Genomic DNA, 46,807 nt, shown 5'->3' with positions numbered 1-46,807 from the left:
TCGATGCAAAACTGGTGCTGGGCTCAGTCACCTCTGAAAGCATAAAGCTGATTGATGAGCTGCAGTCCGACATCAAGGGCTCAAAAGCGATTTACCTTACAGTTGGCCAGTCTTGGTATAAATTACATGGACGGCGAAGACCCGAATAACAATGGCGGCGAGGAACTTCGCGGAAGAGTCCAGTATGTCTTTTGATGGTTAACCAGAGGCGACGGCAGAACACTCTGCCCCTTTTTTTGTGCGCCCGGCAGGGGCGCACTCCTGGAGGTGCAAGTCCTCCCGTGAGCTGGCCACAGCGAACGAAGTGAAGCGCAACTGCGGAAGGGTGACCGACCGTGGGGAGGAAGCGTGGAGCGTAAACCGTGAGCCGATGAACAAGAATCGGATATGAGGCACTGCCAAGCAGGGCGAGCGGGCCAAAAGCCGCGAAGCTCTTGTGGCCAAGGCGAAGTGGTGTAAATCCGGCGGTTGTGCGGCGAAGGAGTGTGTTCTTACCCGGGGAGATCTCGCCTCATGCCTGAAAGGGCGACGTGGCAACACGGAGCGAGAAGTCAGCAGAGGCCATAGTAACCGCTAACACAGGGCGAAGGGCCGAACGAGAAGGAGCGTCAAACGCCTTGTCGATGAGCACTGTACGGCATCAGATGCCCGCGCCAGCGGGGCGGATCGCGCAACGGACAGGTGAAGCCTTGCCGAAGGCGATGAGCGATGAAGCAGGACTCCCGCGACAAGAACCGGAAGGCGCAGGGCGAAGCCTGCTTGAGCAGGCGTTCGCACGAGAGAATATGCAGCGGGCATGGAAGCGCGTGAAGGCCAACAAGGGAGCGGCAGGTGTGGACGGGTTGGACATTGCCCAAACCGCGGAACACCTGCGATGGGCGTGGCCTGAGCTTCGCCAGCACCTGCTGAGCGGCGCCTACCAACCACAGCCCGTCCGTCGGGTAGGCATCCCGAAGCCGGACGGCAGTGAGCGGGAACTGGGCATCCCCACCGTCACTGATCGTCTGATTCAACAGGCACTGTTGCAAGTGCTGCAACCTCTGATTGATCCCACCTTCAGCGAGCACAGCTACGGCTTCCGCCCGGGCCGTCGGGCCCACGACGCCGTGTTGGCTGCGCAGCGTTACGCCCAACAGGGCCGCCATATCGTGGTGGACGTCGACCTGTCGAAGTTCTTCGACCGGGTCAACCACGACATCCTGATCGACCGCCTGAAGAAACGCATAAACGACCCCGGCGTTATCCGGCTGGTTCGTGCGTACCTGAACGCGGGCATCATGGACGGTGGTGTGGTCATGGATCGGCACGAGGGCACGCCGCAAGGCGGGCCATTGTCGCCGTTGTTGGCCAACGTTCTGCTGGACGAGGTGGATAAAGTGCTGGAACGCCGGGGGCACTGCTTCGCCCGTTACGCCGATGACTGCAACGTCTACGTTCGCAGCCACAAGGCGGGAGAACGGGTCATGCAGTTACTCCGCCGCTGTTATGGAAAGTTGCGTCTGGTGATTAACGAAGCCAAGAGCGCGGTGACCAGCGTGTTCGGGCGCAAGTTCCTCGGCTATGCCCTGTGGCAAGGGAGGAACGCTGAGGTTCGACGCGCGGTATCCACCAGGGCGTTACAGGCGTTCAAGCTCCGGATCCGGCAACTGACCCGGGGATCAGGGGGTCGCAGTATTGAACAGGTGGTAGAGCAACTCCGCCGATACCTGCTCGGCTGGAAAGGGTACTTCAGGCTGGCGCAAACGCCACGCATCTGGCGATCACTGGATGAGTGGATACGTCGTCGTCTGAGAATGCTCCACCTCCGGCAGTGGCGGCGGGGTAAGACGATCTACCGGGAGCTGGTCCGGTTGGGTGCCAGTTCCTGGGTGGCTGAATCTGTGGCGGCTCTGAGTCGCCGCTGGTGGCACAACAGTCGCTCTGCCATCCACAATGTCCTGACGATTGCCTACTTCGACCGGTTGGGAGTGCCGAGACTCTCGTGAACCCTCAACGTCTCGAACCGCCCGGTGCGGACCCGCATGCCGGGTGGTGTGGGAGGGGTGGAGCCTCATGGCTCCCCCCTATCCCGATTATCTTGACTATAATCAGACAAGCCAAGTGCCAACCAACTGTCAACGTTGCTATAGAGGTCGCATTGACACTGACAGCTCACGGCACCATTATTCGAATACACTCACAGAAGTTATGTGAGGATCGGAATGACGACAGAAGGGAAATTGGATCGGCCATATGGCTCAATTTTACGAAAATGCCCCAATAGTTGAAGCCGTAATCGACTTACAAGTCGAAAACGAGAGCTTTTCAGAAGAAAGCTTCACAAAATTTTCCCGGTCGGTGAGTGGTAGATACGATAAAAAATCTCCGGTTAATGAAGCACAGTTCCAAATTAACGTTCCAAACGGTGACGTTAAGAGAGACTTCAAAAACATCGGATATAGATTTGTTTCAAATGAAGCAGACAGAGTAATTATAGTTAAGGGCAAAGGCTTTACTTTTAGCAACTTGCCCAAATATAAGGGGTGGTCAAAGTTTTCTGCCGAGGCAAAAAATCACTGGGCAAATTTTGTGAAATCCCTTGAACCGAATAAAATCCGAAGGATTGCCGTAAGATACATAAATAAAATAAACATTCCAGCCACATCAGGAGTGGAGTTAAAAGATTATTTTAATATATACCCCGAAATATCCGACGACATAAGCCCTTCGATAAACGGCGCTTATATGCAAGTGAAGATTCCGCAGCCGGATCTTGGGAAAAATTTTGCTTCGGTAATTAATTTGGCAACCGCAGAACCGGATGAGCCAGGGTTCGTAACAATAATCTTAGACATTGATGTTTTTGCTTTAGTCGAAATTGATCCTACTGACTCCAATTTGTGGGCAATGTTGGATCAACTTAGGGAAAAAAAGAATAAGCTATTTGAAGCATCAATCAAGGACTCGATAAGGGAGCTAATAAAATGATCGTCGCCAGTTTAGATAGTGCAACTCGCGTCTCAAACATGCCGGCTCTTTCCAAAATGGGCAGTCACACTCCGAACGCGGGTGAGATAGACGCGACTCACATTCTCAGAAAATACTATAACCAATTTGATAGTGGGAGCGTTTCTACTGCTGCGGTTAAAGCGAAAATAAGAGAACTGTCTAAACTGCCAGAAAATTGGGATGATCGCGGTAGTGCAAAGCCAAGCAAAGAGGCAATAAGTCAAGCCTTGTCAGCGCTCGAGGAATTTCATGCTGTAATTCGTAACACAAATCAAAGCTGGGCCGCTCCTCACATTTCAGCAACAGAAGATGGCGAAGTCACTATGGAATGGTGGTCCGATTCGCGAAAACTATCGATTTATATAGATGAGGCGAACGTCGACTTTATAAAAGTGTGGGGCAGCAACATAAATAATGAGATGGAAGATGGCGAAGTGCGTTGCGGCACTTTCTATGAGCTCTGGACTTGGTTAACTGCGTAAGGCTTTATCCTCAATGGCAGATGTCGTTGACAACAAGGAAGGTTTGTTCAGGGCGGTAAGAAATCGCCCTGGGCAGGATTATAAAGAGCAGCCAGACGGAACGCTCAAAGTCGCCTCCTCCGCATTCAACGATTCCAGTCTGCAACCCTCTGTGAACCGAGAAATTCTGAGGCCGGCGCCAATTGAAACCAAATTTAGCGAAGACGACGGAGTTGTCAGGTTGATCGCGGAAGACATCCGCGCAATCGACACAATTTCAATGGACGCTGACGGAAATGAAATCTACGTGATTGACGTCATTCACCGCCCCATCAGCGATACAGAAGAGCAGCCAGGTAATGATGCACATGCTCAAGTGGAGCATACCCCTGGCACAATGACGAAGAATAAGTTTAGGAAATTGAAAGAAGCTCTTGCCTTTCTTGCCAACCAAAAAGACTGGGTTATTAAACCCGGCAACCGTTAACCCCTCAACGGCAATCTAGTTCAATGCCAGATAAAATGACTGGGGCTAGGCCAACCGCCTCCTTAAGTTAATTAGGGGCCAAATGGGCATTCCTTATCACCATAGAAATAGTCGCATTGACCTGCGACATCGGGCTCAATCCCGCAGCCTCCACCAAACAACCAAAAGGCCTCGTCACCCGACGAGGCCTTTTTTGTGCCCGGCCAGAGTGGTCTAAACTGGTTCCCTCAACGAAGATTACCCCCACACCCAAACATTCATTCTGTTTACAAGACGGAAGAGGGATTACGTATGCCTACCATGCTGACTCGCATTACCGGCCTGACCGCCGGTGTTTTTTTTGCGGCCGCCGTCCAGGCGGAGGCCCCGATGGTAAAAGAGCAGGCTCCGGGCTATTACCGCACCATGCTCGGCAACTTCGAAATCACCGCCCTGTCCGATGGCACCGTCAAGCTGCCGGTGGACAAACTGTTGCTGAACACCACCGAAGAACACGTGCATAACACCCTGGCGGACAACTTCCTCTCTGCCCCACTCGACACGTCCGTTAACGGCTATCTGATCAACACCGGCAACCATCTGGTACTGGTGGACACCGGTGCTGGCAGCCTTTTTGGCCCGACTCTCGGAAAACTGGTTGAACATCTGAAAGCGTCCGGTTACGAGCCCGCAGATGTCGACGAGATCTACATCACGCACATGCATCCGGACCATGTTGGCGGTTTGGTATCTGACGGTGAGATTGTGTTCCCGCATGCCATTGTTCGCGCCAGCGTGGAGGACCAGAATTTCTGGCTGAACGAAGACAACCTGAAGGCCGCTGACGAAGGTTCGAAGGGCTTTTTCAAGGGCGCGATGGCCTCTTTGAACCCGTATGTCGAGTCCGGCCAGTTCAAGCCATTCGACAAAGACCGGGAGCTGGTGCCGGGTATCTCTGCAGTGTCCGCCAGCGGGCACACCCCGGGCCACAGCCTTTACAAGGTGGAAAGCGGGGACAACACGCTGATGCTTTGGGGCGACCTGATTCACGTGGCAGCGGTTCAGTTCCCGCAGCCGGACATTGCCATCCAGTTCGATGTGAACAGTGAACAGGCAGTGGAGTCTCGTGCACAGGCCTTTGCCGACGCTCAGGAAACCGGGTACTGGGTAGGCTCCGCCCACCTGTCTTTTCCCGGCCTGGGGCACCTGAAAAGCGCAGACCAGGGTTATGAGTTCATTCCTGCCAACTACCAGGGTGGTGTCGGCGCTACTGAAACTGGCGAGTGATGACCCAATCCTGAAGACGAAAAAGCCGGAGCAACCCTCCGGCTTTTTTCATTCGCTTTTGCCAGATTTGCTACCCCCGAAAGACCTGCCAAAGAACAAGCCTCTGGGTCATCTTCAGTTTCTGACAGCCCAGCGCCTGCATCCACGCAAACGTACCGATTTACGATAGCCGTGAAGGTGCCATCATCCAGCATCGACTGCAGCGCGCGATCAAAATCTGCCACAAATCCGGCTGTAACCGTGGCTTTGGAAAAAACAAAGTACGCGGGCTTATTGGACACGACCAGGGAGCTGGGAATAACCGTTCCGGTCAGCCCCAGTTCCTGAATCTCTTAGAGCCCGGTTAACTCACTCGCCACCACACCATCGACCCGATCCCGGGCCAGCATGAGCCATAGCGGCTCCCTGCGGGAGAGGTACTCGATGTTTTTGTCGTAGTCGGGATTCTGGATGAGGGCGCTGTATTCCTCGCTGTAGGACACATGAATCTGGGCACCAAGCCTGAAACCCGATTCCAGCAGCTGCCGCAAGCCATTCAGCTCGAACCTTGACTCGTCAGATCGCCGTATAAACAGGATATTGGGTGATACCAGACCGACCACGTCGGAGTAATGGGCATACTCCTCTCGCTCCGGAGTCCGGTAGGCGCCGGAGAGCATATCCACATGCCCATCACGCAACTCCCGGAGCGCCCTGGCCCATGGCATCTTCTGAAAGGAAAGCCCGCAATTCAGGCGCCCAATGGCCTCACGGACCAGGTCGGCATCAATGCCGACCACCTTACCCTCCTGAACCATGAAATACGGCGGATCATCGTCCCAGCGCAGGGTGATGTCGCAGTCGCCATAGCTTGGGGCGGAAAAACAGAGAATGAACGCGAGCACCAAAGCAGATCTGCGCAGGGCGGGCGTCAAAGAACGCGAGTGCAACAACTTTGAGAACGGCAACCCGTTGCTCTTGCCTGGATACATCTTTGATGCCGTCGAGGAAGGAAGGTCTAATTAATATAGACGAATTGATCAGGCACTCAATGCTCTGAGTAGCAACGCCCGGGCTAACTCCCTGTCATCTTGTGTTCATGCACTCGTTGCGCAATCAAGGTAGTGTCTGCAAAACCTGTTCAATAGGAGACCACGAGCACCACCATGAACCAGCCAGACGATCCGGCCAGCCTGACAGAACTTCTGGAACGCCTTCGCGCAAACACCGAGGGTCAGGTTCAGGTGTCTGTGGGCGATGTACTGGCAGCTGTTGGTGAACGTTCCTTCGGGCCGATGGTTTTGATCGCCGGCGTAATCACCCTGGCCCCGCTGATAGGTGATATTCCGGGAGTACCGACGCTGCTTGGTCTTATGGTGCTACTCACCCTGGGGCAACTGATTTTCCAGCGCCACTCGATCTGGATTCCCTCAAAGCTGGCGCGCCGGAACATCGAAAGAGAAAAGCTTGCCAGGGGGCTGGACTGGATGAACAAGCCCGCCCGGTTTGTGGATCGATGGACAAAACAAAGGCTGCTCTGGCTGGTTCGCGGGCCGGGGCAATACGTTATCGCCATCATCTGTATGGTTGTGGCCGCTGCCATGCCACTGATGGAGGTGATTCCATTCAGCGCCAACGGTGCCGGAATCGCCCTGATGGCGTTTGGCCTGGCCATCGTGGCGCGGGACGGTCTGCTTGCCCTGGTGGCAATCCTGGCGACCGGCGGCACCGCCTGGTTCATCCTGAATAACCTCCCCTGGTAGGCAGCACCTCCGGCAGGGATCGCCAGAGACCTGTGCTACTGTTGAGCCTCAGCCACAAGGAATACAAACATGACCATTCTTATCACGGGCGCCAATCGCGGCATCGGCAAGGGCCTGGCCGATGAATGGAGAGAGGCGGGCGAGCATGTCATCGGCACGGCCCGCAGCGAACCGGGCATGGAGGTGCTGGATGTCGCCGACCCCGCCAGCGTGACCGCGCTGGGCGAGCGCCTCGAAAACCAACCGATCTCAACCCTGGTCTGTAACGCCGGCATTCTGCTTGATCGCCATGAACAGCTGGAAGGCGGCTATCCGCCAGAACTCTGGGCGGAGCACTTCCAGGTCAATGTGACCGGCGTATTCCTCACCATACAGGCGCTGCTACCCAATCTCAGACTGGCATTGGCCGGGGTCGGCACCCCGAAAATCGCCATCATATCCAGCAAGCTTGGATCCCAGGCTTCTGCCGGTGGCGGCCGGTACATATATCGTGCCTCAAAAGCGGCGGCGCTCAATCTCGGGCGAAATCTGGCCGTGGACCTGCGTGAGCAGGGCATAGCCGTGGGCATCTACCACCCGGGCTGGGTGGCCACGGACATGGGCGGCAGCGACGCCGAGGTATCGGTTGAACAATCGGTTGATGGCCTCAGGCGGCAGATTGATAGCCTCACCCTCGCCGAAACCGGCTGCTTCAAGGCCTGGGACGGCAAGGACATGGCGTTCTGAGGGCACACTGGTATGGCAACACAAGGCCTCGCGCGGAGTGTTTCTGTCACCATTTGAAACAATCCTTCTGAATCCCGATTCACGGTAAAGCTGCTACTATCGCTACATACCTCAGGCTTATTGGCTTGGCAGCGTCCGCCCGCCAGACAGCCTGCTGAATCCAATTCTTGAAAAGCTCCTGCGGCAGGGGCTTTTGCGTTTGAAAGGACCCGGTTGTATGTCCAGCAAAGCGAAGCAGACCCAGAAACTTCTGCTGTTCCGGCTTTCCGGCGAGCGTCTGTTCGGGATCGGAACCCTGAAGATCCGGGAAATCCTGCCTTTCATGCGGCTGACGAAACTGCCCCACAGCCATCACGCCGTCATCGGCACGGCCACCTTCCGGGGTTCCGCCGTTCCGGTGATCGATATGGCTGCCGCGGTCGGCTATCCGCCGCTGACGCAGGAAGAACGGGAAAAAGCCTCGATTATTGTCACGGATATCCAGCGCCAGGAGATCGGTTTTCTGGTGCGCAGCGTGCAACAGATCATCGAGACTGACTGGAAATCGGTGATGCCGCCACCCAAAGCCCTGGGCAGCAAGGCGTTTATCACAGGGCTGCTGGACGTGGAGGGCGATATCATCCAGCTGCTGGATGTGGAATTGCTGTTGGCGAAGGTGTACCCGGAATCCCTGGACACCCAGGAGGTGGTTCTCACGGATGTGCAGAGTGAGACGCTCAAGTCCCTGAACATTCTGATGGTCGACGATTCCCAGGTGGCCCGTAAGCAACTCTCGGACGTGCTGGACAGCAAGGACATCCCCTACCAGGTGACGTCGAATGGTGATGACGCGCTGCAGATTCTGCTGCGCGACCATGAACTGGGCCGGCCCACGGACATTCTGGTCAGCGATATCGAGATGCCGGGGCTCGATGGGTACGAGCTGGCGTTCAATGTGCGGGACAATTCAGCGCTGAAGCAGCCTTACATCATCCTGCATACATCACTGAACAGTGAGATGAGCCTGAGCTATGCCAATCAGGTGGGCGCCAACGAAGCGCTGACGAAATTCGATGCCGAGGAGCTGCTTCAGGCCATGCTGCGAGGCGCCGAGCAGGCCCGCTAAAGCCTGAGCTGCTCGATAAATTCGTCCGCGTCAGCACGCATCTCAGCCAGCCTCTGCTGCCACTCTTCCCGGTGACGATTCAGCGTTTCCTCACTCAGGCGCGTGAAGCGTTCGCCGGTTTCGGCCACGGTGCGGCTGGCACTGGCGATCGATTCCATGGTGGGATCGTTCAGCTCATCGGCCTGGCGATCCAGATCCCGGGCAGCCTGCTCCAGAATCACCCGGTCTTCCTCCGGTGTCGGCTCACTGTCTTTCAGGGCGTCTTCCACCGAGCGCTCAAGCTCCCGCATGGCTTCCTGCAACTTCTTGCCGAACGCCTCCATGGCGCCCTCTGCCTCACGGCCGATTTCCTCGGAGTAGGCTTCCAGATCCCGCGCCAGCTGCTCCATCTGCTGCTCAAAGTCATCCGAAGACGACGAGAAACGGGCGCTGAGCTCGTCACCGAGCCGGCTGAGCTCGCCCATGATGCTGCTGAACGGGGAAGGATTAAGGATGGCCTCGCCAGTACGGTCGTAATCCACCAACCACTGATCCTGGAACCGTACGAGATAGGTGACCAGCTCCAGCCGCTCACCTTCGGTTCCGGCTTCGGCCGGCAGGCGGGTCACGATAGTGGCTTCGCGATCTTCAATGACGACCCGGCCGAAGGATGGCACGGCGTCGGTCCAGCTGCGCTTGTAACCATCGAACGCGGCGGATTCCGCCAGGGTGGAGTATTCCATCACGTCACCGGCGTCGTTCTCGGCCATGGCCTGCCAGAAGGCCGCCGCCACTTCCTGGGGTGTCTCGGGGTTGCTACAACCGGCGAGCAACGTCAGTGTCGCGACGGCCACCAGGCCGCGAAAAAAGGAACGGATCATTGCAGTGCTACCTCGGGCTCATCATCCATTGACGCATAATACACCCCTCAGAGTTTGCAGGTCAGTTCCGCCAGCTCCTCATCAAACACCCGTCTGTTTTCACTGTAATCCACGGGCACGTCCACCACATGAACACCGCCTTCAGCCAGGGCACCTTCCAGGGTCCGCCGCAGGTCCTCTGTGCGGGTCACGCGGTGACCCTTGGCGCCATAGGATTGGGCATAGGTGACAAAATCCGGGTTGCGATAATCCAGGCCGAAATCGCTGTAGCCTTCCTGGCCCTGCTTCCACTTGATCATGCCGTAGGCACTGTCGTTGATAATCAGCACCACTAGGTTGAGGTTCAGTCGAACCGCAGTTTCCAGCTCCTGGCTGTTCATCATGAAGCCACCATCGCCACAGATCGCCATCACTTTCAGATCCGGATACAACATGGAGGCCATCATGCCGCTGGGCAAGCCGGCGCCCATGGAGGCCAGGGCGTTGTCGAGCAGTACCGTATTGTTGTCGTAGGCGCGGTAATTGCGGGCAAACCAAAGTTTGTACATCCCGTTGTCGAGCGTGATGATCCCGTCGTCGGGCATTACCTGGCGCACATCATGAACAATGCGTTGGGGGATCACCGGGAAACGATCGTCTTCAGCCCGCTCCTGCAGGTGCGCATCCACCGCCTCCTTCACCTCCATCAGGCGGGTGAAATCATGGTTGGCGCACTGGCCACAGTTCTCGGCCATGTATTCCACACTGTTGGCAATGTCGCCGACAACTTCGTGCTGGGGGAAATACACCGGGTCCACGTCGGCCGCACTGAAGTTCACATGAATGACCTTCTTGCCGCCGGGGGTCATGAAGAAAGGTGGCTTTTCCACCACATCATGGCCCACGTTGATCACCAGGTCGGCGCGGTCGATTGCACAGTGAACGAAGTCCCCGGCCGACAGGGCAGCGTTGCCCAGGTAGCGCGGATGTCGCTCATCCACCACGCCCTTGCCCATCTGGGTGGTGAAGAACGGGATGCCGGTAACATTCACAAGATGCAGCAACGCCTGGGAAACCCGTTTCCGGTTGGCGCCGGCACCGATCATGATCAGCGGATGCCGGGCCTCGCGCAGCATTTCGCACGCCATCTCCAGGCTTTTCGGGCTGGCCGAGGGCCGCCGGGCGTCACTGGGTTTGAAGATATGGGTATCGGATTCGGGCGCCTCATCGGCGATGTCCTCCGGCAGCTCCAGATGCACGGCACCCGGACGCTCTTCAGAGGCCAGGCGGAAAGCTTCCCGAACCTTGGCAGGAATGGTGTTGGCATTGCTGATTTGCCGGGTGTACTTGGTGAGCGGACGCATCAGGTCCACCACATCCAGAATCTGGAATAGCCCCTGCTTGGAGGACTTGATGGGTTTCTGGCCCGAGATCATCATCATGGGCATACCGCCCAGCTGGGCGTAGGCGGCGGCAGTCACGAAGTTGGTGGCGCCGGGCCCGAGCGTGGAAAGGCAGACTCCCACGCGCCCCGTCAGGCGGCCGTAGGTGGCGGCCATGAACCCGGCAGCCTGTTCATGGCGGTTGAGGACCAGCTGAATACTGGAGGTCCTCAAAGCCTCAAGGAAGGCTAGATTCTCCTCACCGGGCACCGCGAAAATGTATTCAACGCCTTCGTTTTCCAGCGCCCGGATAAACAACTCGGCCCCATTACGGGCCGGGGTCTGTTCGTTGGCCATGGCCTTCCTCTTGATCTGTGGATTCCGGGTGATCGGCAGGTTCCGGGATCAATCGGTTATGGGCGGCTCCGCCTGCAAAGCATCCGCCGGCACGCGATCCAGACCCCAACTGCGATACACACCCTCTGTTACGCGCCGAAGGGCATCCTCGTTCACTTCCGCAGGCTCCCCCCGCTCCAGGGGATCGTAATGGAAGATGTACAGTCGCGATGTGAACTGTTCGAAAGGCAGCGACGACTCGCCAAAACGCTCTCCGTTGCCCGAGGTACTGACTTTGACTCCATCGCCCCAGTTCTGGCCGCTGTCGTTATTGGGATTGAAGAAATAAATCCGCATCTCACCTTCCGGGTCGAGCGCGGCCCGGAGAATGGTAATGGCGTGCCAGCCGATAAACCGGGCGGCACTATCGGTCACCGCAATACCCGCAGGCTGCGGGTGGATCAGCGGCTGATTGCCGTTGTAGTAGGGGTGATAGCTGGCATAGAAATGCCGGATAAAGCCTTCCAGATCATGCAGCTTGCCAGTGGCCACATCCACGTTAATGGCAAATCCGCGCCCGGCAGACCAGCCGTGGAACTCCGGGTTCACCCATTTGTGGGGATCGCCCTGGCGGCCGACGCACAACCGGCCCATCTCCACATAAATGCGGTCCAGATGCGGCACTACAACCAGGGAGACAGGATCCAGATCGAGGGTTACCTCGGACGCGACACCGCCGACACTGCGGGCCGACGACACCGGCTGGCCTTCAAAGTGAATGACGATCTCATTGTCTCGGGCAGCCCAGGCAACCATCTGCAAGAGATAATCCGGATCGTTATAGGCCCACATCGAGAGAGCACGGGCCGACTGGCAGGTAGGATTGTTGCCCTGCCCCACGCCCAAAGGCTGGCCCAACATGTTCAACACGCCCTGAATCAGCCAGGCATTGGGTTGCGGTTGGTAGCCATAGGCCAGTTCAAGTCGCTCCCGCGCATGGGGGCACAGAGAGAGCCGTGCCTGGCGCCACAGACCCGGCGCAACAGGAGGCTGGTAAAGAATACCCCGCTCCAGCAGCAGCGCCAGGCCGTAGATGCCCTGTGCCGTTTCCGGATAGATACCTTCTTTAATCAGGGTGTGGACCAGCTCCCGATAGCACATCAGGCAATCCCGGCCGGTACTGGACAGCCCCAGCGCCTCGCTCAGCAAGGTGTCCTGGTCCAACAGGATGAAACGTATGAACGAGGCATGGTAAGGCGAGACCAGGCCGGTATCGTGCATGGAACGCGCAAACCCGGTGGCCTCGTTCTGCAGGGCCTGGGCGTCCATGGTTTCCAGCCGCTGCTCGTAGACCACGGTTCCGGGGTCTTCACTGCAGGCCCGGGTGGGCCCATAGAGGCTGGAGATCAACCGGTCGGCACCGCGCCCGGCACTGCCCAGATCGGCCTGCGGATCGGCCCGGCAAAGGGCAATCTGGGTAATCATCTTGCGTACGTCCGATACCTGGATCGGTCGCTGTTCAAGGATCCGCCAGATCTCCTCGATCAGACTATCAATGACATGTTCGTAGCCGATGTGGTGGGCCACGTACTGCACAAGGTTCTGGCTGATCAGCGCGAGCTTGCCCTGCTCCCGCTCAGCCTCGCCGGTCATGCCAAACAGCAGGCCGAGGTTGATGGCAAGAACCTGGGTCAGATAGTGGTGGGCCTGTTCAGCCGACACCGAAGGGTGCAGATAGCTGCCCCGGGCGACGGCAAGCAGCCGCAATTCGCTGAAGGCCTCAATGACGACGGTATCGGCATTCTGGCTCTGCAGCGAATAGGTTGTCAGCGTGGGAAGGAGAATACCGGGTTCGGCCCAGTCGGTGCCGGCAAAGACACCCGCCAGTTCAAGGCGCTCAGCGCGCTCCTCGATGATCCGGCAGCCATCCGGCTGCAGCAGGACCCGGCGGGCAATATCCAGCACACGCGGCAGTTTGCCGGCCTTGGTAAAAGACCGGCTTTCTTCCAAAGCCTGAATGGCGTCATCCAGGCGTTGAGCCAGCTTGTCAACGTTTACAGCTGGCGCTGCGCTGCCCGATTGGTGATCGTTCAAACGATAATCCTCAGGGCCTGGCACCAAACCCGGTTGTTGTTAATGCTTCTCCTGATTATACATAGAAATCGAGGTCTTCCTGATGTTTCAGGAGGTCCCGCATGACATAGGGGTCTTCACCGAAGAAATACACCAGCCCCCAGTGGGTACCGAAAGCGGTACGCTTGGTGACCGTCTCTTCAAGCGGCGCAGTCAGCTCGTGAGACTCGAAATACTCGTGATTTTCGGTCTCCTCCGGAATTTCCAGCTTGCTGACAACCCGGCGGCGCGGATACACACCGAAACAACCGGCGTAACCCTTCGCATCCACCACCTCCTTCGGGAAGAAGGCCTTGATTTCCTCTTCCGTGGTCTTCGGGTCAAAGGCCAGGATCATGCCCTGATAGGCGTTGAAGCCATAGGCACGCTCAAGCAGCTCGAATACCTTGAAGCCCGGTGGGCGATAGGCCACCTCGCCAAAGTACATGGTCCGGTCGCTGGTCACGAAGTACTCCGGGTGGATAAACCCGAATTCGATATCGAAGGTCTTGATCAGCTTCTCGATTTCGCCGCGAATCTGGTCGCGATACTTTTCCAGGTCCGGTGTTGCGGGCACAAATACCGAATAGCCCAGAGTCACATACTCGGAAACGTTCAGGAAGGCGATCTTGCCATTGTGGATCCAGGCTTCTACCGCAAACTCCCAGCCGTCCAGGTGCGATTCCATCAGGACCGGAAACTCTTCTTCCGGAATGGTATCGACCTCGTCGGGAGTACGGATAACCCGGTGACCCAGGCACCCGGCCTTGTCAAACGCCTTGAGGTGGATCGGGTCATTGGGGTCGCCATCCAGCTTGAGCAGGGTCTGGTTTACCCGCTTGAGGAATCGGATAACGTCGCCCTTATCGTGGGCTTCCTCAAAAATACCCACCCGGATGCCACCAAGCTGGGCGCGGCGTTTCATCAGTGCCTTGTCACGCAACAGCATGGCTTGGCCAAACAGGCGCGGCTTGTCCATCAACACCGAGTTAATGGCACCCGCCCACTCGACAGTCTCCTCAAACAACGGAATGGCGACATCAACGCCCATCTCCTTGAGGGTCTGCGCAATTTCTACGGAGCGATCGTTCAGGCGCTCGAAATTCCAGGGCACATAGGGAATGTCATGCTCTTCGCAGTAGGCTTCCGCCCAATCCGGGGCCACGACAACATACCGACGATCAAACTTGTCGGCCGCTTCAACCGCATTCAGGCTCCAGCCCAACAGCGCGATATACCCTTTCTCAGGATTGTACTTTTGCTCACTCACAGGCTCTCTCCTTTCATAAGGGTTGCCTTATAACCCTACGCGGAAGCTGTAAAATCGCAAATTTCGCGGCCTTCTGAAACGAGAAAAGCACCGCGATCACCGGCGTAAAATCCAGCAGTCGCAGTGCCTTTCGGTTTTTTAGAACGTTTAGGAATATCAGCCCAATTTGAGGGTCGACAGGGTCCGCTCGCGGACTTTCGTCAGCAACGCTTCGTCCTCAACGAGGGACTGGCCGTACGACGGCACCAGCTCTTTCATGCGCTCCTGCCACTGCGGAGTCTTGATCTTCTCCGGGAAGCAACGCTCGATAACGTTGATCATGGCATTGGCGGCAGTGGATGCGCCCGGGGAAGCGCCCAGCAGCGCTGCCAGGGTTCCGTCCTTGGCGGCCACGATTTCAGTGCCGAACTCGAGCTTGCCACCGCCACCATCAACCTGCTTGATAATCTGCACACGCTGGCCGGCCATACGCAGCTGCCAGTCCTCTTCCATGGCATCCGGGAAGAAGTTGCGCAGCGATGCCACCCGGTCACTGTGGGACTGGAACACTTCCCCGATCAGGTAGCGGGTCAGGTCCATGTTGCTCTTGCTCACCGAGAGCATCGGCTTCAGGTTGGTGGATTTCACCGAACCCAACAGGTCGAAGATAGAGCCTTTCTTGAGGAAGCGGGTAGTGAAACCGGCAAACGGACCGAACAGCAGGGCCGGCTCGCCATTGATAATCCTGGTGTCCAGGTGTGGCACCGACATGGGCGGCGCCCCGATCGGCGCCTTGCCGTAGACCTTGGAATTGTGTTGCTCAACAATGTCCGGCTTGCCACACACCAGCCACTGACCGCTGACAGGGAAGCCGCCGTAGCCCCGGGCTTCCTCGATACCGGATTTCTGCAGCAGCGGCAGCGCGCCACCGCCAGCCCCAAGGAACACAAAGCCGGTCTCGAGCTTGGTCAGCTCGCCGGTTTTCTGGTTCTTGACCCGGATCTTCCAGCGGCCATTGTCCCGCTGATCGATATAGTGAACCGGAGAGCTGAGCATCAGCTCGAAATTCGGCTGGGTTTCCAGCCACTTCACCATGCTGCGGGTGAGAGAACCGAAATCCACATCCGACCCGTGCTTGATCCGGGTAGCGGCAACCCGCTGCATCGGGTCCCGGTTATTGACGATCAGGGGCATCCACTCTTCGAGATCCTTCGGGGACTCGGTGTATTCCATTTCGCGGAACAGATGGTGAGCGCTCAAACGCTCATGACGGCGCTTGAGGAAGGCTACATCTTTCTCACCCCAGACAAAGCTCTGGTGCGGCGTGCGGTTAATAAAGGTGGATGGCTCTGGCAGGATGCCCTGCTCCACCAGGTAAGACCAGAGCTGCAGGGACACCTCAAACTGGGCGTTGATCTGCAGGGCCCGATCAATGGTCACATCGCCATCGTCGGTTTCGGGCGTATAGTTGAGCTCACAGTAACCGGCATGCCCGGTACCTGCGTTGTTCCATCCGTCTGTGCTCTCATGGGCAACGTGGTCGAGACGCTCCACCATGACGATGTCCAGGGACGGATCAAGCTGCCTGAGCATCATGCCGAGAGTGGCGCTCATGACGCCACCGCCGACCAGCACTACGTCTGCCTGTCTAACGGCCATTGGTTTTCACCCTAGCTAGTGTTGAGCTTTTTTGCCCCCTCACGATCAGCAAGGAGGCCTGTCGGAAGCCGGTCGGGCGCGAGGTAAGCGGCGCCGCCGTCTGCTTCCGGTCTGAATGTGCGCGCAATTATCGCGATTTTTACCGAGATAATAAATTGCGATTGTCAATCGTTGCGTCTTTCTCAGGCCCCCGACAATGCTCAGAGCCTGTATATGCACGTACGAACAGTGGTTTGCTCTGGGTCAACGGTCTAAAATCCGCCCGCATGATCTGCCAGGCCGGCTCCGGCCTCTACTCTGATAAACCAGGACGGGATCTCCCCAATGTCTGCCCTTGATACGTTTCTGATTGTTCTCGCGGTTCTGGCGCTACTGGGCGTCATATTTGAAGAGGTCATCCACATCAACAAGGCCAAGGTAACGCTGTTCTTTGGCACCATGAGCTGGATGCTGCTGTTCCTGTTCAGTGATAACGCTGCTGAAACTTCTGCCATTTCCGCCGGCCTGTCCGAAAGCATTGCCGAAATCGCGGGACTGTGGCTGTTTCTGGTCGCAGCCATGACATTTGTCGCTTACCTGAACAAGAAGGGTATGATCGAAAACGTCATTTACCTGATCATGCCGAAACAGGTGAGCGAACGGCGACTTCTGTTCCTGACCGGTCTTTTTTGTTTCATTTTCTCTTCTCTCGCAGACAATATCACCGCCACTTTAGTCTCATGCTCGCTGATTCTGTCGCTGGATCTGGAGCTGAAAAAACGCATCCAGTTCATCACGCTCGTTGTCTTTGCAGTCAACTCAGGAGGCGTTTCCCTGATCACCGGCGACGTCACTACCTTGATGATTTTCCTCGCGGAAAAGGTGGAAATACTGACTCTTCTGACCCTGGCGATCCCGGCCTCGATTACGGTTTTCATCCTTGCCGTCTTCCTCTCACGGGCACTGACAGGCACGGTGACACTTCGTTCCAATACCACCCCGGTTCGGCGGGTGGATGCGGTCATCAGCGGCCTGTTTTTGTTAACAATCCTGAGCACCATTGCCGGCAATGCCCTGTTCGGAATTCCGCCGGTTCTGACCTTTCTGTTCGGCCTGTCCATCATGTTTCTGGTATCGCGCTTCATGAGCGACGACTCTGACCTGGACCCGATTCTGGAATACATCCGAATCATCGAATTCGAGACCCTGCTGTTCTTCCTGGGCATTCTGCTGCTGGTGGGCATGCTCAAGGAGATTCACGCACTGGACTCGCTGGTGGCCATTTACGATATCCTGCCGCCGCTCTACGCCAATTACCTGATGGGAATCTTCTCGGCCGTGATCGATAACGTGCCGCTGACAGCAGCACTGCTGAAGGCCGGTATCGATATGAGTCCCGGTGAATGGATGGGCCTGACCTACGCCGTGGGCGTGGGTGGATCGCTTCTGGTGATCGGTTCAGCCGCCGGCATCGTGGCAATGAGCAAGATCCCGGGGCTGACCTTTGTGGCCTATTTGCGGTATCTTGCACACCTCCTGGCAGCCTATACCCTGGGCTACGCCGGCGTTTTCATGCTCGGACGTTTCATCAACTGAGGTCTATCTATGCTAATGGCATTTGGCGCTATCATCGCCGGCCTGGTACTGCTGGTCTGGAGTGCCGACAAGTTTGTGGAGGGCGCCGCGGCGACCGCCAAACACCTGGGGATGCCGACCCTGCTGATCGGCATGGTGATCATCGGTTTCGGCACCTCGGCACCGGAGCTGGCCGTCTCTGCCATGGCCGCGTCCGATGGCAACCCCGGCCTGGCCCTGGGTAATGGCTATGGCTCCAACATTACCAATATTGCGCTCATTGTCGGCCTGACAGCCGTCATCGCGCCTATCGCAGTGCACTCCCAGGTGATCCGTAAAGAGCTGCCGCTGCTGATCGTACTCACCCTCATTGCCGGTGCCCAACTGCTCGATGGGCAACTCTCGCGCATGGATGGCTGGGTGTTACTGGCGGTCTTCGCGGTGGTTATGGGCTGGTCCATCTATCAGGGCATGAGAGGCAAGGCGGACCCCCTGGCCGGCGATGCCGATGCCGAGATCATCGCCCATCCCATGCCCCTTAAAACCGCTGTCATCTGGCTGGTAATTGGCCTGGTACTGCTGATCGTCAGCTCCCGGATGCTGGTCTGGGGTGCCGTGACGATTGCCCAGAGCCTTGGAGTCAGCGATCTGGTGATCGGTCTCACCATCGTTGCCATCGGCACTTCCCTGCCCGAACTCGCCTCGGCTCTGGCCGCGGTCAAAAAGAACGAACACGACCTGATCCTGGGCAATATTCTGGGGTCGGGCATTTTCAACACCCTCGCCGTGGTGGGTCTCGCGGCTGTTATCGAACCCCTCGCGGTGGACCCGGAAGTGCTCTACCGTGACTGGACGCTGATGCTGGCGCTCACGGTGGGTCTGTTCCTGATGGGTTACGGGCTTACCGGATGGCGAAAACTGGTGAGCCGTGTGGATGGTGGCATCCTGGTGCTGGTGTACGTGGCCTATACCGGCTATCTGCTCTCCACGGTGGTGGCTGCCGGTACGGCCTGATCTGCGTGCCGATGTGAGGCCAGCGCTAACCGGCTTCACCGTCTCCCAACAGCTCCGTCAGCCTTGCGCGCACCTCGGTCATGACTTCGTCCAGGTCGGCTTTGGTCTTACCGGCCGTATCCAGCGGTTCTCCTACCCTCACATCCACCGGCTGCCCGAGGTTGATCTGCCAGGTGCGGGCCGGTAAAACACGGTGGATACCCCGCACGGCCACCGGCACGATCACCGCCTCAGTATCCAGCGCCAGGTGAAAACAGCCTTTCTTGAAAGGCAGAAGTTTTCCGTCCGGCGAGCGGGTTCCCTCGGGCGCGGCCCAGAGCACGATTCCACTTTCCATCATCGCCCGCGCCTTCTCCAGATCCCTGACTGCACGTTGCCGATTGGAGCGGTCTACTGAGGGGAATTCCGCTGCACGCATGGCCCGCCCCAGCAGCGGGATACTGAACAGCTCCTTTTTTGCCAGCATACGGATCGATCCCGGCAACGATACGAAGGTGACCGGAATATCATAGTGGCTGGCATGAGTGCACATGATGATGTACCGGCGCCCGTCGCCGAAATCAGGCACTTGCCCGCGTACGGTGAGGCTGGCACGAACCAATCGTAACAGCGAGGCCGACCACTCGCGGCAGTATTTGTCGACGATGGGCCGGTTCAACCTCCCGAACAGCGCCCTCAGCAAAACCAACAGGGAAAAGAGTGCTGTCAATCCGACACTGCCCAGAACCACACCCGCCCGCCGAAGAAGCGTTGCTGACTCCGTTAGCGGATTCATCTTCAATCGAATCATCTCAGCTACCCTTCTCTGTTTCCCGGGTTCGTTCGCGGCCTCGTTGCTGCGCGTTCGATAGGGGGCGAATTATAGCGACTGAAAAACCCGTTGAATAACACACAAAAGTATTGATTAATTTTTAACCATTACCTATAAGATATAAGGATATAACCGCGAAGAATTGAAAAAGCAGTCCCACCGTCCGACGACAACCCTAAGAAGGAGACGGATAATGAAGCAGGAATCAGCGCTGATGCGCGGCCCGAATGACCCGGGCCTTCAGAACCCCTCCCGCCGCACCCTGCTACTTGGCAGTGCCGGCGCCATGGCCGCGGTAAGCGTGCTGGGATTTACGCCCCTTGCCAAAGCCGATGAACCAAAATCACTCCCGGATTACGCCGCCTGGAAAGAACGCAACGCCCTGATTGTTCACAGCGCAAACACGATGGAAACCCAACGGGGGGCAATCGGCAATGGCGTTATCACCTCAAGTGACCGCTTGTTCGTTCGTAATAACCTGCCCGCGCCACCAGCCTCGGTAACCGATAACCCGGATGCCTGGGAGGTGCGAATCGAGGGCGTGAAAAATCCCCGAAACCTGACGGTCGGCGACCTGAAACAGATGGGGGTTACCACCGTTGCCTCCGTATTACAGTGTTCCGGTAACGGTCGCGCCTTCTTCCCCCATGGCGCGAGTGGTACCCAATGGTCTGTTGGCGCTGCGGGCTGCATCATGTGGACCGGTGTACCGCTGAAAGATGTTGTGGAGGCTCTTGGCGGCCCTGTTGACGGTACCCGGTACATCACCAGCACCGGCGGCGAGACACTTCCCGACGGCCTGGACCCGAAAACGATTATCGTGGAACGTTCCGTTCCCACCCGTGCCATGGAAACCGCATTGCTGGCCTGGGAAATGAATGACGAGCCTCTGACCCACACTCACGGTGGCCCGCTAAGAATGGTTGTGCCGGGTTACTACGGCGTGAACAACGTGAAGTACGTCAAGAACGTTGCCTTCACCGAAAACCAGACGGACGCCAAGATCCAGGCTTCAGGCTACCGGGTTCGTGATGTCGGCGTGAAAGGCGCCCCGGATCAGCCTTCCATGTGGGAAATGAACGTCAAATCCTGGGTAACATCGCCTCTGGAAAGCGGTCAGAACGGTCGCAATATGATCTATGGCGTCGCTTTCGGTGGCACTGTTCCGCTCGAAAAAGTCGACGTTTCAGTGGATGGTGGTAAAACCTGGAAACAGGCTCGTTTCCTGGGACCGGACCTTGGCCCCTATGCCTGGAGGCCGTTTGTCCTGGCAGCGGATCTAGCGGCCGGAGAGCACCGGATTGTCAGCCGGGCGACCGACGTGCAGGGCAACACCCAACCTGAGGGTCGGACCGAGAATGAACGTGGCTACGGTCACAATGGCTGGAGCGACCACGGAGTCACGGTTGCCATCAGTTGATCATTGGCGGAGCCGACCCGGGATTACGGCGGCTCCGACCTATCCGGAAAGCAATGATATGAGAAAAACTGCAGTACTGGGCGCCATAGCTCTGATCGGACTGTCGCCCCTGACGATGGCCAGCGACTTTGACAAGGGGAAACAGGTATTCACTCAGGAGGCTCAACCTTCCTGCACCATATGCCACACCCTGGCGGACGCCGGTTCGGCTGGTGCCATCGGCCCGGATCTCGATGAACTCAAACCCACAATGGAACAGGTGGTCAATGCCGTAACTAGCGGGGTGGGTGTCATGCCGGCGTTCAACGAGTCGCTGTCTGAGGAACAGATAAATGCGGTAGCACACTACGTGGCGACTGTGACAGGCGGCAATAAATAGAATCGGGGGCCCTGCGGCCCCCTTTTTTCGTCTCAGGCGTTTTCCTGAAACACCATGGCAACCGAATTCAGGCAGTAGCGCTGCCCGGTTGGCGGCGGGCCGTCAGGAAAGACATGGCCGAGATGGCTGTCGCAACGGGGGCAGCGGATTTCGGTGCGGGTCATGCCAAGACTCGTGTCCTCAATGTAGCGGATATGCTCCGGATCAAAGGGCTGGAAGAAACTCGGCCAGCCGGTTCCCGAGTCAAACTTCGAGTCCGAGCTGAACAAAGGCAGATCGCAAAGCCGGCAGTGGTAAACACCGGCTTTTTTGTTATCCAGCAAGGTTCCGCAGAACGGATGCTCGGTGCCATGGTCGAGCAGCACGCGCCGCTCCTCCGATGTCAGATCCGCAGCTTTCTCCTCAACCTGTGCTTCGTTAAGTGGTGTCAGGTCATAACCTGCAGCGGAAACTCCCATAGTCTGCCTCCTCAGGCGGTGCTGCCTGCGTCGTTGTCTGTAAATTCCGGCTTCAGGCGATCAGGATAACTGTCTACAAGCTTTTCCATTTTCGGGGCGGCCACGGCCATGATGTATGGCTGGTAGGGATTCCGGGCAGCAAAGTTCTGGTGGTACTCTTCTGCCGGGTAAAATGCCTCCAGCGGCTCCAGCGTGGTCACTATCGGGTCCGGGTACACTTCGGCCTGATTGAGCTGATGGATGTAGGCCTCGGCTACCCGCCGCTGTTCGGCAGTCTCGTAGAACACAGCCGAGCGGTACTGGGTGCCCCGGTCGTTGCCCTGGCGGTTCAGCTGGGTGGGATCGTGAGCAACCGAGAAGAACACCTTTAGCAGTTCGCCAAAACTGACCCTGGCAGGGTCATAGTGAACATCGACCACTTCTGCGTGGCCGGTAGTACCTGAGCATACGGCCTCATAATTGGCAGAGCTGGCGTGACCGCCAGCGTAACCGGACTCAACACTGGTTACGCCATCGATGGCCAGGAAAACGGCTTCCACACACCAGAAACAGCCGCCAGCCAGCACGACACGCTGTTCGCCCTCGGCCGCAGGCAGGTCCTGTTCAGGATCGGGAAAACGGCTACGTGGTACGTTGAGACCCGGGATACTGCAGGATGTCGTCATGGTAACCTCTGCGTTCGAATTATCTGCCTTTAACCGCTCGATTGTGGCTGGAAACCTGCTGATTTGCCAACCCGTGTGCCGGCTCGGGAAGAAAGGATTATATGTACGTTGATCAGGACAGCAGGATCACTCCAGCCAGCGCACTCAGCGGCGCCAGTAGCCAGACCGGAACCCGCCAGACAGCGAGACAGACCCAAATAGCGAGCACGAGTGCCAGATCCTGCGCACCATGGACGGCGGAGACCCAGACCGGATCATAAAGAGCCGCCAGCAACAACCCCACCACGCCTGCATTCACCCCGGCCAGTGCTGACCGGGCGCGACGATGCTCCCGAAGCCAACTCCATAGGGGAAGACCGGCGAATACAAGCAGGGTTCCCGGGAGGAACACAGCCAGTACCGCAATCACACCACCGAGAACACCGGCCTGTGAACCACCCAGAAATCCTGAAAAGGAAAACAGCGGCCCCGGTATAGCCTGGGCAACGCCATACCCCGCCAGGAAAGTGTCCGCCGGCATGGCACCGGAGGCCACGAAGCCCTCCTGCAGCCAGGGCAGCACAACATGTCCGCCGCCAAACACCAGGGCACCGGCCCGGTACATTTCAGAGCCTATCCAGCCAAGACTGCCGGTGGCCTGAGGCAGGAACGAAACCAACAACAGAATCAAAAAGGCCCCTGCAAAAAACGCAGGTTTCCGGGATTGCAGGGGCACATGAAGCGGCTCAGATGTTTCACTGCTCCCCACCCCCAGAAAGGAACCCACAGCCCCGGCAATGACCAGCGCCAGTATCTGCATCCAGGTTTCGCCCATCACCAGAAGGCTCACCGCTACCAGCAACGCCATGGCGATTCGGGGACGGTCCGGGCACAGGGTTTTTCCCATCTGCCAGACCGCCTGGGCCACCACCGCCACCACAAACAACTTGAGACCCTGTATCCAGCCGCCACCGCTGGCCTCTGGCCAGGCGTTCAACCCCAGCGCAAGACCAATCATGATCACCGCCGATGGCAGGGTGAACCCCAGCCATGCTGCGAGTGCGCCACGGTAATGGCCGCGCAGGAACCCGATGGTCAGACCGACCTGGCTGGAGGCCGGTCCCGGCAGCAACTGGCAGAGGGCCACAACTTCTGCGTAGGCACTGTCTGAGAGCCACCGCCGACGTTTGACAAATTCATCGTGAAAGAATCCGAGATGCGCTGCCGGACCACCAAACGACGTCAGCCCCAGCCGAAGGAACAGCAGGAAAATCTGGCTGAACGACAGCCTGTCATCACTCGATGGTTCCGTCATAAAACTCCTGAGTCTGTTGCTCCGCTGGCTTAACCGTCAGTGTGTCATCAAACATGAACATTGTGTCGTTTTGGTTGCATACCTTCGAGGGCCATCCATAATGACAGACAGGGTTTGCCACTTAGTACATCTGCCATGCCCGGCTCGGCATATAAGGGAAGAAAAATGACGGCAAGGGCTCGTACACCGGAGAACCAGGATGAACTCCTGGAATACCGCCTGAGCCTGAGGCTCGGCCCTGTTCACGCCCGCCAGAGGCTCGGCATTGAACGGGAAGCTGAAGCGAAGGTATTCGGGCAGGATCACAGCTCATTCCATCTGGAAAACTGGGCCACGGCGCCCGGCTTTATCCGTACCTGTTTGCGCATGGTTGGCCTTTGGGGCCGGGGCCAGAGCAACAGCCGGCGTCTGTACACTGTGCACAATCATTTCCAGCTTCCCGGCCTGCCGGAAGCCTTCGAGGGCTTTCGCATTCTGCATCTGACCGACCTGCACGTAGACATGGACGAAGCCAACCTGCAGGCAGTCCTGCGCCAGATCGAACCGTTAGACTACGATCTGTGCGTGTTGACCGGCGACTACCGGAAACTCACGTGGGGCCCGATTGAGGGCGCCCTGGACGGCATGGCGCGGCTGAGGGACGGTATAAAAAGCAAGCCCTATGCGGTTCTGGGTAACCACGACAGCGTTCGCATGGTACCGGCATTGGAAGACATGGGTTACCAACTGCTGATGAACGAAATGGCGCCCATTGAACGGGGAGGCCAGACCCTGTACCTCGCGGGTGTGGACGACGCCCACTTCTTCAAGGTCCACAACCTGCACCAGGCGGGGGACAATATCCCTGCGGGAGGCACCAGCATCCTCCTCAGCCATACGCCGGAGATCTGGCGCGAGGCTGCCCACGCCGGCTACGACGTCTTTCTCTGCGGACACACACACGGCGGCCAGATCTGCCTGCCCGGAGGTATACCGGTGACTCTCGACTCTGACTGCCCGCGCACACTCGGTCGAGGTTACTGGCGGATGAATGGCATGCAGGGCTACACCTCACCGGGTTCCGGAACGTCCGTGGTAAACGTTCGCCTGAACTGCCCGCCGGAAGTAACCCTTCACACCCTGACTCGCGGCCCGGTTTAGTGGGGCTGCCGGCGTATACCGAGACGGTAGAGCAGCGGTGAGCCATAGATGTTGGACAGGGTAAAAACCACCACGACAACCAACACTACCCACAGGCTCACCGGCAGCCACCACATCGCCAGCAGCATGGGCAGGAGGGCTTCCGGGATCTGATCCAGCCCGACAGCCCGGGCACTTGATGCCAAACCCATTCGACGCTTCATGAAGCTGCTCAGAAGATCTCCTCCCAGCCCCAGCAGGCCGAACAGAAGCCCGAACACGAATCCCAGCCCGGTAAACAGCGCAAAAAGCCCGCAAGCCAGTGCACCGGATACAACACCCCGCCAGGTTTTGCTTTCACCAAATACGGGGCGACCATCGGACAGCAGTCGACCGCCGTCCACCGGGGCCGACCAGCGGTTTTTCAGCAGCCCGGCCGCAACCACCGGCGTGCCGTTGGCCAGCACCAGCATCACAAACAGCTCCAGGATGATCAGCAAGCGTTTGCGCCCCTCTGAAACGACCGATCAGGCGATACCGCGCCGGGTCAGCTTGAGCGGATCCATCAACTCCTCGAGCCGCTCCCGGCTCAGGCCGCTGCGTTCCTCCGCCACATCGATGACTGGCCGGCCCGTTTTATATGCCTCCTTGGCGATGTCTGCCGCCAGGCTGTAGCCGATCTCGGGATTAAGCGCTGTCACCAGTACGGGATTCTTGCCCACACCTGCGTTCAGGTTGTCGGCATTGACCGTGAAATCCTTGATCGCCTTGTCCGCCAGCATGATGGCCGCATTGGCGAGCAAATCGGTCATGTCCAGCAGGTTACCGCCCACCAGAGGGAGCATGACGTTGAGCTGGAAATTACCGGACTGACCGGCAATGGCCACGGCGCTGTCCAGCCCCATCACCTGGGCGCCGACCATGGCCACGGACTCCGGGATGACCGGATTGACCTTGCCCGGCATGATACTGCTGCCCGGTTGCAATGCCGGAAGACTGATTTCAGCCAGGCCGTGAATAGGGCCGCTGTTCATCCAGCGCAGATCGTTGGCGATCTTGGTAAGCACGATGGCTGCTCCGCGCAATTGTGCGGAGAGGGCCACCGGGGCATCCACCGCGCTCTGGCCGGTGAATTTGTGATCGAGCGACGTAAAAGGATAGCCGGTGTTAGCCCGCAGGAACTTGACGAACTGGCCCGGAAATTCCGGTAGCGCATTGATTCCGGTACCCACCGCCGTGCCGCCCTGGGGAACGGCCAACAGCTCATCAGCCGCGGCTTCTACCCGCTTTTCCACGGCCAGAAGCTGTTCGCGCCAGGTTTTCAACTCCTGGCCGAGGGTCACGGGCATGGCATCCATCAGGTGGGTGCGGCCGGTTTTTACCTGGCTGGAAAACGCCGCTTCCTGCTCGTAGATCACACCGCAAAGATGCGACAGCGCCGGCAGCAGCTTCTCCTTGGCTGCAATCACGGCACTCACGTGGATCGCCGTTGGAATCACGTCGTTGGAGCTCTGGCTCATGTTCACATGATCGTTCGGATGCACCTCGAAGCCTGCGTTGCGGGCGATACTGGCGATCACCTCGTTGACATTCATATTGGTGCTGGTGCCGGAGCCGGTCTGGTAGCGGTCTACCGGAAACTGATCCGCGTACTCGCCCTTAACCAGATCTTCGCAAGCCTGGGAGATCGCATCCCGCAGATCGTTGTCGAGCAGCCCCAGGCTGGTATTGGCCTCGGCGGCCGCGCGCTTGATCTGGGCAACAGCGGCAATAAACGGCTGAGGCATCAGCTGGCCACTGACCGGGAAGTTTTCCACCGCGCGCTGGGTTTGAGCGCCCCAGAGCGCATCCGCAGGTACCTGTACGTCCCCGAGGCTGTCGGTTTCCGTTCTGAATTCGCTCATATTCCCTCCTGTCCGTGCATTTGCACTGTGGGCTTCTTGGCGTGTACGCCAGGGGCCCGGCCATGGCTCAGCCGCCGCCCTGGGATCTGAGCCGGACATGGTCGCAGATGCCCGTAACCTGTTCAAAATTGAGGATCAGGGTATGAACGGTGTTGGTGTAGGTGTCGTGCAGGTGAAACTTGTAACGGTGCTGCTTTTCACCCTGCAGAAACGCATCGTACTCGCGGACCAGCTCACGCACATCCCCACCGGAATCCTTGCTCCAGGTCGCATTGAACGGACCCAGCACGGCACCGCCAGCCAGGCAGATGGTGACTTCGTGATTCGTCAGACCATTCTCAGGAACTGTCATGGTTATCTCCCTTTCGATGAGCCTCTGGTAAGTGTAGTCGCTCCTGACGCCAGGACAGTCCATAGTGCCAAGGCTGTCACAGAACCAGGTTTTCATTGCCGGCAAAGGCACTGCTGTAGGAAGTTCCTACACCGCTAAGCCACTGTTGTTGCTAATCTCTTCCCTACCCCATTAACAGGATACAGAGTAATCATGGCGACCAGCGGAGCGGCGGAGATCCTTCTCCGGTATGACGACGACCAGGACCGACAGCACTTCGAAACCTTGTTTGCCAGCGATTTCGTTATTCACGCGTTCGCCACTGACCAGGGGGCACTCGACTACCTGCCCTCGGCTGCCACCATACCCACCGCCATCGTTCTGCTTCCGAACCGCGCTGATGACTATCTTGAGTCGTCGCTACTGGCACGGGCCAGGGACCACCACCCCCGGATTCTGAAGATCCTCATAGGAGATGCCATTGCGCTGAACCTCCTCGTGAAACTGCTCGACCATCAGCTGGTCGATCGCTGCTTCGAACAGCCGGTCAATCCCGATGTTATCCGGTCGCACGTGCTCACAGCCGCGCTTACCCGCGAAGGACAAACCTTCTCTCCGGATACCAGCGAGGCCCACGAGGGCCCCAAACCGGCGATTCTGATCGTGGATGACGAACCGACTGCCACCCGTTATCTGTCGAGGCAGTTGGAGCGCATGCAGGACGAATTCCGCGTGCTGAGCGCCATCAGTGCAGAAGAGGCTCAGCTCGTGTTGCAGAAAGACAGCGATGTCGCGGTGGTGATGACAGACCAGAGAATGCCCGGGATGCATGGCAAAGAGCTGCTGGACGAACTACGCCAGTCGCACCCGACAATTGTCCGAATTCTCACGTCAGCCTGGGGCGAGGTTGATGTGGCCATGGATGCAGTTAACGAGGGCCGGATCTTCCGCTATCAGAAGAAGCCATGGAACGCAGCCGAATTGCTGTCGCTCTTCCGCAAGGCTCTTGTCCAACATCGCACCCTGGTCTCTGCAAGAGACCGTTCACGCTCAATTGCAGAACAACAGTTCGCGGAGCTTCGCCAGCAACGACGAGCCAGACTGCTTGAACATCTAAACGAGCGAGTGGACGGTTTTACCGGCGAACCGATCACCGCCGACTTTCTGGATGCCCTGGCAACCGTTCGCACACTTCCTGCCCAGCCACCCCATCTGCGCGCAAGCCGGGAAACCGCGCTTGAGCATGATCTTGTAAGAGACTTTGCCGGAATGGTGGGCAGGCAGCTCAGCACCCTTCAGCCAGGCCACGTGCACGGCATCCAGAACCGGCAAGCCTTTGACCAGGCTCTCGCGAACGCCTTGGAGAACCCGGCAGGCACGAGCGAAACACAAACACCGTTGATGGCCCTTTGCCAGGCACTGGCAACCCTGATGAAGGCCTCCGGGCTGGAGCGCTCTGCTCTGGAATTGACCCGGACCGAAAGCGGCCTCATGGTCGCCAGCGCCAGCCCACTTCACATGTACAGCCATCTGCTGGCGCCAATCACCCGCCTCTCCCGCCCCCTGCTGGAGCAGCAGAGCGCTCTTCTGATGCTCTTCGTAAGCACCCGACTGCTTGCTGGCGATATCGACGTGACCGGAGGCGACCAGTGTCTTCGATTGAGTCTCCATCTGCCGGCCAGGGCAGACTGATGGCGTCAGGTCAGCGCAGGCTCAGGTTGTACGTCACCATGGGGCAGCGACTGCTCCGTGACAGCCTGCTATTCCAGATCCTCTTGCACGATGAGGTCGAGCTGGTTGGCGAATCGGAGACCGGAGTGGCAACGCTCAATCGGCTAAAGAGGGCCACCCCTTCGGTACTGCTGATTGAGGAAAACCTGCAGGACAACGACGGGCTCACCATCGCCGAGCATGCATTGGCGGTGAATCCGTCATTGTCCGTGCTGCTGATATCGGACACGCCGGTCAGCAGCGGGCGGATGGCGATCTATCTGGAAGCAGGCATCAAGGCCGTGGTGTCCAAGGACCAGCCAGTGCAGGAGTTGATCAAGACGCTCTTCTACATTCGAAACGGGCAGGTTTATGTCGGTAACTGGCAGCAGGAACCAGCACCGGCCGCCATGCTCGCCTATCAGGCCTTGTCCGGACGGGAGCGGGAAGTGGCACAGCTGATGGCCAGCCGGCTGCCGGTACGCGATATTGCAGGCAGGCTTGGCGTTTCCTGCAAGACGGTGCATTCCTACAAGGACCGGATTTTCGTGAAATTGGGCTTCGAGCGCCTGCCCGAGCTCATTCTCTTTATGCAACGACACCAACACGGAGCCGCCGAGTGAAACTGCTTTCCGGGATGGATCAGATCCGCCAGCTGCCCGCCTACCGACAGCGACGCTTCGAACGCTTCTACCACACCCAGTATCGGTACCGGGTGCTGCCCCTGTTCGCCGACGTTTACCTGGTGATTGCCTTTATCGGTACCCTGCTGTTTCTCGGGGGCCTGGCCCTGAACCCGGATGCACCGGACGTATTCGGTATCTACCTCATCTACACCGCGATTCTGACCGGTCTGATCGCCGCTCACCGGTTCACGCGCCTGCGCCGGTCAGCGCCGATGATTGTCTACCTGGTGTTTTTCAACATGGCGGCGTTCAGCTACCTGGGATACATGACAACGGGCGCGTCGCTCGCTCCCATCGTGGGCTTGTTCTTTTTCATCAGCTCCGTGGGCATCATTACCCTGTCCCTGTTCCACACCAGCGTGATTATCCTGATCAACCTGACACTGCTGGTACTCGCCACGTTCGTGGCGGTCGACAGCACTCAGGTAAGCGACACCCTGATCGGCATTCTGACCAACTGGCTGATTCTGATGTGCCTGGTGGTCGCACCGCTATCGGCCTGGTTCCTGTCGCAGTTCCTGCGCAACCTGCTGGCGCTCCAATTCCTGCTCCGAGACCGGAATCGACAACTTTCCCGCACTTTGGAAACCCTGAAATCAACGGAAGAAAGACTGGCCCAGGAACAGAAACATCAGGCCCTTAGCCATATGGCTAAGGGGCTGCTCCACGAGATCATGAACCCGTTGAACTGCGCCAGCCAGGCCGTGGATTTTGCCAACTCGGTAAACCGGGATGTCGAGGTCGCAGACGCCCTGACCGACGCTAGCACCCACCAGAAACGCATTGCCGATATTGTGTCTGACCTGATCGAGTTTTCCCGCCCCGTCCCTGAACACAGCCTGGAAACGGCAGACCTCGGCAAACTGGTGACCACCGCCACCCGCTTCTGCCAGCATCAGCTACGAGGTGTCGAGCTTCAGACTGACATCCCGGAGGGAACGACCGTTCCCTGCTATCCATCTGCCCTGACCCAGGTGTTCGTTAACCTGCTGCTCAATGGCGTCTCTGCCGTGAGCAAAAACCGGCAGCCCGGCAAAATCGAGATAACGGCCGAAAGCGCTGACAGTGCCCATCGAATCGTAATTCGGGACAACGGCCAGGGCATCGCGCCAGACGATATGAAGCGGCTCACTGATCCGTTCTATTCCACCAGTGATACACCGGACAACCTGGGGCTGGGCCTCAGTATCTGTCAGACCATCATGCGCCATCACAAGGGCAACATGTCGATTACCAGCGAACCCGGCCAGTGGACGCAGGTGACCCTCACGCTGCCTAGAACCGCAGCACAGCACGCAGGGTAACAGCGTCTCCGTCCGGCACGGCCATCAGGGTATTGCCGCGAATATCCGGCATCAGGTAATTCAGGCGCAGCTGGAACAGCTCGCCCAGATACCAGGCAAGACCCAGCAGCGTCACACTCGCCTCGGCGCCCAGGTTCCGGTCTCTCAGGTCCACAGCACTGTGCCGTGCCACCAGTTCCAGGGCGCCCGCCCGGTGCCGGGGCTCTATCCAGTCAAACTCACCCCGGCTGTAATAGCGCCGATCATCGGTCAGGAACACACCGGCCTGGAGGTAGGCGCCACCGAACTGCCAGCGTGACCCGTCGGTTCGACGCACGCTCTGAGCCATGGCCTCCGCCACGAGGGTCAGACGATGATAAAGCCAGGCGGCCTCGAGACCTGCCAGCCAAGCATCACCAGCCTCGAATCGTGGGCTGCGGATGACATTATCGGCACTGAACACCTCTCCCTCATCCTTGATCTGAAAGCGGCTGTCGCCAAGATCACGATAAGAGGCCGCGGCGCCCAGATGTAGGGTCTGGTTTTCTGAACGAATGGGGGCACGGGTCAGTCTCGCGGTTATAGCGTGAGTGGAGCCACCATCGGGCTCATCGGTGAACAGACCCAGGGACCAGGTGCCGCGTTTGCGGTACTGCCCCGCCATAACACCGATGGAACGCCCCGGTGCGAACGCCGAGGTCACCAGCGAACGTTCGCTGGTGTTCAGGCTGGTGTAGCTGGCGAGGCGTTCCAGGCCAAAAGGCTCCTTGAAGCGCCCAATTTGAGCCTCGAAACGGCTCTCCCCGTCATACAGGAGATAGGCATCGCCCAGATCCAGCTCTTTCTTGTCGCCTTCAATCTTGTAGCTGCCATCCAGCTCTGCCTCCCAGCGCTTGCCCAAGGCCAGTTCCAGTTCAATTTTCGCATTTCTCAGGACGCCCCGGGCTGTGCTGCGCTCACCGTCTTCATCATAAAATGACCCGTAATGGTCAACACCGGCGGCGACGTAACCGCCCACTTCTGCCTCGACAGGGGAAGCCACAGCGAGCAGAGGCTGTAACATGAACGCCAGTGTCAGACCGATCACCAGCCACGCCCATTTCAGCTCAGCGAGCATGATCGGCCTCCTGACGAAAGTGCATACGTAGCATGGCGGTGTCCCTCAGATAGCTGACAGACACCACATCCACCCGGAACACATCCAGACCGGTGCGCTCTCGCAGGTCCGCAATGAGCAACTCCCGGCGGTCCCGGTGAACGTTCTCTATCTTTTCGTACTCCACCTCTCTCTCACTGTGTCGCGGCAAAAGCACATGGGTTTCGAGCACCAGCGCCAGAACGATGACCAGCAGGTTCAGAAACACCAGCTCCAGGTGGTGCATGTTGCCAACTGCTGCCAGCAGGGCCATGGCGATCACCAGAAACAGGTAGGTCATCTCTTTTATGCCCAGGGCCTCGGTTCGGTACCGGAGCATCGAGAAAACGGCGAACAGACCGAAGGCAAAGCCCATGGTGACGGTGACCGAATGCAGCAATGCGGTCACCAGGAAAACGCCGACACCAAAAAGAATGAACGAGGCGGCATTCTCCCGGTGACGGGAAAACGCGTAGTAGCAGCGAATCAGCACAAACACGGAGGCGGTATTGATCAAAAGCCGGATCGCAAAATGGACATCAACTGCAGATTCCATGAAGTCTCCTTAACAGCGGTTTGAAGCGATTGGTTTTGCATTCGTGGCCGAACAACAGGCTTGTGCCGATGCAGTATTTGCTGAACTGCACGGGGCGGCAGCCGAGCTGACCAAGACGTTCCAGGAAAGGGGAATATGGGACCTTGCGATCGTACTTGACCTCGAAAACGGCAACATCAGGCAGGCACAGACCGCTGCGACGGTCGGCCGAGTGAAAACCCAGCCCTGTATCCACCGTAATACGCTCGGTCCCCCGTGCGCTCATGAAGGTCATCCGGCGGTAGCCGACAAAAAGAGCCGGCAGCATCCCTGCCACCGGTCGGCCCAATTGCTCTTCAAGGAAAGGGACCACCCGGCTGCTCGCAACGGTTTGCGATGTCAGCGGCAAACGGTTCTTGATGGTTCTCTCCCTGTTGTTCTTTTTCTTGACCTCCAGGAAGCTGTCCCCGGTTTCACGGTAGTGCCGGATACGGAGCTTGAACCGGTTCAACTTGCCGTTGTGGTGATCCAGGTAAAGCTGGCGTTCCGGTGTATCGAAATACAGGGTGTCGTAGGTGAACCGCCGGCGCCCGTCGATCTCCAGGATGGAGTAATGGTGCTCCAATCCACGCAGACAGGCATCCAGCAGGTATGCAGGCACCAGAAACTTGGTGTCGACCCGATTCATCAAACGGGCCTGCATCTGTTCGGCCAGACAATGCCCGCGGAATTCTTCCAGCGGGCTGGCGACAGCCATGTTCATCGAATCGCCGAATCGTATTCCAGGGTGGCGTTCAGGCTCAGTTCCACGTCGCCCTCACTGGCCCCGGATCCCACCCCGATGACAGTAATACTGCCCTCTGCGCCAAGGGCCAGGGTGCGCACATCCCCGGGCTGGCTTTCATCCACCTCAAACAACAGAGCGTTGGTGGCAAAGCCATGGAACTCGTGTGTGCCCGGCACGTAATCGGATGCCTCGATAAACAGTTGCAGCACATAGGGCGTGAAGTTGTCGTTGATATCCGCGCCAATCAGCAGGAGGCTGATCACCGCCGGCTTTGATTCGCGATCAACCGAGTAAACCAGGCTGTCCACCTCGAAGGCGGCAAAAGTCAGGCTCGCGTTCACCGCCCGACCTCCGGGCAGCGTGAAGCGGAAGGCACCTGTGTCGGCACCGTCCTCGGACTTGATGGTGCCGGTCAGGCTGGTTGTCGCCGGCACGCTGCAATCCGGTTGCGTGTCCGCAAGCCGGTACACTTCCCCGGAGGGCGTCTCCTCGGCGATGGCCTGTTCAATAACAGCTCGGCGGGCAGGCCGGAAATCGTCATCACCGGCCACGCCGCGGCCACCAATGAAGGCATTCAGGCTGGCCGTCGCCTCCGCGCTGGTGCCGGTGAGTTCACGTATCCGCTCCACTTCCGCCAGCAAATCGGCCTCATCCCACTGGGTGGCCAGCAGGTCTTCAAGCTCGGCCTCATAGCGCGCCCGGTACTCGGGAATGCTGAAAAGCCGGTCCGCCAGCGAGAAGTTGCGGTATAGCACCCCCGTGAGCGGCCTCAGGGGATGCGCCCCACGAAAGGCCGTATCAGCGCCCCAGGGAATAAAATGGAACAGGCCGTCTCCGGGGTCCCGATAGATGTGGAAATTGTTGGCGTTGCCAGTGGCGGAATCCCAGGCGCCCAACAGGGTTTCCACCGCCCAGAACCGGATGAATTCATCCACATCCACCAGCTGCGGCAATACATTCACCATCTGCTCATCGGGCAAGGCCAGAGCATCGGTAACGGCCTGCAGGTCAGTTCGGTCGTTTTCTTTTTCGTTGGTCTTTTTCTCAAAACGTTCGCTCAGCCAGGTACCGAAGTCCGCCGTTTGGGCTTCGTACTGGTTACCGTCGTCGTCCCCGAATACCCGTGCCAGAAAGGGCTTCTTGATAGGCTCGACATTGGTAAACACACCCAGATCCTCGCCATTGACAGACACTCTGGCGTAATTGCATTTCGGCGCCGCGAGCCCGGCCTGCCGAAACTGGTCATAGGCCATGCACTGGCGGGCATTGGAGGGGTCCTGGCGGTTGTTGTTCAGGGTCATCCGGGTCATGTTCTGATAGGTGCGACCAGGCCAGAGATCGTTAAAATCGAGCTTGAGAGAGGGGATACTGGGGCTCAGGGAGCCCATGTAGCCCTTCTTGCGCACGATCACCCGGTCCATGCGGTCACCGTCGATGGTGACGCTGGCCGTGAATTCCGTGTATTCGAACTCGGGCACACATTCCCGGTCGGTGCTGGCCAGGGTTCGGGCTTCCGATTTCAGTTTGCTGAAATCGGCGGAGCTCATGGTGACCGACACATCAATCAGCCGCTCGGGATCATAAAGCTCGGCATCGCCCCCTATGTTCACGGGCTCCGCCGGGGGTTCGAAATCCGAGGGGCTGGACACCTCCGTCTCGCCGCCCCCACCGCCGCAACCGGCCAACAGCACAGCGCCGATCATTGCCAGCCACCAATGCCCAAATCCACTGCCGGCTTTCCGGCCAATCGTTGTTGTTTTCATCTGTTACTCCCTCAGATGTTTTGAAACCTGCCGGTATCGGAGACCGGTTGAGGGAGTATTTCGCGAAGGGCTTCAGAGTGTATGTAAGAAGGTCTTACAGGACGGGCGAGAAGGGGTCACGCCGAGGCAGAGGTCAGCAGGCTGGTCATCAGGGCCCTGAGCCGGTTGGGTTTCACCGGCTTGTTCAGTATTGGCAGGTACTGGGCGCGCAGTATCTTGCGGGTGTCATCGCTGCGATCTGCGGTAATGATGGCGGCGGGAATATCCCGACCAAGGTGGCGGCGAACCCCGTGAACTGCATCGTAACCGGTTCGCTCATTGTTCAGGTGATAGTCCGCAAGGATAAGGGCCGGTATCTGGCCGGTTTGCTCGAGAGCCTCCACGGCCTCTGCCTTGCTTGCGGCTGTGAGCACATCACAGCCCCAACGCTCCAGCAGCAACTGCATGCTCTCCAACACCGCCGGCTCGTTGTCGATCACCAGCACCGGCACACCATCAAAGCCATCGGCGAAATTCTGGAGCGAATCTGTACGGGCCATATCCGGTCTGGCCTGAGCGGGTTCAAGCGGCAGGGTCAGCACGAAGCGGGAGCCACGACCGGGCCGTGATGACACATCAATGTCGTACCCCAGCACCCGAACCATCCGTTCCACGATGGCCAGCCCCAGGCCCACACCCTGCCGGCCGCCGGTGCCCTGGGGCAACAGCTGGTGAAACTCGGTGAAAATGTCCCGCAGCTTGTCTTCCTCGATGCCAACACCGGTATCCCAGACTTCAATCCGCAGACGGTCGCCGCGGGATCTCAACGCCATGACAACACCGCCCTTGCGGGTGTACCGGAAGGCATTGCTGAGAAGATTTCGGAGGATACGGGTCAGCATGCGCCGATCTGTTCGCACCATCGCCGGAATGGTGCGTACCCGGAACCCGAGGCCGGCATTGCTGGCAACGGCCTCGAACTCCTCCCCGAGGGATCTGGCCAGGGCGGCCACATCGGTATAAACCAGATCAGGCTTCATTGCCTGCTGGTCGAGCTTGGAGATATCCAGCAGGTCCGCCAGCAGGTCTTCGGCGCCCTCCAGAGCCCGATGTACCTGGTGCACCATGCGGGTTTCCTGTTCCGGCAGCGTGCTGTCCTGGAGCGCGGATATCATCAGCCGGGCTGCATTCAGGGGCTGGAGCAGGTCATGGCTGGCCGCCGCGAGATATTTATCCTTGCTGCGGTTGGCCTCTTTGGCGGCTTCCATGGCAACAAAGAGCTCGCGCTCAACCTTCTCGCGCTCCTCAATCTGGTAGCGCAGGCCCACATTGGCATTCTGCAGTGCTTCGGTCCGCTCTTCCACGCGCCGCTCGAGGGTGGCGTTCAACTGCTCCAGTTTCTGCCGGGCCAACACTCGCTCGGTAATGTCGGCAACGAAGGCTTCCACCACTTCCGGTCCGAGGTCCGGGCGTCGCAGCAGGGTGACAGCAACGTGGACCGGCGTGCGATCAGCACGCTGGAAACGGGTTTCCCGGGCACTCAGGCTGCCCTCGTTGAGAAGCTCCTGCCGTATGGCATCGAATTCACTGGAACTGCAGAACAACTGTTCACGGAGCCGGATGACCTTTTCCGTGAGCGCCTCGGGGCTGTCATAACCGCAGATTCTCGCCATCGCCGGGTTGCAGGCCAGAAAGCCGCCCCGCAGGTTGGCCTGGAAGATACCGTGCAGGGCGTTCTCGAACAGCCATTTGTAGCGGTTGCGTTCCTGCTCCAGCTCGTCAATGCGTTCCTGCAGAGCCGGGTAATAGTTCTTGCGGACGGACTGGCTGCCCAGCCCGAGAAGATCGCCAATTCCGTAGCTACTGTCCTGTTCGCCATCCTTGCTGTCAGAGGGCTTCTTCATAGACAACCTGGACATCCCGCAGCGACGACTTCCGGGGGTTGGTGAGAATGCACGGGTCCTGCAACGCAAAGCCGGACAGGTGGGGAATGTCGGACACCGAAACACCCAGCTGGGCAAGACGGGCCTCCAGACCGACCCGCCGCTTGAGCTCCACAATACGGTTCATCAGCCGCTTCTTGATTTCCGCTTTGTTCATACCCCGGGTATCGATATCCATGGCTTCGGCAACGCGGCGGAAACGATCTTCGGCAGACTGGAAGTTGTAAGCCACCACGTGCTCCAGCAGCAGCGCATTACACAGACCATGGGGCAAATCCAGGAAACCACCCAGGCTATGGGACATGGCGTGTACTGCCCCGAGAATGGCATTGGAGAAGGCCAGCCCCGCCTGCATGGAGGCCAGCATGATCTGCTCCCGGAGATAGGGATCTGCCGTGTTGTCCACCAGCGGCTCGAGATTCCGGTTGATTAACCGGATTGCCTCCAGGGCATGGGTATCGGTCAGCGGGCCGCTGCCAGTCGACACGTAAGCCTCAATGGCATGCACCAGGGCATCCACCCCGGTGCAGGCGGTGAGGTAGGCATCCATGGTCTCGGTAACTTCCGGATCGATCAGGGAAACATCCGGCACTACGGCCTTGCTGATGATAGAAAATTTGAAACGGCGGTTCGGGTCGGAAATGATCGCGAACTGGGAAACATCCGCCGAGGTGCCCGCCGTGGTCGGAATCAGGATCAGGGGCGGTGACGGATTGGTGATGGTGTCGACGCCCTCGAACTCCAGGATGCTGCGACCATGAGTGGCGACGATACCGATGCCTTTGGCGCAGTCCATGGGGCTGCCGCCACCGATGGCGACAATGACATCACATTCACTGGATTTGTAGAGCTCGGCCCCGGTCATCACCTCATCCACCTTGGGGTTTGGTGAAACACCGGTATAAACGGTGGAGCGGATACCTGCATCGGTCAGCAGCGTCACGATCTCATCGACCCAACCGGCGGCAGCCACACCCGGATCGGACACCAGAAAGACATGCCGGGCACCGAAATTACTGGCGAAGTTGGCCACGGACTTCCGGGAGCCGGCACCAAATACGATTTCCGGTGAGACAAACTTTCGCAAGCTGGATATATCGTGACTCATCAGACTGCACTCGACCGTTTGTTGTTATAGGAATAGCCGAGAGTTTAACTCAAGTTCTCCGCCTGATCATTGGCCTTTTGGCTATGCTTTCGGTAGAAGCTGAACATCCATTCGAGCATACCGGCCTGATTGGCCTGTCGCCGGAAACCATGCCCCTCGTCTTCAAACCAGTGCAGCTCCGGCGCCCTGCCCGCGGCTTTCATGGCCTCGGTCATTGCCCGGGTCTGCTCAGGCACCACAACCCGGTCCTGTCCGCCCTGGAAAAAGATCATGGGCGCGGTAATGCGTTCGGCGTGCAACAGGGGCGTTCTCTCCTGCCACCGCTCCGGGTATTTTTCTGGCGACCCCAGTAGCCAATCCAGATAACCGGATTCAAACCGATGGGTCATGGCCCGTAAACGCATGGGATCCGTTACGCCGAACATGCTCGCGCCAGCGGTGAAACGCCTGCTCCGGATCATCGCCATCAGGGCCGTGTAACCCCCGGAGCTGCGACCCTGGATAAACACCCGTCTCCCATCAGCCAGGCCGAAGGAGGCAAGGTGGTCTGCCGCCCGTTCCATATCCGCGACATCCGCGTCACCCCACCGACCTTCCAGGGCCAGGCGGAACTCACGACCAAAGCCGGTGCTGCCTCGATAGTTGATTTCAGCGACGGCAAAGCCCCGCTGACACCAGTACTGAACCTGGGGATTGAACACCGGATAGGCCGCCGAAGTGGGTCCTCCGTGAGCAATCAGAATCAGTGGAGGGACGTCTGGCGTGGCCAGCTTCGGAGTGTAGAAAAATCCGTGGATAGAAGCTTCACCCGGGTTCAGAGCCGGAATCTCGATATCCAGCGGCAGTGCCGCCCGCGGCTCTGGCATGGCCTCCTCGCCCCCGGCAATGGTGCGGGCCTGGCCGGTCTCGAGATCAATCTGGAGGACCGCGTCCAGGCGGGTGGCGGCTCGCCCGATGCAGTAAAGATGCTCGCCAGCCGACTGCAGACATCGGAAGTCGCCAAAGCCCCGGGCAACCCGGATTGCTTCACCCGTTTCGCCGGAGCTTAGCCAGAGCTCGCCGGTCCCATTGCAGTAACGAACCCGGGCCCAACTGCCACTGCCTGTCGGGCAGTGGTGGGATTCACCCAACTGCCAGGGCGCGTTGCCATGATCCCGGGCTGGCGATTCGGTGGCGTGCCAAGCGCCCTCGCCCGAAGTATCAATATGCCAGGGTTGCCACCAACCCCCGTGGTCTGACAAAACCCAGAGTTGGTTGCCATCGAACACCGGCTGCTGTACCGACGCCTCAGAAGGTGTGGGCCATTCCCGGCCTTGATCCAGCAATCCATCTTCAGAGCAATTTGCGGTCCACAGCCGTGAACGCAGCCAGGGCATATCCGGCAACTGCCAGCTGGTCCAGGCAACCTGACTGCCATCGGCCGAGACCGCCGGCGCGCTGTAAAAATCCAGGCCGGAATGAAGCACCGAACGCTCGCCCAGCATGGAGACGGCAACCAGCTGCTGCTTGCCCTCTGCTTCCCGTACCGCGAGCACCCGTCGACGGGACTGGTCAGCGACCAACCCACCATAGGCCGCTCCGGGGTCATCGGTCAGGTTGTGGCACTGGCCGTCGGGCAGACTGACAAACCGTATCTGTTGATCCTCGCCAACCACGAACACACCGCTGTCGGCAGCCGCCAGGGCGCCACCACCATAGCCATTTACCCGGCTGCGGATGCCAAGATCATCAGGTCCAAGGCGAACAGGCCCCTGATCGGAAAGGTGCCAGAGCGTATTGCAGCCGCGTGCCGGATCCGTCTCCAGCCAGAACACACCCGCCGGGGCCACCGCAAGTTCCCCACGCTGGACATGCGCCGAGCAGGCCTCGTAGGCACTCAGTACCGTTTTGTCGTGGTGATGGCCGACCAGTGCAGGCTTGATGGCGGAGTTGTTAACCCCGGAAGAAAAGCCGTGAATTATCCGCATTTCGATATACCAGTTCAGTCAGGCCGGCCGTGGCATGATCGGCAGCTTTCCTCGCTGCCAGTATTCGATCATGATACGACGATTTGTTGCATACTGGATCTGCATTATCCGCATTACCGGTCAAAAGATAGGCCTGGCAGCGACAGCCGCCGAAGTCCTTTTCCTTCTCATCGCAGGAACGACAGGGCTCCGGCATCCAGCTGTCGCCGCGGTAATGGTTGAATCCCGGGCTGTCGTACCAGATGGCCTGAAGATCCATGTCCCGGACATTGGGGAAATCGATGGGCAGAAGCCGGGCGCTGTGGCATGGCAATGCTGTGCCATCCGGCGCCACGGTCAGGAACAGATTGCCCCAGCCGTTCATGCAGGCTTTCGGCCGCTCCTCGTAATAGTCGGGAGTCACAAAGATCAGCTTCATGGCGGAGCCAGATTCCTGAAGCCGCTGCCGGTACTGGTTCACTTCCTGTTCCGCCTGCACCAGCTGGGCTTTCGAGGGCATCAATCCTTCCCGGTTTTCAAACGCCCAGCCGTAATACTGACAGGTGGCCAGCTCAACATAGTCCGCGCCCAGACGCTCACAGAGGGACATGATGTCGTTCATCTGGTGGATGTTGTGCCGGTGGATCACGAAGTTGAGCACCATCGGATACCCGGCTTCCTTCACCGCCCGGGCCATGGCCAGCTTCTGGTCAAAGGCCTTGCGGGAGCCAGCCACGGCATTGTTCAACTCCGGATCCGAAGCCTGGAAACTCACCTGGATATGGTCCAGCCCGGCCTCGGCAAAGGCATCCACCTTGGCGTCTGTCAGCCCCAGGCCGGAGGTAATCAGGTTGGTGTAATAGCCCAGGTGCCGCGCCTCGGCGATCAGTTCCGCCAGGTCCGGGCGTACCAGTGGCTCGCCCCCGGAGAAGCCCAGCTGGGCCGCGCCCATTTGCCGGCCCTGTCTGAGCACACTCACCCACTCCTCGGTGGTCAGTTCCCGTTGGGCCTGGGCAAAGTCCAGGGGGTTGGAGCAGTAGGGGCATTGCAGCGGGCAGCGATAGGTCAATTCCGCCAGCAGCCACAGGGGCGGTCCGGCATTGTGGGGGTTGGTGCAGCTCATGACAGTTCGATCCAGTGTTGTTGCCCGGCGTCCTGCAGGAACTCACTCACGTCCTTGCCGAGCGGGCCGGCGTCCGGAAACTGCTGTTCCAGGCTCGTCACAATATCGGCCACGGTGCACTGGCCGTCCACCTCATTGAGAATCGCACCGGCGCTGCCGTTGAGCTTGACCATACCCTCGGGGTAAAGCAGCACATAACTTTCCTGGGCCGGCTCCCACTGGAACCGGAACCCCCGGCGAAAACGCGGTACCTGATGCATGGCGATCTCCATTACAGCCCCCGGTGCCAGACCTGTTCGTCGGTCACGGTGTGGTACGGCGGGGTACGGTGGCTGTAGGCCATGGTCATGGCATCCAGCATGGTCCAGAGGATGTCCAGCTTGAACTGGAGGATCTCCAGGGCTCGGGTCTGCTCAGCTTCGGTGGTGAAATGGTCGAGGGTGATGGTCAGCCCGTGCTCTACGTCTCGTCGGGCTTCCGACAGGCGCTTGCGGAAGTAGCTGTAGCCGCTCTCTTCAATCCACGGATAGTGGGCAGGCCAGCTGTCCAGTCGCGACTGGTGGATCTCCGGGGCGAACAGCTCGGTCAGGGACGAGCAGGCCGCCTCCTGCCAGGTCGCCCGGCGGGCAAAGTTCAGGTAGGCATCCACCGCAAAGCGGACCCCCGGCAACACGTGCCGCTGGTCAATCACCTCTTCGCGGCTCAGGCCCACCGCTTCTGCCAGGGACAGCCAGGCCTCGATGCCGCCGACATCGCCGTCGTGACCATCATGGTCCAGAATCCTCTGCAGCCAGAGACGGCGCACACCGGCGTCCGGGCAGTTGGCCATGATCGCCGAATCTTTCTGGGGAATCTTGATCTGGTAGTAGTACCGGTTGGCCACCCAGCCGCGGATCTGTTCAGGCGTGCATTGCCCGCCGTACATGGCTTTATGGTACGGGTGGTGGATGTGGTAGTACTGGCCCTTGGCCCGCAGGGCCTGCTCGAAGGCTGTCCGGTTCATGGCGGTGTTGGCTTTGGCGTTCATGGCTGCCCCGACAGGTCGATGTGCATTCCGTCCCAGGACACCTCTATACCGTGGCGGGTCAGTTCCGCCCGCTCAGGGGAGTCCTCGTTCAGGATCGGGTTGGTGTTGTTGATGTGTATCAGGATCTTGCGCTGGGCCGGCATGGCATCGAGCACCTCGATCATGCCGCCCGGGCCGCTCTGGGCCAGATGGCCCATGGCCTGGCCGGTCTTGGTGCCCACTTCCTGGCGGATCATCTCGTCGTCGTGCCAGACGGTCCCGTCTACCAGCAGCACGTCGGCCTGGCGCATCCAGCCGAGAATACGGTCGTCCGGCTCGCCCAGGCCCGGGGCATAGAGGACTGTCTGGCCAGTGCGGGTGTCTTTCAGGAACAGGCCTATGTTGTCGCCCGGGTGTGGGTTGTCCCGGCGCGGTGAATACGGGGGTGCGTTGCTCAGCAGCGGGATGGCGGTCAGCTCGATGGATGGTGCGCAGGGAATGGTAAAGGGCGTCTGCTCGCACGCTTCGATGCGTTGCCAGTTCAGGCCACCGTTCCAGTGCTTGAGCATGGTGAACAGGGGAAAACCACCGCTGAGGTCTTCATGCACCTGTTCGGTACACCAGACGTCCATCGGCAGTCCCTCGCGCAGGGACAGCAAACCGGTGGTGTGGTCCACCTGGCTGTCCATCAGCACGATGGCGTCGATGCCGGTATCGCGAAGCTCGCGGGCCGGCTGCATCGCTTCAAACGCGGCTAGCTGGGCGCGGATATCCGGGGAGGCGTTAAACAGGATCCAGTGCTCGCCGTCTTCACTGACGGCAATGGAGGACTGGGTACGGGCCTTCGCGTTCAGGGTGCCCTTTCGGAAGCCGTCGCAGTTGGCGCAGTTGCAGTTCCACTGGGGAAAGCCACCGCCGGCGGCGGAGCCCAGAACGTGGATGAACATGGCAGGTTACTCCTGAGACAAAACGGCCAGCTCGAGGCTGGCCGCGTCTGTACTCAGCGGTTGGCGAAGTACATGGTGACTTCGAAACCGATGCGCAGATCTTCGTAGGCTGGTTTGGTCCACATAATGCTCACCTCTGTTGTCATGATTGTCAGGGCATTGCGGGTGAATCAACGACATTGCCGATAACCCAGTTCCCATCCTATCGGCCGGGGCAAGGGGCCAATATGGTACTTTGGAACTGTTTTGGTGCCTCCCTAGGTCGCACAAGCCAGCGGCAGTCCAGGCCCTGGCATGAAACGAAAAAAGGCCCTGGGAAGGGCCAAAAGAGAGTGACAGAAATACCCGAACTCTCGTCAGAGAGCTTCCCCGGCCAGATGCCGGGAATGAAGGTGCACCTCCACTGTGCTGACTCACAGGCGGGCCCGTGTGGGAGGCCCGCCTACCGCTCACAAATTCAGAAGAAACCCAGCGGGTTGATGTCGTAGCTGACCAGCATGTTTTTGGTCTGCTGGTAATGGTCCAGCGCCATCTTGTGGTTTTCACGACCAACACCAGACTTCTTGTAACCACCGAAGGCGGCATGGGCCGGGTACTGGTGGTAGCAGTTAGTCCAGACACGGCCCGCCTCTATGGCGCGCCCCATCCGGTAGGCACGGTTGATGTCGCGGGTCCAGAGGCCGGCACCCAGTCCGAACTCGGTGTCGTTGGCAATGGCCAAGGCTTCTTCCTCGGTCTTGAAGGTGGTCACACCCACCACCGGGCCGAAAATCTCTTCCTGGAATACCCGCATGTTATTCCTGCCTTTCAGGAGGGTGGGCTGGACATAGAAGCCATTGTTGTACTCACCTTCCATTTCTTCGCGACCACCACCGGTCAGCACTTCCGCACCTTCCTGCTTGCCAATTTCCAGATAGGACATGATCTTGTCGAACTGTTCCTTGCTGGCCTGGGCGCCCACCTGCACATCAGTATCCAGCGGATTGCCGCGCTTGATGGACTTCGTACGCTCAACGACCTTGGCCATGAATTCGTCGTACATGTCTTCCTGGATCAGCGCGCGGGACGGACAGGTGCACACCTCGCCCTGATTGAAGAACGCCAGCACCAGGCCTTCCACACACTTATCGATAAACTCCGGCTCGGCTTTCATGATGTCGGAGAAGTAAATGTTGGGGGATTTTCCGCCCAGCTCTACGGTAGACGGAATAATATTCTCGGCAGCGCACTTCAGAATATGGGAGCCAACCGGAGTGGAGCCGGTGAAGGCAATCTTGGCGATACGCTTGCTGGTGGCCAGAGCCTGACCGGCTTCAATGCCGTAACCGTTGACGATATTTACCACGCCTGGGGGCACCAGATCGCCGATCAGCTCCATCAACACCAGAATGCTGGCCGGGGTCTGCTCGGCTGGCTTCATTACGGTGCAGTTGCCAGCCGCCAGGCATGGCGCGAGCTTCCAGACGGCCATCAGGAGCGGAAAGTTCCAGGGAATAATCTGGCCGACAACGCCCAGTGGCTCGTGGTAATGGTAGGCAACCGTGTTGTTATCAATGGCACTGGAGGTGTCTTCCTGGGCACGGATGCAGCCGGCGAAATAACGGAAGTGGTCCACGGCCAGCGGCAGGTCAGCGTTGATGGTCTCACGCACCGCCTTGCCGTTATCCCAGGTTTCGGCAACCGCCAGCATCTCGATGTTCTGCTCAATGCGATCGGCAATTTTCAGCAGGATGTTGGAGCGCTCCGTGGTGGAGGTCTTGCCCCAGGCCGGCGCGGCCTTGTGAGCCGCATCCAGGGCCAGTTCGATGTCCTCGGCGCTGGAGCGGGGAATTTCACAGATCACCTCACCGGTGACCGGGGTGATGTTCTCGAAATACTGGCCTTTTACCGGGGCAACCCACTCGCCACCGATGTAGTTCTCGTAACGGGATTTGAAAGAAACGACGGAGCCATCCTTTCCTGGTTGTGCGTAGATCATGATCTCGACCTCTTGTTGTGTTTGTCACAGGGCAACGCGGCCTTTCGCGTTTACCCATTCAATGTAGACCCCAATTCCCAAGGTTTGAATGATGCGATGGAGGCGAAAAACTCCTCCCTTGGTAGTAGATGGCTTGAAGGCCATGCCATCAGTGGTCTGGCTCTGGAATCAAACTCCGAAAATAAATGCACTGGAAGCGCACCGATCGATGCACAAAAACGGTGCGCTCGCCCAGGCAGGGAGCAACACTGCCCCATCCCGGAACTTCCACCTCAATAAAATCAGCGACTTGCCGATTGGCATGGACTCTGCAGTACATTCAGCACGCAGCGAGACGTCGGTTACTGAAACCACAATCAAAGCGCCACAATCTGACCAATGGTCGACTAGGGTTCCGGTCTGCAACCACAAACGCAGACGACTGGTCCGAGAGTTGACGACCTTTTCCAAGGTTACACGGCGGGACAAAAGCCCGGGAGGATCGCTCAGTTACTGACGCCTCTCGCTTTTTTGGATGCCCTAACTAGGAGGAAAAGGCCATGTTGCAAACCGCAGCCCCCCTCTACGACGATCTGATTCCCGGCGGATCCCACTGGTCCTTTATCGTGCGCCGTGGCCACGTGCTGCGCCTGATTGACGAAACCGGCGGTGCCAACGTCGGCATGTTGATGTACAACCCCGAGAACCCGCTCGAGCGGTACAACATGCCGGACACCCTGAAAAACCAGCACACCTTCCTGCTCACCAAGGGCCACGTGTTGCTCTCGGACATGGGCCGGGTATTTGCCTCCATCATCCGCGATGACCTGGGCTGGCACGACACCGTCGCCGGCACCTGCAATGCCGATCTGGTGGAAAAGCGCTGGGGCAAAAAGACCTATCAGGAAGCCCATAATCACTACCACCGGAACGGTTTCAAAAGCTTTCTGAACGAACTGGCCAAGTACGGCCTTGGCAAGAAAGACCTGACCGCCAACCTGAACTGGTTCAGCAAAGTAAAAACAGATGACGACGGCAACATGGCCTTCTCCGAGGGCCACTCCCACGCCGGCGCCACAGTGGACCTTCGATTCGAGATGGACACCATCGTGGTGCTGCACACCTGCCCGCATCCGATGAATCCGGCCAGCGAATACCCCAGCCATCCGCTGCGGTACCAGTTGTTCAAGGCGGCCCCGGTGACCGATGCCGATCCGTGCAAAACCTCGTCGCCCGAGGCGACACGGGCATTTGCCAACACCGCTCTTTATCACCTGATGCAGTAATGGGAGGCCGGAGATGATCAAGCAAAGCACATTGAAGCCCGAAAATGCCGCCTTCCGTGAAACCGTACCGGCAGGCGAGTATTTCCTGAAAGTGGTGAACGCCGGCGAAACCATCCGGATTCTGGATCTGGAGGGCAACCAGGCCGCCGACACCCTGTTCTACAACGCCCATAATCCGTATATGGTCTCCTCCCCGTTTGCAAGGTCTCAGCACTCAATGTCAGGGACAGGTTTGCGCCCGTATATCCGGCCTGTTTGATGAGGCGGCTTTGTCGCCTCTGGCCTTGATGGAAGATCCGCGCCTGCCGTCCT

The 46,807-nt window shown here is 58.7% G+C and carries 44 protein-coding genes and 1 riboswitch; of the genes, 18 read left to right on the top strand and 26 right to left on the bottom strand.

Going from position 1 to position 46,807, the window contains the following annotated elements:
- The first annotated feature begins 617 nt into the window (after window positions 1-617).
- From ltrA to AC13DD_RS01520, 5 genes are all read left to right on the top strand, one after another.
- Window positions 618-1,985 carry a group II intron reverse transcriptase/maturase gene (gene ltrA / locus AC13DD_RS01540; protein WP_053115127.1) on the top strand — a complete coding sequence of 456 codons (1,368 nt, stop codon included), beginning with the start codon at window positions 618-620 and terminating at the stop codon, window positions 1,983-1,985.
- Window positions 1,986-2,232: 247 nt separating this feature from the next.
- Window positions 2,233-2,967, top strand: a complete 735-nt coding sequence (locus tag AC13DD_RS01535; RefSeq protein WP_273068897.1) for a TIGR04255 family protein — start codon at window positions 2,233-2,235, stop codon at window positions 2,965-2,967.
- Window positions 2,964-3,470, top strand: a complete 507-nt coding sequence (locus AC13DD_RS01530; protein WP_273068895.1) for a hypothetical protein — start codon at window positions 2,964-2,966, stop codon at window positions 3,468-3,470. The genes AC13DD_RS01535 and AC13DD_RS01530 overlap by 4 nt, the downstream gene beginning before the upstream one ends.
- Before the next feature lie 13 nt (window positions 3,471-3,483).
- Window positions 3,484-3,936: a hypothetical protein gene (locus AC13DD_RS01525; protein ID WP_273068894.1), complete on the top strand. Its 453-nt coding sequence runs from the start codon at window positions 3,484-3,486 to the stop codon at window positions 3,934-3,936.
- 291 nt (window positions 3,937-4,227) lie between these two features.
- Complete coding sequence (locus tag AC13DD_RS01520) at window positions 4,228-5,202, top strand: MBL fold metallo-hydrolase (RefSeq protein WP_286801775.1); 975 nt, start codon at window positions 4,228-4,230, stop codon at window positions 5,200-5,202.
- A 332-nt stretch (window positions 5,203-5,534) separates the two neighbouring features.
- Here the strand turns inward: AC13DD_RS01520 and AC13DD_RS01515 are convergent, their stop codons facing one another.
- Window positions 5,535-6,086: a substrate-binding periplasmic protein gene (locus AC13DD_RS01515; RefSeq protein ID WP_273068892.1), complete on the bottom strand. Its 552-nt coding sequence runs from the start codon at window positions 6,084-6,086 to the stop codon at window positions 5,535-5,537.
- Between the two features lie 261 nt (window positions 6,087-6,347).
- Here AC13DD_RS01515 and AC13DD_RS01510 point away from each other — a divergent pair, with 261 nt between their 5' ends.
- From AC13DD_RS01510 to AC13DD_RS01500, 3 genes are all read left to right on the top strand, one after another.
- Window positions 6,348-6,944 (top strand): exopolysaccharide biosynthesis protein, encoded by a 597-nt coding sequence (locus AC13DD_RS01510; protein WP_062786351.1) that lies wholly within the window; start codon window positions 6,348-6,350, stop codon window positions 6,942-6,944.
- Between the two features lie 69 nt (window positions 6,945-7,013).
- Complete coding sequence (locus AC13DD_RS01505; RefSeq protein WP_008171094.1) at window positions 7,014-7,670, top strand: SDR family oxidoreductase; 657 nt, start codon at window positions 7,014-7,016, stop codon at window positions 7,668-7,670.
- 217 nt (window positions 7,671-7,887) lie between these two features.
- On the top strand, window positions 7,888-8,775 hold the full coding sequence (locus tag AC13DD_RS01500; protein ID WP_008171092.1) for a chemotaxis protein: 888 nt from the start codon (window positions 7,888-7,890) through the stop codon (window positions 8,773-8,775).
- Here AC13DD_RS01500 and AC13DD_RS01495 read toward each other — a convergent pair.
- From AC13DD_RS01495 to mqo, 5 genes are all read right to left on the bottom strand, one after another.
- On the bottom strand, window positions 8,772-9,635 hold the full coding sequence (locus AC13DD_RS01495) for a hypothetical protein (RefSeq protein WP_286801773.1): 864 nt from the start codon (window positions 9,633-9,635) through the stop codon (window positions 8,772-8,774). The genes AC13DD_RS01500 and AC13DD_RS01495 overlap by 4 nt on opposite strands.
- Window positions 9,636-9,682: 47 nt before the next feature.
- Complete coding sequence (locus AC13DD_RS01490) at window positions 9,683-11,353, bottom strand: acetolactate synthase large subunit (protein WP_286801772.1); 1,671 nt, start codon at window positions 11,351-11,353, stop codon at window positions 9,683-9,685.
- A gap of 48 nt (window positions 11,354-11,401) precedes the next feature.
- On the bottom strand, window positions 11,402-13,426 hold the full coding sequence (locus tag AC13DD_RS01485) for a hypothetical protein (protein WP_273068881.1): 2,025 nt from the start codon (window positions 13,424-13,426) through the stop codon (window positions 11,402-11,404).
- 55 nt (window positions 13,427-13,481) lie between these two features.
- Window positions 13,482-14,714: an ATP-grasp domain-containing protein gene (locus AC13DD_RS01480; protein ID WP_482930749.1), complete on the bottom strand. Its 1,233-nt coding sequence runs from the start codon at window positions 14,712-14,714 to the stop codon at window positions 13,482-13,484.
- 156 nt (window positions 14,715-14,870) lie between these two features.
- Entirely contained in the window at window positions 14,871-16,352 is a 1,482-nt protein-coding gene (mqo, locus tag AC13DD_RS01475; RefSeq protein ID WP_339622476.1) for a malate dehydrogenase (quinone), read from the bottom strand.
- A gap of 324 nt (window positions 16,353-16,676) precedes the next feature.
- Between mqo and nhaD the strand changes: the two genes are divergently transcribed.
- Entirely contained in the window at window positions 16,677-17,927 is a 1,251-nt protein-coding gene (gene nhaD, locus AC13DD_RS01470) for a sodium:proton antiporter NhaD (protein WP_273068877.1), read from the top strand.
- A 9-nt stretch (window positions 17,928-17,936) separates the two neighbouring features.
- The gene (locus tag AC13DD_RS01465; RefSeq protein WP_273068875.1) at window positions 17,937-18,920 is read left to right on the top strand and encodes a calcium/sodium antiporter; all 984 of its coding nucleotides are present in this window, start codon (window positions 17,937-17,939) and stop codon (window positions 18,918-18,920) included.
- Between the two features lie 25 nt (window positions 18,921-18,945).
- Here AC13DD_RS01465 and AC13DD_RS01460 read toward each other — a convergent pair whose 3' ends face one another.
- On the bottom strand, window positions 18,946-19,710 hold the full coding sequence (locus AC13DD_RS01460; protein ID WP_053113082.1) for a lysophospholipid acyltransferase family protein: 765 nt from the start codon (window positions 19,708-19,710) through the stop codon (window positions 18,946-18,948).
- A gap of 214 nt (window positions 19,711-19,924) precedes the next feature.
- Here AC13DD_RS01460 and sorT point away from each other — a divergent pair, with 214 nt between their 5' ends.
- Window positions 19,925-21,151, top strand: coding sequence for a SorT family sulfite dehydrogenase catalytic subunit (gene sorT, locus AC13DD_RS01455; protein WP_273068873.1), 1,227 nt, complete (start codon window positions 19,925-19,927; stop codon window positions 21,149-21,151).
- 58 nt (window positions 21,152-21,209) lie between these two features.
- A complete protein-coding gene (gene sorU, locus AC13DD_RS01450) occupies window positions 21,210-21,530 on the top strand; it encodes a SorU family sulfite dehydrogenase c-type cytochrome subunit (RefSeq protein ID WP_053113084.1) in 321 nt (106 codons plus the stop codon).
- A 32-nt stretch (window positions 21,531-21,562) separates the two neighbouring features.
- On the opposite strand, the gene msrB is transcribed toward sorU, so the two are convergent.
- From msrB to chrA, 3 genes are all read right to left on the bottom strand, one after another.
- Complete coding sequence (msrB, locus tag AC13DD_RS01445; protein ID WP_008171070.1) at window positions 21,563-21,988, bottom strand: peptide-methionine (R)-S-oxide reductase MsrB; 426 nt, start codon at window positions 21,986-21,988, stop codon at window positions 21,563-21,565.
- Window positions 21,989-21,999: 11 nt separating this feature from the next.
- The gene (gene msrA, locus AC13DD_RS01440) at window positions 22,000-22,653 is read right to left on the bottom strand and encodes a peptide-methionine (S)-S-oxide reductase MsrA (protein ID WP_008171069.1); all 654 of its coding nucleotides are present in this window, start codon (window positions 22,651-22,653) and stop codon (window positions 22,000-22,002) included.
- Between the two features lie 112 nt (window positions 22,654-22,765).
- Window positions 22,766-23,947, bottom strand: a complete 1,182-nt coding sequence (gene chrA / locus AC13DD_RS01435; RefSeq protein ID WP_482930748.1) for a chromate efflux transporter — start codon at window positions 23,945-23,947, stop codon at window positions 22,766-22,768.
- A gap of 165 nt (window positions 23,948-24,112) precedes the next feature.
- On the opposite strand from chrA, the gene AC13DD_RS01430 reads away from it, so the two are divergent.
- Window positions 24,113-25,087 carry a metallophosphoesterase gene (locus AC13DD_RS01430; protein ID WP_482930747.1) on the top strand — a complete coding sequence of 325 codons (975 nt, stop codon included), beginning with the start codon at window positions 24,113-24,115 and terminating at the stop codon, window positions 25,085-25,087.
- Here AC13DD_RS01430 and AC13DD_RS01425 read toward each other — a convergent pair.
- The 3 genes from AC13DD_RS01425 to AC13DD_RS01415 form a co-directional block, all read right to left on the bottom strand.
- On the bottom strand, window positions 25,084-25,566 hold the full coding sequence (locus AC13DD_RS01425) for a CDP-archaeol synthase (RefSeq protein WP_008171063.1): 483 nt from the start codon (window positions 25,564-25,566) through the stop codon (window positions 25,084-25,086). The genes AC13DD_RS01430 and AC13DD_RS01425 overlap by 4 nt on opposite strands.
- Window positions 25,567-25,593: 27 nt before the next feature.
- Complete coding sequence (locus AC13DD_RS01420) at window positions 25,594-26,970, bottom strand: class II fumarate hydratase (RefSeq protein WP_482930746.1); 1,377 nt, start codon at window positions 26,968-26,970, stop codon at window positions 25,594-25,596.
- 67 nt (window positions 26,971-27,037) lie between these two features.
- Window positions 27,038-27,322 (bottom strand): hypothetical protein, encoded by a 285-nt coding sequence (locus tag AC13DD_RS01415; protein WP_008171059.1) that lies wholly within the window; start codon window positions 27,320-27,322, stop codon window positions 27,038-27,040.
- Window positions 27,323-27,514: 192 nt separating this feature from the next.
- Here AC13DD_RS01415 and AC13DD_RS01410 point away from each other — a divergent pair, with 192 nt between their 5' ends.
- The 3 genes from AC13DD_RS01410 to AC13DD_RS01400 are packed head-to-tail and all read left to right on the top strand — an operon-like array spanning window position 27,515 to window position 31,001.
- Window positions 27,515-28,993, top strand: coding sequence for a response regulator (locus AC13DD_RS01410; protein WP_104270877.1), 1,479 nt, complete (start codon window positions 27,515-27,517; stop codon window positions 28,991-28,993).
- Entirely contained in the window at window positions 28,993-29,634 is a 642-nt protein-coding gene (locus AC13DD_RS01405; RefSeq protein ID WP_039881850.1) for a helix-turn-helix transcriptional regulator, read from the top strand. The genes AC13DD_RS01410 and AC13DD_RS01405 overlap by 1 nt, the downstream gene beginning before the upstream one ends.
- Window positions 29,631-31,001: a sensor histidine kinase gene (locus AC13DD_RS01400; RefSeq protein WP_008171053.1), complete on the top strand. Its 1,371-nt coding sequence runs from the start codon at window positions 29,631-29,633 to the stop codon at window positions 30,999-31,001. Before AC13DD_RS01405 ends, AC13DD_RS01400 begins: the two co-directional genes overlap by 4 nt.
- On the opposite strand, the gene AC13DD_RS01395 is transcribed toward AC13DD_RS01400, so the two are convergent.
- The 13 genes from AC13DD_RS01395 to exaC all read right to left on the bottom strand — a co-directional run bounded on the left by AC13DD_RS01395 (window position 30,973) and on the right by exaC (window position 45,230).
- The gene (locus AC13DD_RS01395; RefSeq protein ID WP_053113090.1) at window positions 30,973-32,097 is read right to left on the bottom strand and encodes an OprO/OprP family phosphate-selective porin; all 1,125 of its coding nucleotides are present in this window, start codon (window positions 32,095-32,097) and stop codon (window positions 30,973-30,975) included. The genes AC13DD_RS01400 and AC13DD_RS01395 overlap by 29 nt on opposite strands.
- Complete coding sequence (locus AC13DD_RS01390; RefSeq protein WP_104270876.1) at window positions 32,087-32,671, bottom strand: DUF4956 domain-containing protein; 585 nt, start codon at window positions 32,669-32,671, stop codon at window positions 32,087-32,089. Before AC13DD_RS01390 ends, AC13DD_RS01395 begins: the two co-directional genes overlap by 11 nt.
- A complete protein-coding gene (locus AC13DD_RS01385) occupies window positions 32,655-33,413 on the bottom strand; it encodes a polyphosphate polymerase domain-containing protein (RefSeq protein WP_273093981.1) in 759 nt (252 codons plus the stop codon). Before AC13DD_RS01385 ends, AC13DD_RS01390 begins: the two co-directional genes overlap by 17 nt.
- Complete coding sequence (locus AC13DD_RS01380) at window positions 33,410-35,200, bottom strand: CotH kinase family protein (protein WP_273093978.1); 1,791 nt, start codon at window positions 35,198-35,200, stop codon at window positions 33,410-33,412. The genes AC13DD_RS01385 and AC13DD_RS01380 overlap by 4 nt, the downstream gene beginning before the upstream one ends.
- Window positions 35,201-35,316: 116 nt before the next feature.
- Entirely contained in the window at window positions 35,317-37,083 is a 1,767-nt protein-coding gene (locus tag AC13DD_RS01375) for a PAS domain-containing hybrid sensor histidine kinase/response regulator (RefSeq protein WP_273093976.1), read from the bottom strand.
- On the bottom strand, window positions 37,067-38,230 hold the full coding sequence (gene ercA / locus AC13DD_RS01370; RefSeq protein WP_053113095.1) for an alcohol dehydrogenase-like regulatory protein ErcA: 1,164 nt from the start codon (window positions 38,228-38,230) through the stop codon (window positions 37,067-37,069). Before ercA ends, AC13DD_RS01375 begins: the two co-directional genes overlap by 17 nt.
- 44 nt (window positions 38,231-38,274) lie before the next feature.
- Complete coding sequence (locus tag AC13DD_RS01365) at window positions 38,275-40,197, bottom strand: S9 family peptidase (protein WP_273093973.1); 1,923 nt, start codon at window positions 40,195-40,197, stop codon at window positions 38,275-38,277.
- On the bottom strand, window positions 40,163-41,299 hold the full coding sequence (gene pqqE / locus AC13DD_RS01360) for a pyrroloquinoline quinone biosynthesis protein PqqE (protein ID WP_482930745.1): 1,137 nt from the start codon (window positions 41,297-41,299) through the stop codon (window positions 40,163-40,165). The genes AC13DD_RS01365 and pqqE overlap by 35 nt, the downstream gene beginning before the upstream one ends.
- Window positions 41,296-41,571 (bottom strand): pyrroloquinoline quinone biosynthesis peptide chaperone PqqD, encoded by a 276-nt coding sequence (pqqD, locus tag AC13DD_RS01355; protein ID WP_482930744.1) that lies wholly within the window; start codon window positions 41,569-41,571, stop codon window positions 41,296-41,298. The genes pqqE and pqqD overlap by 4 nt, the downstream gene beginning before the upstream one ends.
- Complete coding sequence (gene pqqC / locus AC13DD_RS01350; RefSeq protein WP_482930743.1) at window positions 41,571-42,326, bottom strand: pyrroloquinoline-quinone synthase PqqC; 756 nt, start codon at window positions 42,324-42,326, stop codon at window positions 41,571-41,573. Before pqqC ends, pqqD begins: the two co-directional genes overlap by 1 nt.
- Window positions 42,323-43,252 carry a pyrroloquinoline quinone biosynthesis protein PqqB gene (pqqB, locus tag AC13DD_RS01345; protein ID WP_482930742.1) on the bottom strand — a complete coding sequence of 310 codons (930 nt, stop codon included), beginning with the start codon at window positions 43,250-43,252 and terminating at the stop codon, window positions 42,323-42,325. Before pqqB ends, pqqC begins: the two co-directional genes overlap by 4 nt.
- Window positions 43,253-43,305: 53 nt before the next feature.
- Window positions 43,306-43,377, bottom strand: coding sequence for a pyrroloquinoline quinone precursor peptide PqqA (gene pqqA / locus AC13DD_RS01340; RefSeq protein ID WP_007153157.1), 72 nt, complete (start codon window positions 43,375-43,377; stop codon window positions 43,306-43,308).
- A gap of 332 nt (window positions 43,378-43,709) precedes the next feature.
- Window positions 43,710-45,230 carry an acetaldehyde dehydrogenase ExaC gene (gene exaC, locus AC13DD_RS01335; RefSeq protein WP_482930741.1) on the bottom strand — a complete coding sequence of 507 codons (1,521 nt, stop codon included), beginning with the start codon at window positions 45,228-45,230 and terminating at the stop codon, window positions 43,710-43,712.
- Window positions 45,231-45,605: 375 nt separating this feature from the next.
- Window positions 45,606-45,711: riboswitch (guanidine-I (ykkC/yxkD leader) on the top strand.
- A gap of 58 nt (window positions 45,712-45,769) precedes the next feature.
- Between exaC and AC13DD_RS01330 the strand changes: the two genes are divergently transcribed.
- Complete coding sequence (locus tag AC13DD_RS01330; protein ID WP_482930740.1) at window positions 45,770-46,495, top strand: urea amidolyase associated protein UAAP1; 726 nt, start codon at window positions 45,770-45,772, stop codon at window positions 46,493-46,495.
- A gap of 13 nt (window positions 46,496-46,508) precedes the next feature.
- Window positions 46,509-46,754, top strand: coding sequence for a DUF1989 domain-containing protein (locus tag AC13DD_RS01325; protein ID WP_482930739.1), 246 nt, complete (start codon window positions 46,509-46,511; stop codon window positions 46,752-46,754).
- Window positions 46,755-46,807: the final 53 nt, after the last annotated feature.

This window comes from Marinobacter sp. L-13 (assembly GCF_056857715.1).
Note: the sequence above shows the minus strand (reverse complement) of the source record. Positions and strands in the feature narration are given on the sequence as shown.

Coding starts and splice junctions, on each gene's coding strand:
- AC13DD_RS01535 (WP_273068897.1), top strand. CDS start 2,233: ATGGCTCAATTTTACGAAAATGCCCCAATAGTTGAAGCCGTAATCGAC.
- AC13DD_RS01530 (WP_273068895.1), top strand. CDS start 2,964: ATGATCGTCGCCAGTTTAGATAGTGCAACTCGCGTCTCAAACATGCCG.
- AC13DD_RS01525 (WP_273068894.1), top strand. CDS start 3,484: ATGGCAGATGTCGTTGACAACAAGGAAGGTTTGTTCAGGGCGGTAAGA.
- AC13DD_RS01520 (WP_286801775.1), top strand. CDS start 4,228: ATGCCTACCATGCTGACTCGCATTACCGGCCTGACCGCCGGTGTTTTT.
- AC13DD_RS01510 (WP_062786351.1), top strand. CDS start 6,348: ATGAACCAGCCAGACGATCCGGCCAGCCTGACAGAACTTCTGGAACGC.
- AC13DD_RS01505 (WP_008171094.1), top strand. CDS start 7,014: ATGACCATTCTTATCACGGGCGCCAATCGCGGCATCGGCAAGGGCCTG.
- AC13DD_RS01500 (WP_008171092.1), top strand. CDS start 7,888: ATGTCCAGCAAAGCGAAGCAGACCCAGAAACTTCTGCTGTTCCGGCTT.
- AC13DD_RS01495 (WP_286801773.1), bottom strand. CDS start 9,635: ATGATCCGTTCCTTTTTTCGCGGCCTGGTGGCCGTCGCGACACTGACG.
- AC13DD_RS01490 (WP_286801772.1), bottom strand. CDS start 11,353: ATGGCCAACGAACAGACCCCGGCCCGTAATGGGGCCGAGTTGTTTATC.
- mqo (WP_339622476.1), bottom strand. CDS start 16,352: ATGGCCGTTAGACAGGCAGACGTAGTGCTGGTCGGCGGTGGCGTCATG.
- nhaD (WP_273068877.1), top strand. CDS start 16,677: ATGTCTGCCCTTGATACGTTTCTGATTGTTCTCGCGGTTCTGGCGCTA.
- AC13DD_RS01465 (WP_273068875.1), top strand. CDS start 17,937: ATGCTAATGGCATTTGGCGCTATCATCGCCGGCCTGGTACTGCTGGTC.
- AC13DD_RS01460 (WP_053113082.1), bottom strand. CDS start 19,710: ATGATTCGATTGAAGATGAATCCGCTAACGGAGTCAGCAACGCTTCTT.
- sorT (WP_273068873.1), top strand. CDS start 19,925: ATGAAGCAGGAATCAGCGCTGATGCGCGGCCCGAATGACCCGGGCCTT.
- sorU (WP_053113084.1), top strand. CDS start 21,210: ATGAGAAAAACTGCAGTACTGGGCGCCATAGCTCTGATCGGACTGTCG.
- msrB (WP_008171070.1), bottom strand. CDS start 21,988: ATGGGAGTTTCCGCTGCAGGTTATGACCTGACACCACTTAACGAAGCA.
- msrA (WP_008171069.1), bottom strand. CDS start 22,653: ATGACGACATCCTGCAGTATCCCGGGTCTCAACGTACCACGTAGCCGT.
- chrA (WP_482930748.1), bottom strand. CDS start 23,947: ATGACGGAACCATCGAGTGATGACAGGCTGTCGTTCAGCCAGATTTTC.
- AC13DD_RS01430 (WP_482930747.1), top strand. CDS start 24,113: ATGACGGCAAGGGCTCGTACACCGGAGAACCAGGATGAACTCCTGGAA.
- AC13DD_RS01420 (WP_482930746.1), bottom strand. CDS start 26,970: ATGAGCGAATTCAGAACGGAAACCGACAGCCTCGGGGACGTACAGGTA.
- AC13DD_RS01415 (WP_008171059.1), bottom strand. CDS start 27,322: ATGACAGTTCCTGAGAATGGTCTGACGAATCACGAAGTCACCATCTGC.
- AC13DD_RS01410 (WP_104270877.1), top strand. CDS start 27,515: ATGGCGACCAGCGGAGCGGCGGAGATCCTTCTCCGGTATGACGACGAC.
- AC13DD_RS01405 (WP_039881850.1), top strand. CDS start 28,993: ATGGCGTCAGGTCAGCGCAGGCTCAGGTTGTACGTCACCATGGGGCAG.
- AC13DD_RS01395 (WP_053113090.1), bottom strand. CDS start 32,097: ATGCTCGCTGAGCTGAAATGGGCGTGGCTGGTGATCGGTCTGACACTG.
- AC13DD_RS01390 (WP_104270876.1), bottom strand. CDS start 32,671: ATGGAATCTGCAGTTGATGTCCATTTTGCGATCCGGCTTTTGATCAAT.
- AC13DD_RS01385 (WP_273093981.1), bottom strand. CDS start 33,413: ATGAACATGGCTGTCGCCAGCCCGCTGGAAGAATTCCGCGGGCATTGT.
- AC13DD_RS01380 (WP_273093978.1), bottom strand. CDS start 35,200: ATGAAAACAACAACGATTGGCCGGAAAGCCGGCAGTGGATTTGGGCAT.
- AC13DD_RS01375 (WP_273093976.1), bottom strand. CDS start 37,083: ATGAAGAAGCCCTCTGACAGCAAGGATGGCGAACAGGACAGTAGCTAC.
- ercA (WP_053113095.1), bottom strand. CDS start 38,230: ATGAGTCACGATATATCCAGCTTGCGAAAGTTTGTCTCACCGGAAATC.
- AC13DD_RS01365 (WP_273093973.1), bottom strand. CDS start 40,197: ATGCGGATAATTCACGGCTTTTCTTCCGGGGTTAACAACTCCGCCATC.
- pqqE (WP_482930745.1), bottom strand. CDS start 41,299: ATGAGCTGCACCAACCCCCACAATGCCGGACCGCCCCTGTGGCTGCTG.
- pqqD (WP_482930744.1), bottom strand. CDS start 41,571: ATGGAGATCGCCATGCATCAGGTACCGCGTTTTCGCCGGGGGTTCCGG.
- pqqC (WP_482930743.1), bottom strand. CDS start 42,326: ATGAACGCCAAAGCCAACACCGCCATGAACCGGACAGCCTTCGAGCAG.
- pqqB (WP_482930742.1), bottom strand. CDS start 43,252: ATGTTCATCCACGTTCTGGGCTCCGCCGCCGGCGGTGGCTTTCCCCAG.
- exaC (WP_482930741.1), bottom strand. CDS start 45,230: ATGATCTACGCACAACCAGGAAAGGATGGCTCCGTCGTTTCTTTCAAA.
- AC13DD_RS01330 (WP_482930740.1), top strand. CDS start 45,770: ATGTTGCAAACCGCAGCCCCCCTCTACGACGATCTGATTCCCGGCGGA.
- AC13DD_RS01325 (WP_482930739.1), top strand. CDS start 46,509: ATGATCAAGCAAAGCACATTGAAGCCCGAAAATGCCGCCTTCCGTGAA.